The sequence below is a fragment of the Staphylococcus kloosii genome (assembly GCF_003019255.1).
Classification (GTDB): Bacteria; Bacillota; Bacilli; order Staphylococcales; family Staphylococcaceae; genus Staphylococcus; species Staphylococcus kloosii.
On record NZ_CP027846.1, the window covers coordinates 1,211,102 to 1,268,772 of the forward strand.

Annotated in this window: 52 protein-coding genes, 11 tRNA genes, 3 rRNA genes and 1 pseudogene (2 of these 67 running past the window's edge); 55 read left to right on the forward strand and 12 right to left on the reverse strand. The window is 33.8% G+C overall.

The genetic code is table 11. The annotated features are described in order from the left end of the window. Together C7J89_RS05920 and C7J89_RS05925 are read right to left on the reverse strand one after the other, a co-directional pair. Positions 1-751 carry the 5' portion of a prephenate dehydratase gene (locus C7J89_RS05920; protein WP_103295281.1) on the reverse strand. The gene continues 53 nt to the left of window position 1, outside the view, so 751 of the gene's 804 nt are visible here — the first part of the coding sequence; it begins with the start codon at positions 749-751; its stop codon lies off the left edge, out of view. Between the two features lie 31 nt (positions 752-782). Then, complete coding sequence (locus tag C7J89_RS05925; protein ID WP_103295280.1) at positions 783-1,847, reverse strand: nitric oxide synthase oxygenase; 1,065 nt, start codon at positions 1,845-1,847, stop codon at positions 783-785. Between the two features lie 179 nt (positions 1,848-2,026). Between C7J89_RS05925 and C7J89_RS05930 the strand changes: the two genes are divergently transcribed. The 18 genes from C7J89_RS05930 (at position 2,027) to dinB (ending at position 22,262) form a co-directional block, all read left to right on the forward strand. Beyond that, the gene (locus tag C7J89_RS05930) at positions 2,027-3,496 is read left to right on the forward strand and encodes a nicotinate phosphoribosyltransferase (RefSeq protein WP_103295279.1); all 1,470 of its coding nucleotides are present in this window, start codon (positions 2,027-2,029) and stop codon (positions 3,494-3,496) included. Further along, positions 3,489-4,310, forward strand: a complete 822-nt coding sequence (gene nadE / locus C7J89_RS05935) for an NAD(+) synthase (RefSeq protein WP_103295278.1) — start codon at positions 3,489-3,491, stop codon at positions 4,308-4,310. The genes C7J89_RS05930 and nadE overlap by 8 nt, the downstream gene beginning before the upstream one ends. 72 nt (positions 4,311-4,382) lie before the next feature. Beyond that, a complete protein-coding gene (locus C7J89_RS05940) occupies positions 4,383-4,961 on the forward strand; it encodes a DUF2179 domain-containing protein (RefSeq protein ID WP_061855615.1) in 579 nt (192 codons plus the stop codon). Continuing rightward, positions 4,958-5,143 carry an NETI motif-containing protein gene (locus C7J89_RS05945; protein WP_048793265.1) on the forward strand — a complete coding sequence of 62 codons (186 nt, stop codon included), beginning with the start codon at positions 4,958-4,960 and terminating at the stop codon, positions 5,141-5,143. The genes C7J89_RS05940 and C7J89_RS05945 overlap by 4 nt, the downstream gene beginning before the upstream one ends. A 211-nt stretch (positions 5,144-5,354) precedes the next feature. Continuing rightward, on the forward strand, positions 5,355-6,650 hold the full coding sequence (gene purB, locus C7J89_RS05950) for an adenylosuccinate lyase (RefSeq protein ID WP_103295277.1): 1,296 nt from the start codon (positions 5,355-5,357) through the stop codon (positions 6,648-6,650). Between the two features lie 119 nt (positions 6,651-6,769). Further along, a complete protein-coding gene (locus C7J89_RS05955; RefSeq protein ID WP_048793263.1) occupies positions 6,770-7,072 on the forward strand; it encodes a YerC/YecD family TrpR-related protein in 303 nt (100 codons plus the stop codon). Positions 7,073-7,320: 248 nt separating this feature from the next. Continuing rightward, positions 7,321-8,001, forward strand: a complete 681-nt coding sequence (locus C7J89_RS05960) for a M15 family metallopeptidase (RefSeq protein WP_233432445.1) — start codon at positions 7,321-7,323, stop codon at positions 7,999-8,001. A 261-nt stretch (positions 8,002-8,262) separates the two neighbouring features. Next, the gene (gene pcrB / locus C7J89_RS05965; protein ID WP_103295276.1) at positions 8,263-8,955 is read left to right on the forward strand and encodes a heptaprenylglyceryl phosphate synthase; all 693 of its coding nucleotides are present in this window, start codon (positions 8,263-8,265) and stop codon (positions 8,953-8,955) included. Further along, complete coding sequence (gene pcrA / locus C7J89_RS05970) at positions 8,952-11,147, forward strand: DNA helicase PcrA (protein ID WP_103295275.1); 2,196 nt, start codon at positions 8,952-8,954, stop codon at positions 11,145-11,147. Before pcrB ends, pcrA begins: the two co-directional genes overlap by 4 nt. A gap of 3 nt (positions 11,148-11,150) precedes the next feature. Continuing rightward, complete coding sequence (ligA, locus tag C7J89_RS05975; RefSeq protein WP_103295274.1) at positions 11,151-13,157, forward strand: NAD-dependent DNA ligase LigA; 2,007 nt, start codon at positions 11,151-11,153, stop codon at positions 13,155-13,157. A 12-nt stretch (positions 13,158-13,169) separates the two neighbouring features. Next, positions 13,170-14,381 (forward strand): CamS family sex pheromone protein, encoded by a 1,212-nt coding sequence (locus tag C7J89_RS05980; protein ID WP_103295273.1) that lies wholly within the window; start codon positions 13,170-13,172, stop codon positions 14,379-14,381. A 239-nt stretch (positions 14,382-14,620) separates the two neighbouring features. Continuing rightward, positions 14,621-14,923 (forward strand): Asp-tRNA(Asn)/Glu-tRNA(Gln) amidotransferase subunit GatC, encoded by a 303-nt coding sequence (gene gatC, locus C7J89_RS05985; RefSeq protein ID WP_061855621.1) that lies wholly within the window; start codon positions 14,621-14,623, stop codon positions 14,921-14,923. A 1-nt stretch (position 14,924) separates the two neighbouring features. Next, positions 14,925-16,382 carry an Asp-tRNA(Asn)/Glu-tRNA(Gln) amidotransferase subunit GatA gene (gatA, locus tag C7J89_RS05990; protein ID WP_061855622.1) on the forward strand — a complete coding sequence of 486 codons (1,458 nt, stop codon included), beginning with the start codon at positions 14,925-14,927 and terminating at the stop codon, positions 16,380-16,382. A gap of 12 nt (positions 16,383-16,394) precedes the next feature. Next, on the forward strand, positions 16,395-17,822 hold the full coding sequence (gatB, locus tag C7J89_RS05995; RefSeq protein ID WP_061855623.1) for an Asp-tRNA(Asn)/Glu-tRNA(Gln) amidotransferase subunit GatB: 1,428 nt from the start codon (positions 16,395-16,397) through the stop codon (positions 17,820-17,822). A 187-nt stretch (positions 17,823-18,009) separates the two neighbouring features. Further along, complete coding sequence (locus C7J89_RS06000) at positions 18,010-18,927, forward strand: diacylglycerol kinase (protein WP_061855624.1); 918 nt, start codon at positions 18,010-18,012, stop codon at positions 18,925-18,927. A gap of 74 nt (positions 18,928-19,001) precedes the next feature. Further along, positions 19,002-20,363, forward strand: a complete 1,362-nt coding sequence (gene rlmD / locus C7J89_RS06005) for a 23S rRNA (uracil(1939)-C(5))-methyltransferase RlmD (protein WP_103295272.1) — start codon at positions 19,002-19,004, stop codon at positions 20,361-20,363. Positions 20,364-20,510: 147 nt separating this feature from the next. Next, on the forward strand, positions 20,511-21,062 hold the full coding sequence (locus tag C7J89_RS06010) for a DUF3267 domain-containing protein (RefSeq protein ID WP_103295271.1): 552 nt from the start codon (positions 20,511-20,513) through the stop codon (positions 21,060-21,062). 129 nt (positions 21,063-21,191) lie between these two features. Then, positions 21,192-22,262, forward strand: a complete 1,071-nt coding sequence (gene dinB, locus C7J89_RS06015; protein ID WP_103295270.1) for a DNA polymerase IV — start codon at positions 21,192-21,194, stop codon at positions 22,260-22,262. Between the two features lie 4 nt (positions 22,263-22,266). Here the strand turns inward: dinB and C7J89_RS06020 are convergent, their stop codons facing one another. Continuing rightward, complete coding sequence (locus tag C7J89_RS06020) at positions 22,267-22,821, reverse strand: 3'-5' exonuclease (RefSeq protein ID WP_103295269.1); 555 nt, start codon at positions 22,819-22,821, stop codon at positions 22,267-22,269. A gap of 199 nt (positions 22,822-23,020) precedes the next feature. Continuing rightward, positions 23,021-23,521, reverse strand: coding sequence for an H-type ferritin FtnA (ftnA, locus tag C7J89_RS06025; RefSeq protein ID WP_061855629.1), 501 nt, complete (start codon positions 23,519-23,521; stop codon positions 23,021-23,023). A gap of 171 nt (positions 23,522-23,692) precedes the next feature. Between ftnA and murT the strand changes: the two genes are divergently transcribed. Beyond that, positions 23,693-25,003 (forward strand): lipid II isoglutaminyl synthase subunit MurT, encoded by a 1,311-nt coding sequence (murT, locus tag C7J89_RS06030; protein ID WP_061855630.1) that lies wholly within the window; start codon positions 23,693-23,695, stop codon positions 25,001-25,003. 1 nt (position 25,004) lies between these two features. Continuing rightward, positions 25,005-25,721, forward strand: coding sequence for a lipid II isoglutaminyl synthase subunit GatD (gene gatD / locus C7J89_RS06035; protein ID WP_103295268.1), 717 nt, complete (start codon positions 25,005-25,007; stop codon positions 25,719-25,721). 66 nt (positions 25,722-25,787) lie between these two features. On the opposite strand, the gene C7J89_RS06040 is transcribed toward gatD, so the two are convergent. Then, a complete protein-coding gene (locus tag C7J89_RS06040; RefSeq protein WP_106884396.1) occupies positions 25,788-26,774 on the reverse strand; it encodes an FUSC family protein in 987 nt (328 codons plus the stop codon). 158 nt (positions 26,775-26,932) lie between these two features. Here C7J89_RS06040 and map point away from each other — a divergent pair, with 158 nt between their 5' ends. From map to vraR, 5 genes are all read left to right on the forward strand, one after another. Continuing rightward, entirely contained in the window at positions 26,933-27,685 is a 753-nt protein-coding gene (gene map / locus C7J89_RS06045; protein ID WP_061855633.1) for a type I methionyl aminopeptidase, read from the forward strand. Between the two features lie 106 nt (positions 27,686-27,791). Then, positions 27,792-28,178: a hypothetical protein gene (locus tag C7J89_RS06050; protein ID WP_061855634.1), complete on the forward strand. Its 387-nt coding sequence runs from the start codon at positions 27,792-27,794 to the stop codon at positions 28,176-28,178. Positions 28,179-28,194: 16 nt separating this feature from the next. Then, the gene (gene vraT / locus C7J89_RS06055) at positions 28,195-28,896 is read left to right on the forward strand and encodes a cell wall-active antibiotics response protein VraT (protein ID WP_103295994.1); all 702 of its coding nucleotides are present in this window, start codon (positions 28,195-28,197) and stop codon (positions 28,894-28,896) included. Next, entirely contained in the window at positions 28,893-29,936 is a 1,044-nt protein-coding gene (gene vraS, locus C7J89_RS06060) for a sensor histidine kinase VraS (RefSeq protein ID WP_103295995.1), read from the forward strand. The genes vraT and vraS overlap by 4 nt, the downstream gene beginning before the upstream one ends. After that, the gene (vraR, locus tag C7J89_RS06065; protein WP_061855637.1) at positions 29,926-30,555 is read left to right on the forward strand and encodes a response regulator transcription factor VraR; all 630 of its coding nucleotides are present in this window, start codon (positions 29,926-29,928) and stop codon (positions 30,553-30,555) included. The genes vraS and vraR overlap by 11 nt, the downstream gene beginning before the upstream one ends. Positions 30,556-30,627: 72 nt before the next feature. Here the strand turns inward: vraR and C7J89_RS06070 are convergent. The 3 genes and pseudogenes from C7J89_RS06070 to C7J89_RS06080 all read right to left on the reverse strand — a co-directional run. Next, positions 30,628-31,713 (reverse strand): annotated as a pseudogene (locus tag C7J89_RS06070) (YihY/virulence factor BrkB family protein); the annotation flags it as partial. A 254-nt stretch (positions 31,714-31,967) separates the two neighbouring features. Then, positions 31,968-32,249 (reverse strand): hypothetical protein, encoded by a 282-nt coding sequence (locus tag C7J89_RS06075; protein WP_061855639.1) that lies wholly within the window; start codon positions 32,247-32,249, stop codon positions 31,968-31,970. 6 nt (positions 32,250-32,255) lie between these two features. Beyond that, positions 32,256-32,720, reverse strand: coding sequence for a low molecular weight protein-tyrosine-phosphatase (locus tag C7J89_RS06080; RefSeq protein WP_103295996.1), 465 nt, complete (start codon positions 32,718-32,720; stop codon positions 32,256-32,258). A 131-nt stretch (positions 32,721-32,851) separates the two neighbouring features. On the opposite strand from C7J89_RS06080, the gene C7J89_RS06085 reads away from it, so the two are divergent. The 3 genes from C7J89_RS06085 to C7J89_RS06095 are packed head-to-tail and all read left to right on the forward strand — an operon-like array spanning position 32,852 to position 34,858. Continuing rightward, positions 32,852-33,055, forward strand: a complete 204-nt coding sequence (locus C7J89_RS06085) for a DUF1128 family protein (RefSeq protein ID WP_048793238.1) — start codon at positions 32,852-32,854, stop codon at positions 33,053-33,055. A gap of 12 nt (positions 33,056-33,067) precedes the next feature. Next, a complete protein-coding gene (locus C7J89_RS06090) occupies positions 33,068-34,306 on the forward strand; it encodes an aminopeptidase (protein ID WP_103295997.1) in 1,239 nt (412 codons plus the stop codon). 30 nt (positions 34,307-34,336) lie between these two features. Next, positions 34,337-34,858: an acyl-CoA thioesterase gene (locus C7J89_RS06095; RefSeq protein WP_061855642.1), complete on the forward strand. Its 522-nt coding sequence runs from the start codon at positions 34,337-34,339 to the stop codon at positions 34,856-34,858. Positions 34,859-34,924: 66 nt separating this feature from the next. Here the strand turns inward: C7J89_RS06095 and yfkAB are convergent, their stop codons facing one another. Beyond that, on the reverse strand, positions 34,925-36,076 hold the full coding sequence (yfkAB, locus tag C7J89_RS06100) for a radical SAM/CxCxxxxC motif protein YfkAB (protein ID WP_106884397.1): 1,152 nt from the start codon (positions 36,074-36,076) through the stop codon (positions 34,925-34,927). A gap of 248 nt (positions 36,077-36,324) precedes the next feature. Here yfkAB and C7J89_RS06105 point away from each other — a divergent pair, with 248 nt between their 5' ends. The 7 genes from C7J89_RS06105 (at position 36,325) to C7J89_RS06135 (ending at position 41,867) form a co-directional block, all read left to right on the forward strand. Next, positions 36,325-36,489, forward strand: a complete 165-nt coding sequence (locus tag C7J89_RS06105; protein ID WP_103295998.1) for an SE1561 family protein — start codon at positions 36,325-36,327, stop codon at positions 36,487-36,489. Between the two features lie 85 nt (positions 36,490-36,574). Beyond that, positions 36,575-37,090 (forward strand): type 1 glutamine amidotransferase domain-containing protein, encoded by a 516-nt coding sequence (locus tag C7J89_RS06110; RefSeq protein ID WP_103295999.1) that lies wholly within the window; start codon positions 36,575-36,577, stop codon positions 37,088-37,090. 270 nt (positions 37,091-37,360) lie between these two features. Next, positions 37,361-38,173, forward strand: coding sequence for a monofunctional peptidoglycan glycosyltransferase SgtB (sgtB, locus tag C7J89_RS06115; protein ID WP_103296000.1), 813 nt, complete (start codon positions 37,361-37,363; stop codon positions 38,171-38,173). A gap of 189 nt (positions 38,174-38,362) precedes the next feature. Further along, on the forward strand, positions 38,363-39,181 hold the full coding sequence (gene recX / locus C7J89_RS06120; protein ID WP_061855646.1) for a recombination regulator RecX: 819 nt from the start codon (positions 38,363-38,365) through the stop codon (positions 39,179-39,181). Continuing rightward, on the forward strand, positions 39,159-39,473 hold the full coding sequence (locus tag C7J89_RS06125) for a YfhH family protein (RefSeq protein WP_061855647.1): 315 nt from the start codon (positions 39,159-39,161) through the stop codon (positions 39,471-39,473). Before recX ends, C7J89_RS06125 begins: the two co-directional genes overlap by 23 nt. 15 nt (positions 39,474-39,488) lie before the next feature. After that, entirely contained in the window at positions 39,489-41,021 is a 1,533-nt protein-coding gene (locus tag C7J89_RS06130; protein WP_103296001.1) for an ATP-binding cassette domain-containing protein, read from the forward strand. 9 nt (positions 41,022-41,030) lie between these two features. Beyond that, complete coding sequence (locus tag C7J89_RS06135) at positions 41,031-41,867, forward strand: sugar ABC transporter permease (protein WP_106884398.1); 837 nt, start codon at positions 41,031-41,033, stop codon at positions 41,865-41,867. 46 nt (positions 41,868-41,913) lie between these two features. Here C7J89_RS06135 and C7J89_RS06140 read toward each other — a convergent pair whose 3' ends face one another. Further along, positions 41,914-42,891 (reverse strand): metal-dependent hydrolase, encoded by a 978-nt coding sequence (locus C7J89_RS06140; RefSeq protein WP_061855650.1) that lies wholly within the window; start codon positions 42,889-42,891, stop codon positions 41,914-41,916. A 131-nt stretch (positions 42,892-43,022) separates the two neighbouring features. On the opposite strand from C7J89_RS06140, the gene mutY reads away from it, so the two are divergent. The 3 genes from mutY (at position 43,023) to C7J89_RS06155 (ending at position 46,621) form a co-directional block, all read left to right on the forward strand. After that, a complete protein-coding gene (mutY, locus tag C7J89_RS06145) occupies positions 43,023-44,066 on the forward strand; it encodes an A/G-specific adenine glycosylase (RefSeq protein WP_103296003.1) in 1,044 nt (347 codons plus the stop codon). 70 nt (positions 44,067-44,136) lie between these two features. Then, the gene (ntdP, locus tag C7J89_RS06150; protein WP_048793226.1) at positions 44,137-44,679 is read left to right on the forward strand and encodes a nucleoside tri-diphosphate phosphatase; all 543 of its coding nucleotides are present in this window, start codon (positions 44,137-44,139) and stop codon (positions 44,677-44,679) included. A 205-nt stretch (positions 44,680-44,884) separates the two neighbouring features. Further along, positions 44,885-46,621, forward strand: a complete 1,737-nt coding sequence (locus tag C7J89_RS06155; protein ID WP_061855652.1) for an ABC transporter ATP-binding protein — start codon at positions 44,885-44,887, stop codon at positions 46,619-46,621. Between the two features lie 41 nt (positions 46,622-46,662). On the opposite strand, the gene C7J89_RS06160 is transcribed toward C7J89_RS06155, so the two are convergent. Continuing rightward, entirely contained in the window at positions 46,663-47,757 is a 1,095-nt protein-coding gene (locus C7J89_RS06160; RefSeq protein ID WP_061855653.1) for an FUSC family protein, read from the reverse strand. Positions 47,758-47,834: 77 nt separating this feature from the next. Next, positions 47,835-49,124, reverse strand: coding sequence for a glutamate-1-semialdehyde 2,1-aminomutase (locus C7J89_RS06165; protein WP_103296004.1), 1,290 nt, complete (start codon positions 49,122-49,124; stop codon positions 47,835-47,837). An 80-nt stretch (positions 49,125-49,204) separates the two neighbouring features. Here C7J89_RS06165 and bcp point away from each other — a divergent pair, with 80 nt between their 5' ends. The 17 genes from bcp to C7J89_RS06250 form a co-directional block, all read left to right on the forward strand. Further along, on the forward strand, positions 49,205-49,660 hold the full coding sequence (gene bcp, locus C7J89_RS06170; protein WP_103296005.1) for a thioredoxin-dependent thiol peroxidase: 456 nt from the start codon (positions 49,205-49,207) through the stop codon (positions 49,658-49,660). Positions 49,661-49,666: 6 nt separating this feature from the next. Then, positions 49,667-50,614 carry a phosphoglycerate dehydrogenase gene (locus C7J89_RS06175; RefSeq protein ID WP_103296006.1) on the forward strand — a complete coding sequence of 316 codons (948 nt, stop codon included), beginning with the start codon at positions 49,667-49,669 and terminating at the stop codon, positions 50,612-50,614. 95 nt (positions 50,615-50,709) lie between these two features. Further along, complete coding sequence (gene perR / locus C7J89_RS06180) at positions 50,710-51,165, forward strand: peroxide-responsive transcriptional repressor PerR (RefSeq protein ID WP_061855657.1); 456 nt, start codon at positions 50,710-50,712, stop codon at positions 51,163-51,165. 531 nt (positions 51,166-51,696) lie between these two features. Continuing rightward, positions 51,697-53,248, forward strand: a 16S ribosomal RNA gene (locus C7J89_RS06185). Between the two features lie 100 nt (positions 53,249-53,348). Next, positions 53,349-53,425 (forward strand) — tRNA-Ile (locus C7J89_RS06190). A 24-nt stretch (positions 53,426-53,449) separates the two neighbouring features. Further along, positions 53,450-53,525, forward strand: a tRNA-Ala gene (locus C7J89_RS06195). Positions 53,526-53,774: 249 nt separating this feature from the next. Continuing rightward, a 23S ribosomal RNA gene (locus tag C7J89_RS06200) occupies positions 53,775-56,697 on the forward strand. Positions 56,698-56,771: 74 nt separating this feature from the next. After that, positions 56,772-56,886: ribosomal RNA gene (gene rrf, locus C7J89_RS06205) — 5S ribosomal RNA — on the forward strand. The 16S, 23S and 5S rRNA genes sit together here with 11 tRNA genes alongside, the layout of an rRNA operon. Positions 56,887-56,896: 10 nt before the next feature. After that, positions 56,897-56,972 (forward strand) — tRNA-Val (locus C7J89_RS06210). Between the two features lie 21 nt (positions 56,973-56,993). Then, positions 56,994-57,069: transfer RNA gene (locus tag C7J89_RS06215), tRNA-Thr, on the forward strand. Between the two features lie 5 nt (positions 57,070-57,074). Then, positions 57,075-57,150: transfer RNA gene (locus tag C7J89_RS06220), tRNA-Lys, on the forward strand. Positions 57,151-57,156: 6 nt separating this feature from the next. Then, positions 57,157-57,238, forward strand: a tRNA-Leu gene (locus C7J89_RS06225). 3 nt (positions 57,239-57,241) lie between these two features. Further along, positions 57,242-57,316 (forward strand) — tRNA-Gly (locus C7J89_RS06230). Between the two features lie 13 nt (positions 57,317-57,329). Further along, a tRNA-Leu gene (locus tag C7J89_RS06235) sits at positions 57,330-57,418 on the forward strand. Positions 57,419-57,433: 15 nt separating this feature from the next. Next, a tRNA-Arg gene (locus C7J89_RS06240) sits at positions 57,434-57,507 on the forward strand. 13 nt (positions 57,508-57,520) lie between these two features. Further along, a tRNA-Pro gene (locus tag C7J89_RS06245) sits at positions 57,521-57,594 on the forward strand. Between the two features lie 15 nt (positions 57,595-57,609). Beyond that, positions 57,610-57,671 (forward strand) — tRNA-Ala (locus C7J89_RS06250); it runs 14 nt beyond the window's last position.

Sequence of the window (57,671 nt, forward strand, 5' to 3'; positions counted from 1 at the left end):
TTAATATAGTTACGACTTTATCTAAATTAGCACCTCTAGGCACATCTGCCTGAACAAAAAAGTGATACATACCTAATTGTGTCTTAAGCGGACGTGATTCAATCCAAGATAAGTTGATATTAAACAGTGCGAAAGTGTTTAATATACTAGCTAATAATCCAGGCTTATCATATTCAGGCGTAATCAATAACATAGTGTCAGAAGCATCGTCGATATGTTGCGGTTCATTACTAACAACTAAAAAACGCGTGACATTATGTGGATAATCTTGAATGTTTTTTTCGATCGGAGCATATCCATAAGCTTCTCCACTACCAAGCGGTGCAATAGCGCCGACGCCAGGTTCAATATGCTCTAAACTTTTGATGGTACTATCGACATAATCATAATCAAAGTTGTGCTGTTGTATATAATTGCTCGTCTGACTAATAGCGGGAGCGATGGAATAAACTTTTTCGATACTAGATACATCTGCATTGTCGCTACCGTAAAGTGCAAATTGTATGTCTAGATGAATTTCACCTTTAGCATAAATATTTTCTTGCGTTAATCCATCGGCTACTATGTTTATCGTACCTTCAATTGAGTTTTCGATTGGAACGACGGCAACGGCATTATTATCTTTTGATACCGCACTAACGACTTCGTATAAATTAGATTTTGGAATATATGTTGCTGCTTCTTCAGTTTGATATTGTTGTGCTGCTAAATAGGAAAAAGTTCCTTTAGGCCCTAAATAATATAAATTCATATTTTTACTCCTCAAGTTCAATGAAATAGTGTTAATGAAAAGGACAACCGGATGATTGTGCTTTTTTATAATGGAAATTTGGATCTTTCATAATATTTGAATAACCATGGTGATAATTTGAAACAAGTGTAGGAGATAATGAAGGAACTAACCATGACCATTTTCCTGTCACTTCTCTTTGACGTTTCGCTTCATTTTTTTCGAAAACTTCAAATTGTCTTGAAGCGGTTAAATGATCAACGATAGAAACCCCTGCTTGTTTAAATGAATGATAGACTGCATAATTCAATTCCACTAAAGCACGGTCTTTATTAAATGAATTATTTTTAAGTGTATCAAATTCAAAAGCGTGTGCAACAGTTTCCAATAAATTATAACGATAAACGTCTGTGAAATTGCGAACGGCTATTTCATTGACCATGTACCAACCGTTAAATGGAGCAGTAGGGTAAGTAATACCACCAATCTTTAATTCCATATTTGAAATGATTGGTACCGCATACCATTTTAAGCCCAATTGTTTTAATTTTGGGAATTGCTCATGTTCAATCGTTATTTCTTTAATAATTTCTTTTGGATAGTCGTGATAGCTCATTACACCATTTGGTAATTTATAAATTAATGGCAATACATCAAATTGTGTATGTTGGCTTGTCCATCCTAAATGTTCTGCTAAACGAGTCACTTCTTTTTCAGCGGGATCTCCACAATCAGTATAACCTGCATAACGAATTAATTGATTATTATATATTCTTGGTGGATGTTCTGGATGAAATATTGTAATGTACGGCTTGATTTTGCCGTTATTTGTAGCTTGGACAATATGATTTTCAATTGTATTGATAAAGTCCTGTTCTCGATCTATTTCACGCGCATCTTTAACTGTTAAAGATTGCCAATAAAATCTACCTATACAACGATTTGAATTACGCCATGCCATCTTTGCACCGTATTCAAGTTCTTGTTGCGTATGGTAATAAGTACCAGTTTGATTAATTTCGTTTTCAACTTCTATTAATCTTTGTGTAATAACTTCAGGTTTATAATTTAATTCAGTGTACATTGTTTGGATAAAATTTTTCGCTTCGTTTAACATATTCACACCTCAAATATATTATAAATCATGTTTGAAAGGATAAATAATAATAAAATCAAAAGTCACTAATTTGTCGTAAATCATGTAATTTAAAGCGTATATTTTACCTCGCTATTTAAGGTGCTTTAATGACCTTATTTATGATAAAATGGGGGAAAAGGTCGATTGGAGAGATTACCGTGTACCAATATAAAGATGACACGTTTACATTACATAGTGATTTATATCAAATAAATATGGCAGAAACATATTGGAATGATGGGATACATGAAAGATTAGCTGTCTTTGATTTATATTTTAGAAATATGCCATTTAATAGTGGATATGCAGTATTTAATGGCTTGAAACGTGTAATTGACTATATTAATTCTTTTCAATTTTCACAAGCAGATATTGATTATTTAAAATCAATTGGTTACAAAGAAGATTTCTTAAATTACTTAGCAACATTAAAATTTACTGGCAATATACGTTCAATGCAAGAAGGAGAACTATGCTTCGGTAATGAACCGTTAATTAGAGTAGAAGCACCACTAATTCAGGCACAATTAATCGAAACGATGTTGCTGAACATTGTTAACTTTCATACTTTAATTAGTACTAAAGCAAGTCGTATTAGACATGTTGCTAATGACGATACATTAATGGAATTTGGTACGCGTAGAGCGCAAGAAGCAGATGCAGCATTATGGGGAGCGAGAGCAGCTTATATAGGTGGTTTTAATTCCACTAGTAATGTACGTGCAGGTAAGTTGTTCAATATACCAGTTTCAGGTACACATGCGCATGCTATGGTACAAGCTTATGGCGATGAGTACGTAGCATTTAAAAAGTATGCAGAGCGTCATAAGGATTGTGTCTTTTTAGTCGATACTTTCCATACTTTAAAATCAGGCGTGCCAAACGCTATAAAAGTAGCTAAAGAATTAGGCGATAAAATTAATTTTATTGGTATTCGTTTAGATTCTGGTGATATAGCTTACTTATCAAAAGAAGCACGTGCTATGTTAGATGAAGCAGGTTTTACAGACGCTAAGATAATAGTTTCAAACGATTTAGATGAACAGACAATCTCAAGTCTAAAAACACAAGGCGCAAGAGTTGATTCATGGGGAGTTGGCACTAAGTTAATTACTGGATATGATCAACCTGCTTTAGGTGCAGTTTACAAACTTGTTGCTATAGAAGATGAAGAAGGCAATTATTCAGATAGAATTAAACTTTCTAATAACGCTGAAAAAGTAACGACACCAGGTAAGAAAAACGTCTATCGCATAATTAATAAAAAAACACAAAAGGCGGAAGGCGACTACATCACTTTACAAGATGAGGATCCTAATGCAGAATCTCCATTAAAATTATTCCATCCTGTGCATACTTACAAGATGAAATTTATAAAATCATTTATCGCAAAAGACTTACATCACGATATTTTTAAAGAAGGTAAATTGGTCTATGATTTACCAGATGAACAAGCGGCTCAAGCATATTTAAAAGATAGCTTGTCTCACTTTTGGGAAGAAAATAAACGTTATTTAAACCCACAAGAATATCCAGTCGATTTAAGTACAGCTTGCTGGGAAAACAAACATAAGCGTATCTTTGAAGTAGCAGAACATGTTAAAAAGATGGAGGAAGAACATGAGTAATTTACAAGATATTATCGTGAAGGAAATGCAAGTCAAGCCAGAAATTGATAATGAAGTGGAAATAAGAAATATTTTACAATTTATAAAAAATTATGTGCAATCACATTCATTTATAAAAACTTTAGTACTCGGAATTTCAGGTGGTCAGGACTCAACATTAATGGGTAAATTACTTCAAATTGCTGTGACTGAATTAAGAAATGAAAATAGAGAATGCAAATTTATTGCAGTTAAACTACCATACGGACAACAAAAAGATGCTGACGAGGTAGAAGAAGCACTCGAATTTATTGAACCTGATGAAATAGTTACGGTTAATATTAAACCAGCAGTCGATCAAAGTATTAATTCATTAAAAGAAGCGGGCTTTGCGCTGACAGATTTCCAAAAAGGAAATGAAAAAGCTAGAGAGCGTATGAAAGTACAATTTGCGATAGCTGCTAATCAATCAGGCATAGTTGTCGGAACTGACCATTCAGCAGAAAATGTAACAGGTTTTTATACTAAATACGGTGACGGCGCAGCTGACATTGCACCACTTTTTGGTTTGAATAAACGTCAAGGCCGCCAATTATTAAAATATTTAAATGCGCCACAACAACTTTATAATAAAATACCGACAGCAGATCTTGAAGATGATAAACCACAGTTACCTGACGAAGAAGCTTTAGGCGTAACATATGATCAAATAGATGATTATTTAGAAAATAAACCCGTGGCAAGCGATGCAAAAGACAAAATAGAACAGCATTATGTTAGAAACGCTCATAAAAGAGAATTGGCCTATACACGTTATAGCTGGCCTAAAAATTAATTTATCGTGACAAATGATGATTACGCTGATAAAATAATCTAGATTTTAATGTAATGAAAGAAGGAAAGAGTAATGTCTGTTATAGCATCAAACCCATGGTTAATGGTCTTAGCCATATTTGTCATAAATGTTGCTTATGTAACTTGTTTAACTATGCGTACTATTTTAACGTTAAAAGGATATCGTTACATTGCTGCAATAGTAAGCTTTGTTGAAGTACTTGTTTATGTAGTTGGATTAGGACTTGTTATGTCTAGTTTAGATCAAATTCAAAACATAGTTGCTTATGCTTTCGGTTTCTCTATTGGTATTATTGTAGGAATGAAAATTGAAGAGAAGTTAGCACTTGGTTATACAGTCGTAAATGTAACTTCATCTGAATATGAATTAGATTTAGCAACACAACTAAGAGACTTAGGATACGGCGTTACACACTACACTGCACACGGTAGAGATGGTTATCGTTTAGTAGTTCAAATTTTAACGCCTAGAAGATTTGAATTTAAGTTAATTGAAACGATTAAACAAATTGACGCAAAAGCTTTCGTAATAGCATACGAACCACGTACAATTCATGGTGGTTTCTGGGCTAAAGGATTAAAAACGAAAAAACTTAAACAATACGATACGGATGAAGTTGAATCTATATGAAGAAACAACAAAAATTTCAAGTCGCAGAAAACGAAACGATTCAAGACTGTTTACAACGTATGAGAGAACAAGGTTACATGCCTGTAAAACGTTTTGAAAAACCAGTGTACAAAGAAGATAACAATGGAAAAATTGAAGTTTTAAGACAAGAAATAGAATTTGTCGGTAAATTAATCGAATAAATTATCAGCTAATGGTTGAGATAACGAAGTTTTGTATCTCAGCCATTTTTAATGTTAAGACATGTTAGCTTAAAAGGTTTATACTTTTGTCGTTAATTCTGTTAAACTAAAGTTGAACTTACAAACACGAACTTTATAGATAACTTTGTCTATAATGTACATGTTTTGCTGTTTGTAACATATAAAATAAGAATGATTGGAGCTTAATAAAATGATTGAACGTTATTCTAGAGAAGAAATGTCTAATATTTGGACAGACCAAAACCGTTATGAAGCATGGCTAGAAGTAGAAATTTTGGCTTGTGAGGCGTGGAGTAAATTAGGTTACATACCACAAGAAGACGTACAAAAAATACGTGATAACGCTAAAGTAGACGTTGTCAGAGCACAAGAAATCGAACAAGAAACTAGACATGACGTAGTAGCATTTACACGTCAAGTATCGGAAACATTAGGAGAAGAACGTAAATGGGTACATTATGGTCTTACTTCAACAGATGTCGTTGATACAGCATTAAGTTATGTTATCAAACAAGCAAACGAAATTATTGAAAAAGATTTAGAACGTTTTATCGATGTATTAGCTAAAAAAGCTCAAGACTATAAATATACATTAATGATGGGTCGTACACATGGTGTGCATGCTGAACCAACAACGTTTGGCGTGAAAATGGCACTTTGGTACACTGAAATGAAACGTAATTTAGAACGTTTTAAACGTGTTAGAGAAGAAATTGAAGTAGGTAAGATGAGTGGTGCAGTAGGTACATTCGCTAATATTCCACCAGAAATTGAATCACATGTATGTGAGCGTTTAGGCATTGGTGCAGCTCCAGTTTCAACACAAACACTACAAAGAGACAGACATGCATACTATATTGCAACGCTTGCGTTAATTGCTACTTCTATGGAAAAATTTGCCGTAGAAATTAGAAACTTACAAAAAACAGAAACACGTGAAGTTGAAGAAGCATTTGCTAAAGGACAAAAAGGTTCATCAGCAATGCCACATAAACGTAATCCAATTGGTTCTGAAAATATTACAGGTTTATCACGTGTAATAAGAGGATATATTACTACAGCGTACGAAAATGTTCCACTATGGCATGAAAGAGATATTTCTCATTCATCTGCAGAACGTATCATGTTACCTGATGTTACAATCGCATTAGACTATGGACTAAATCGATTCACTAATATCGTTGATAGACTAACAGTTTATGAAGAAAATATGTCCGCGAATATAGACAAAACTTTCGGTTTAATATTCTCTCAACGCGTATTATTAGCCTTAATAAACAAAGGTATGGTTCGCGAAGAAGCATATGATAAAGTTCAACCTAAAGCGATGGAATCTTGGGAAACTAAAACACCGTTCAGAGAATTAGTAGAACAAGATAGTGATATTACTGAATTATTAACTCCTGAAGAATTAGATGCTTGTTTCGATCCTAAACATCATTTGAATCAAGTAGATACTATTTTTGAAAGAGCGGGATTAGCTTAATATCAGTTCTTTTAGTAAGCTTTTGAGATTATTTTAATTTTTTCAAGGGAAATTACTACACTTTAATGCGTTAGTACGTTAAAATTGGATTAAATTGAAATATACAGGGGTTGTTTTTTATGCAAATTGAAAAATTAAGAGGACAAGCGTTAGATGAATTATTTGATGCGATATTGACTCTTGAGACACGTGAAGAATGTTATCAATTTTTTGATGACTTATGCACTGTCAATGAACTACAATCTTTATCTCAAAGATTACAAGTTGCTAAGATGATAAAACAAGGTTATACGTATGCGACAATAGAACAAGAATCTGGTGCGTCGACTGCAACAATTTCACGCGTGAAAAGATCACTCCAATGGGGTAACGACGCTTATACAATGATATTAGAGCGTATGAATATTGAAACTACTGACTAATCAGCATTTGCTTAATATAACAAAATTTAAGTGTTGTTGATTTCTATATAAATAATCATATTTATTATTTATAAGCTGGGGGAGTACTATTATAGTAGCTCTCTCAGTTTTTATTTTCACTCAAAAATTTACTCTTGTTTAATATGACATTTTTCGTATAATAGTTGTAAGCAATTTATATAATTATTAAAATTAAAATGTTAAAGTGAAAATGTTCTATTTAGAGTTATGAAAGGAAGTTACCTGTTGTGAAGAAATTTTTCGGAGGCGTAACTATTGTCTTGATAATTAGTTTTATTGTGTTTATTTGTTTCTTTTTCTTTACGCGCCATGATAGCGATGACGATGATTTAACTTATCAAATAGTTAAGCCGAAAAACGCTTTGCCAATAATAACGGAGGAACATGGTGTAACGAAAGTAAATGGGCATGTAGTAGTAAATAAACATTATACGTTGCCACCTTCTCATAAACCAGGCGAAGATAAACATGCCAAAAAGCAATTAAACAAATTGCTAGCAGCAGCTGAGAAAGATAATATTGATTTGAAATTCCGGAGCGGTTATAGAAGCTACCAAGATCAGCAAGAAATTATGAAGAAATTTGTTAAAGAAGAAGGTAAAGAACAAGCGAAACATTATACAGCTATTCCAGGACATTCTGAACATCAGACAGGCTTAGCATTTGATGTTGGTACCGATGCACCTATAAAAGACTTTAAAAAAGATTTTGGTAAATCGAAAGAAGGTAAATGGTTGGCACAACATGCACCTGAATATGGTTTTATTATTCGTTATCCAAAAGGACAAGAAAAAGAGACAGGTTATTCTTATGAGGCTTGGCATATCAGATATGTAGGTCCAGAATTAGCGAAAATTATTAAAGACGGGAATACGAATTTAGAAACGTATTACAATTTACCGAATTAAGTAATAATTTAATTAGTACGAAAAAGGGCAAGACAGAAATCTTATTTGAATTAGGAAATTTTGTAGTCCCGTCTTGGTAAAGATGACAATAGTTGAAAAAAGTTTGAAACAAGCACATTTTCAACTCAGTCAACTACTGCCATTATAAAAAATAGAGTCTGGAGATAATATAATCTCTCAGACTTTTTTTGCGCCAACTTTAGAACTCAAATAATAAAAATGATATAATCATATGTATGCGATATGAAGGAGTAACAAAAAATGTATAACGTTAAAGAGTGGAAACATATATTTAAATTAGATCCTGCAAAATCCATTAGTGATGAGGATTTAGAGCAACTTTGTATGTCTAATACCGATGCGATTGTTATAGGTGGGACGGACAATGTTACAGAAGATAATGTCATTCAATTAATGAGTCGTGTTAGAAGATATCCTTTACCATTAGCGTTAGAAATTTCAAATGTTGAAAGTGTAATGCCTGGTTTTGATTTTTACTTTGTACCGACAGTATTAAATAGTCAAGATGTTACATATCATAATGGAATTTTATTAGATGCATTGAAACAATTTGGCCATGTCATAGATTTTGATGAAGTAGTATTTGAAGGCTATGTCGTATTAAATCCAGACAGTAAGGTCGCACAGCAGACACAAGCTAAGACTGATCTAACAGCTGATGATATTGAGGCTTATGCACAAATGATTAACGAAATGTATAAATTACCTGTTATGTATTTAGAATACAGTGGTCAGCAAGGTGACATTAATATAGTGAAAACTGCCGCGAGTATGTTAACAGACACACAATTATTTTATGGCGGTGGCATTGACAGTTACGAATCAGCCCGTGCAATGGCAGAAATTGCCGATACTATAATTGTGGGTGACGTTATATATAAAGATATTAAAAAAGCATTAAAAACAGTAAAAATAAAGGAGTTACCTAAATGAACGCGTTAGTAAATAAAATGAACGATGAACAAAGTCAAGCGGTACGAACTACAGAAGGTCCATTATTAATTATGGCTGGTGCGGGATCAGGAAAAACTCGTGTACTAACACACCGCATCGCTTATTTATTAGACGAGAAAAGTGTGTCTCCATATAATATTTTAGCTATTACCTTTACGAATAAAGCGGCGCGTGAGATGAAAGAGAGAGTTGAAACTTTAGTGGGTGAAGAGGCTCAAGTTATTTGGATGTCAACGTTTCACTCTATGTGTGTAAGAATTTTACGTCGTGATGCAGATAGAATTGGCATTGAACGTAATTTCACTATTATCGACCCAACTGACCAAAAATCGGTTATTAAAGATGTACTTAAATCTGAAAACATTGACAGTAAACGCTTTGAGCCAAGAATGTTCATTGGGGCAATTAGTAATTTGAAAAATGAATTGAAAACTCCAGAAGATGCTCAAAAAGAAGCGAATGATTACCACTCACAAATGGTAGCAACCGTATATCGAGGATATCAACGACAATTATCACGTAATGAAGCATTGGATTTTGATGATTTAATAATGACAACTATTAATTTATTCGAACGTGTGCCTGAAGTTTTAGAGTATTATCAAAATAAATTCCAATATATTCATGTCGACGAATATCAAGATACGAATAAAGCACAATATACATTAGTTAAATTATTAGCTAGTAAATTTAAAAATCTTTGTGTAGTAGGGGATTCTGACCAGTCTATTTATGGTTGGCGTGGTGCTGATATTCAAAACATTTTATCTTTTGAAGAAGACTATCCTGAAGCTAAAACAATATTTTTAGAACAAAACTATCGTTCAACAAAAACGATTTTGACTGCTGCAAATGAAGTGATTAAAAATAACTCAGAACGTAAACCAAAAGGGTTATGGACAGGAAACACGCAAGGAGAAAAAATACATTATTATGAAGCTATGACCGAGCGTGATGAAGCCGAATATGTAGTGAAAGAAATAATGAAACAACAAAGAAATAATAAAAAATACAAAGATATGGCTATACTTTATCGTACCAATGCTCAGTCACGTGTGCTGGAAGAAACATTTATGAAATCAAACATTCCATACACAATGGTTGGCGGACAGAAGTTCTATGACAGAAAAGAAATCAAAGACATTTTAAGCTATTTAAGAATAGTTGCTAACAGTAATGATGACATTAGTTTACAACGTATTATAAACGTGCCTAAAAGAGGCGTTGGTCCGTCTTCTGTTGAAAAAATTCAAAAATATGCTGTAGATAATGATATTAGTATGTTTGACGCTTTAGGTGAAGTGGACTTTATCGGTTTGTCCAAAAAAGTTACACAAGAATGTGTTAATTTTTATGAGTTAATTCAAAATTTAATTAAAGAACAAGAATTCTTAGAAATTAGTGAGATTGTTGAAGAAATAATGCAAAAATCTGGCTATAGAGAGATGTTAGAAAAAGAACAAACGCTAGAGTCACGTAGCCGTTTAGAGAATATTGATGAATTTATGTCAGTTCCTAAAGATTATGAAAAAAATACGCCGTTAGAAGAGCAATCTTTAATTAATTTCTTAACAGACTTATCTCTAGTAGCTGATATAGATGAAGCTCAAATTGAAAACGGCGTAACTTTAATGACAATGCACTCTGCAAAAGGTCTTGAATTCCCAATAGTCTTTATAATGGGTATGGAAGAATCATTGTTCCCACATATAAGAGCTATAAAAAGTGATGATGATCATGAAATGGAAGAAGAACGTAGAATTTGCTATGTTGCGATTACACGAGCTGAAGAGGAATTATATATTACGCATGCTACTTCTAGAATGTTATTTGGTCGTTCTCAATCCAATTTACCTTCTCGTTTCCTTAAAGAAATACCTGAAAGTCTATTAGAAGATGTGAAAGGTACAAGTAAAGCTACGTCTAAATTTAATAGCGCAACTAAAAAACCGCAAAAGAGAGGCTTTAGTAAACAAGTACGTTCTAGCAAGCAACAAAACAATACGACTTGGAATGTCGGAGATAAAGTTATCCATAAATCATGGGGCGAAGGTATGGTAAGTAATGTCTCAGAGAAGAATGGTTCAGTAGAACTAGACATTATTTTCAAATCTGAAGGACCTAAACGTTTATTAGCACAATTTGCACCAATCGAAAAAAAGGGGGAATAGCATATGACTGAAAATATTCAAGCGCGCGTCGATGAATTGCACAAACTATTAAATCAATATAGTTACGAATATTATGTTAAAGACAATCCATCTGTGCCTGACAGTGAGTATGATAGATTACTACATGAATTAATAGAAATAGAGTCACAACATCCTGAATATAAAACAGAAGATTCCCCAACTGTACGTGTAGGTGGAGAAGCTCAATCTACATTTGAAAAAGTAAATCACGATACGCCGATGTTAAGCTTAGGTAACGCTTTTAATGAAGAAGATTTACGTAAATTTGACCAACGTATTCGAGAGCAAATTGGTGAAGTCACATATATGTGTGAATTGAAAATCGATGGCTTAGCAGTATCATTAAAATATGAAAATGGTAGATTTGTTCAAGGGCTTACGCGTGGAGATGGGACAACGGGAGAAGACATAACCGAAAACCTAAAAACGATCCATGCAATTCCTTTAAAAATTAATAAACCATTAACCTTTGAAGTACGTGGTGAGGCATATATGCCACGTTCTTCCTTCTTTAAATTAAATGAAGCAAAAGAACAAAATGATGAACAACCATTCGCGAATCCAAGAAACGCTGCTGCAGGTTCGTTAAGACAATTGGACGCACGATTAGCAGCAAAACGTAAATTAAGTGTATTTTTATATAGTGTTAATGACTTTACTGATTTTGCTGCAGAGAGTCAAAACGATGCGCTGAAAGAATTAGATGAATTAGGATTTAAAACTAATCAAGAGCGTAGAAAAGTTAACAATATTGATGAAGTATTAGATTATATAGAATACTGGACAGCGCAACGTGAATCACTACCGTATGATATTGACGGTATCGTAATAAAAGTTGATGATTTAGCACAACAAGAAGAAATGGGATATACACAAAAATCACCGCGATGGGCAATCGCCTATAAATTCCCTGCAGAAGAAGTCGTAACTCAATTGCTAGATATTGAATTGAGTATCGGACGCACTGGTGTCGTTACACCGACGGCAATTTTAGAACCAGTTAGAGTGGCTGGTACAACAGTCTCTAGAGCATCATTACATAACGAAGATTTAATTCACGAAAAAGATATTCGTATCGGAGATAGTGTCGTTATTAAGAAAGCGGGAGACATTATTCCTGAAGTGATAAACAGCATTATTGATAGAAGACCAGATGATGCGGTTACTTATCATATGCCAACACATTGTCCAAGTTGTGACCATGAGTTAGTCAGAATAGAAGGCGAAGTAGCTTTAAGATGTATCAATCCAAAATGTCAGGCGCAATTGATAGAAGGATTAATACACTTTGTTTCCAGACAGGCTATGAATATCGACGGACTAGGAACTAAAATAATTCATCAACTTTATGATAATAATAAAATTAAAGACGTTGCCGATATTTATTATTTAACAAAAGACGACTTATTGCCATTAGAGAGAATGGGTGAGAAAAAAGTAGATAATTTATTGTCAGCTATTGAGCAATCTAAAGAGAATTCATTAGAACACTTACTGTTTGGACTAGGCATCAGACATTTAGGTGTGAAAGCAAGCCAAGTCGTAGCAGAAAAATACGGTTCTATTGAGCGTCTATTTGAAGTTAAAGAGGAAGAATTTGTGAGTATCCATGATTTTGGACATAAACTTGCACAATCTATCGTTACCTATTTAGAAAATGACGATATTCGCTCACTTATTGATAAATTGCAACAAAAGCATGTTAATATGGAATATAAGGGAGTAAGAACTTCTGATATAGAAGGTCACCCAGAATTTAAAGATAAGACGATTGTACTAACTGGTAAATTACAACAGATGACAAGAAATGAAGCAGCTGAGTGGTTAGAATTGCAAGGTGCTAAAGTGACTAACAGTGTGACTAAGCGTACTGATTTAGTCATCGCAGGTGCGGATGCGGGTTCTAAATTAACTAAAGCAGAAAAATTTGGCACGACAGTATGGTCTGAAGAAGATTTTATAAATAAACAAAATGAAATTTCTAATTAGAGGGGATCTTGCATGAAACGGACGTTAATTTTAATTTTATCCGCAATAATTTTATTATCAGCATGTGGCACTAATGACAATGACAAAAATGAGTCATCTAACAATAAACAATCTACGAAAAATGATTCGGGTTCCGTTAAAAAAATTGCTACAGATAAAAATGTGCAAGGTAGCAATTACAGAACAATTTTACCTTTTAAAGAAAGCCAAAGTCGTGGTTTACTACAAGATAATATGGCAAATAGTTATAATGGTGAAGACTTTGAAGATGGTTTGTTAGACTTGAGTAAGCAAGTCTTTCCAACTAAAGACTACCTTTATCAAGATGGACAATATTTAGATAAAGATACGACAAACGCTTATTTAAAACCGAAATATACTAAAGCCGAAATCGATAAAATGAGTAGTTCTGAACGTAAAGATAAAAAGGCAAACGAAAATTTAGGTTTAAACCCTTCACACAATGGTGAAACGGATCCTGAAAAAATAGCTAAAAATTCTCCTGCGTATTTATCTAATATATTAGAACAAGATTTTTATGATAATGGTGATACTAAAGGTAAAAAGATTAAAGGTATGACAATCGGTTTAGCTATGAATGGTACATACTACTATCAAAAAGAAAAAGATGGAGATACCTTCAGTAAAAAGTTAGATGATAAAGAAATTAAAAAACAAGGTAAACAAATGGCTAGTGAAATCTTATCAAGATTAAGAGAAAATAAAGACTTGAAAAATATTCCAATTCATTTTGCAATTTATAAACAATCCGGGGAAAATGCTATTATTCCTGGTGAGTTTGTTGCAGGTACAACTGCCGAAAAAGGTAAGACACGTATAAACGAATGGAAAAATATTAGTCAAAAATCTGTATTACTACCGTCTGATGAAGCGGGTGATATAGACGAAACATTAAATAACAACTTTAAACAATTTAATGATAACCTTCAATCTTATTTCAATAACTTTACACAAGCAGTAGGAACAGTGAAGTTTGAAAATAAAAAAGCGAAATCATTATCTGTGGATTTACCTATCGATTATTATAGTAAAGCCGAAACAATCGGTATTACACAATATGTAACGCAACAAGCGGATAAATACTTTAGTGATATAGATGAATATGAAATTCATATCAAAGATGGTAATAATCCAAAAGCATTAATTAGTAAATCAAAAGATGAAGATAAGCCAAAAGTTCATATTTATACGAACAGCAATTAAATAAACAAAGTTTTTATATTAACGCGTTGTCGCATAAAATTTGTGACAACGTGTTTTTAATATTAAAATATAAAGATATTCTATGATGCGAGTATAAATTCAGCCAAATATTAAAAAATTTGTTATGCGAAGTATTATAGATTGAATAATCAATGTATTTTTAACGAAAAATTTAGATTTTTGGGTGAAATTTTGATACAATTTTGTAGTGAATGAGTAAAAGGAGGCTTTTTAATATAATGGCTAAAGTTACACGTGAAGAAGTTAAACATATAGCTAATTTAGCTAGACTTCAAATTTCTGAAGATGAAACGACTGAAATGCAAGAAACATTGGAAACAATTTTAAATTTTGCTAATCAAATCGATTCTGCAAATACAAGCGATATTGAACCAACAAATCATGTATTAGATTTACAAAATGTATTACGTGAAGATAAAGCACAAGAGGGTATTCCTCAAGAGCTTGCATTAAAAAATGCGAAAGAAACGGAAGATGGACAGTTTAAAGTACCATCTATCATGAATGAGGAGGACGCTTAAAATGACCATCCGTTACGAATCTGTGGAAAACCTAATTAAACTTATTGAAAATAAAGAAATAACACCATCACAAATCGTTAATGATATATACGATGCGATTGAAGAGACAGATCCAACAATCAAATCTTTTCTTGCATTAGACAAAGAGAATGCTTTAGCAAAAGCTAAAGAACTTGATGACTTACAAGCCAAAGGTCAAATTGAAGGTAAATTATTTGGTATTCCTATGGGTATCAAAGATAACATCATTACTGAAGGTGTAGAAACTACATGTGCAAGTAAAATGTTAGAAGGCTTTGTACCGATTTATGAATCAACTGTTATGAACAAATTAAAAGATGAAAATGCAGTATTAATCGGAAAGTTAAACATGGATGAATTTGCAATGGGTGGTTCTACAGAAACATCTTATTATAAAAAGACAGTTAACCCATTCGATCACACTGCAGTACCAGGTGGTTCTTCAGGTGGTTCAGCTGCAGCAGTTGCAGCAGGCTTAGTACCATTTAGTTTAGGTTCAGATACTGGTGGTTCAATCCGTCAACCTGCAGCTTATTGCGGAATTGTAGGAATGAAACCTACTTATGGTCGTGTGTCACGTTTTGGCCTAGTTGCGTTCGCATCTTCTTTAGACCAAATTGGTCCATTAACACGAAATGTTAAAGACAATGCTTTAGTATTAGAAGCTATTACTGGTGTAGATGAAAATGATTCTACAAGTGCACCTGTAAATGATGCTGATTACACAGCTGATATTGGTCAAGATATAAAAGGATTAAAAGTTGCACTACCAAAAGAATATTTAGGCGAAGGTGTATCAGAAGACGTTAAAGCTGCCGTTAAAGATGCAGTAGAAACATTAAAATCACTTGGTGCAACAGTTGATGAAGTGTCATTACCTAACACTAAATATGGCATCCCATCATATTATGTAATTGCATCATCTGAGGCGTCATCAAACTTATCTCGTTTCGATGGTATCAGATATGGTTATCATTCAACTGAAGCTAACTCTTTAGAAGAATTATATAAAATGTCAAGAAGTGAAGGATTTGGCGAAGAAGTTAAACGTCGTATCTTATTAGGTACATTTGCGTTAAGTTCTGGTTATTATGATGCATTTTACAAAAAATCTCAAAAAGTTAGAACTTTAATTAAAAATGATTTTGATAATATCTTTGAAAATTATGATGTTGTTGTCGGTCCAACTACTCCAACAACAGCGTTTAATATTGGTGAGGAAATTGACGATCCATTAACAATGTATGCGAATGATTTATTAACTACTCCAGTAAATCTAGCTGGTTTACCAGGTATTTCAGTGCCATGTGGACTTTCAAATAACCGTCCAATTGGCTTACAGTTCATTGGTAAACCATTCGATGAGAAAACGTTATATCGTGTCGCTTATCAATATGAAACACAATTTAACTTTCATGATAAATACGAAAAATTATAAGGAGTGGAAATAATGCATTTTGAAACAGTTATCGGACTTGAAGTCCACGTCGAATTAAAAACAGACTCAAAAATGTTTTCTCCATCACCAGCACACTTTGGTGCTAAACCAAATTCAAACACTAATGTTATAGACCTTGGTTACCCAGGTGTATTACCTGTCGTAAATAGAAGAGCTGTTGATTGGGCAATGAGAGCATCTATGGCTTTAAATATGGATATCGCAACAGAATCTAAATTTGACCGTAAAAACTATTTCTATCCAGATAATCCAAAAGCTTATCAAATCTCACAATTTGATCAACCAATTGGTGAAAATGGATATATTGATATTGAAGTAGACGGTGAAACAAAACGTATCGGCATTACACGTTTGCATATGGAAGAAGATGCTGGTAAATCAACACACAAAGATGGCTATTCACTTGTAGACTTAAATAGACAAGGTACACCATTAATTGAAATTGTATCTGAACCAGACATTCGTTCACCACAAGAAGCGTATGCATATTTAGAAAAATTACGTTCTATTATTCAATATACTGGCGTTTCTGATTGTAAAATGGAAGAAGGGTCCTTACGTTGTGACGCTAACATTTCATTACGTCCATACGGACAAGAAGAATTCGGAACTAAAGCTGAATTGAAAAACTTAAACTCATTTACTTATGTACGTAAAGGTTTAGAATATGAAGAAAAACGCCAAGAAGAAGAACTATTAAATGGTGGAGAAATCTTACAAGAAACACGTCGTTTTGATGAATCAAATGGTAAAACAATCTTAATGCGTGTTAAAGAAGGTTCTGATGACTACCGTTACTTCCCAGAACCAGATATCGTACCACTTTACGTTGATGAAGAGTGGAAAGAACGTGTGCGTCAAACAATTCCAGAATTACCAGACGAAAGAAAAGAAAAATATGTTTCGCAATTTGGTTTACCAGCATATGACGCTCATGTGTTAACTCTTACAAAAGAGATGTCTGATTTCTTTGAAGGCGCAGTTAAAGAAGGCGCTGATGTTAAATTAACATCTAACTGGTTAATGGGTGGCGTTAACGAATACTTAAATAAAAATCAAATCGAACTGCAAGATACAAAATTAACACCTGAAAACTTAGCGGGTATGATTAAATTAATCGAAGACGGTACGATGAGTAGTAAAATTGCGAAAAAAGTATTCCCAGAACTTGCTGAAAATGGTGGAGACGCTAAACAAATTATGGAAGATAAAGGTTTAGTACAAATCTCAGACGAAGCTACATTACTTAAATTTGTTAATGAAGCTTTAGATAACAATCCTCAATCAGTAGAAGATTACAAAAATGGTAAAGGTAAAGCTATGGGCTTCTTAGTTGGTCAAATTATGAAAGCCTCAAAAGGCCAAGCTAACCCACAATTAGTAAATCAACTATTAAAACAAGAGTTAGACAAACGCTAATTATTAAGTGAGTTGTTTAATATAATTAAAGCTTAAATCATATGCCTGTAAGCAATATAAATTGCTTACAGGTTACTTGTTGTATTAAAAAGTTAACGCATTATTAAATTGAATAATTTAAATGCTTTCAACTGAACTATAAATACTTTAATATAGATGATGAGTATACTAAGTTGAGGGATAAACTATGAGAAAAAGAGCTAGAATAATTTATAATCCAACTTCTGGTAAAGAGCTATTTAAACGTACGTTACCAGATGTACTAATAAAATTAGAAAAAGCAGGATTTGAAACAAGTGCATATGCAACAGAAAAAATAGGTGACGCTACAATTGAGGCACAACGTTCGCTCGAAGGTCAATATGATGTATTAATTGCAGCAGGTGGCGATGGGACATTGAATGAAGTCGTAAATGGTATTGCAGAACAACCTAACAGACCTAAATTAGGTATTATACCAATGGGGACTGTTAATGATTTTGGCCGTGCCTTGCATTTACCTAGCGATATTATGAGTGCTATAGATGTAATTATTGATCAACACTCTACAAAAGTAGATATTGGTAAAATGAACAGTCGTTATTTTATTAATTTGGCTGCAGGTGGTCAATTAACACAAGTCTCTTATGAAACGCCGAGTAAATTAAAATCGATTGTAGGACCCTTTGCATATTACATTAAAGGTTTTGAAATGTTGCCACAAATGAAGGCAGTCGATATTAGAATTGAATATGACGGAAAAGTCTTTCAAGGAGAAGCAATGTTGTTCTTATTAGGTTTAACTAATTCTATGGCTGGATTTGAAAAATTAGTCCCTGATGCTAAATTAGATGACGGTAAATTCACTTTAATTATCGTGGAAAAAGCAAATCTGGCAGAATTAGGTCATATTATGACATTGGCATCTCGTGGTGAACATACAAAACATCCTAAAGTACATTATGAGAAAGCAAGTTCAATTAACATATCTTCCTTTACAGACATGCAATTGAATGTAGACGGCGAGTATGGCGGTAAACTACCAGGTAACTTCTTAAACTTGAAACAACATATAGAAGTCTTTACACCGAAAGATGTTAAAAATGAAGAATTAACTGAGCAATAAATAAAATTATCATCATTTGAGGTTAGGTCACAACATCATTGCAACCTAACCTCTTTTAATTTGGAGTGAATGAGTTGAAGACGATTCAAAAAAATGACATAAAAGACGGTAAAGTTATTGATTTAACACATGAGGGTCACGGCGTCGTAAAAATTGATAACTATCCTATTTTTGTACCTAATACATTAATTAACGAAGAAATTGAATATAAAATTATCAAAGTCAAAAAGAATTTTGCCATTGGTAAATTAATGAATGTAATGCAAGAAAGTAAAGAACGAATTGAACCACCTTGTGTTTACTACTCTAAGTGTGGGGGATGCCAATTACAACATATGAGTTATAATGCGCAATTAGCTATGAAAAAAGAACAAGTTGTTAATTTGTTTCATCGTAAAGGTGATTTTAAAGAAACAACGATTCACGATACGGTGGGTATGGAAAATCCTTGGCGTTATAGAAATAAATCTCAAATTCCCGTTGGTATAACGCAAGACAAAGATGTGAAAATGGGATTTTATCGACAACGCAGTCACGACATAATCAATATGGATGAATGTTTGATTCAAGATAATCAACATCAACAAGTGATGAATGTCGTTAAACAGTTATTTAATGACTTAAAAGTAAGTATTTATAATGAACGTTCAAAGCAAGGACTAATGCGACACGTTGTTATTCGTACAGGGCACCATAGCGACGATTTAATGATAATATTTGTAACAAATGGTAAAAAGTTTAAACAAGCTCCAACAATTATTGAAAAATTGTTAGAAGCTTTTCCTAATGTAACAAGTATTAAACAGAACATAAATAAAACGCATTCCAATGTCATTATGGGCGATGAATCAATAACTTTATATGGTAAAGATAAAATAGAAGACAGTTTATCTGACGTTACATTTAAAATTAGTGACCGTTCATTTTATCAAATAAATTCTGCCCAAACTGAAAATTTGTATCAACGTGCAATTGATTATGCGCAGTTATCAGGTAACGAAATCGTTTTAGATACTTATTGTGGAATTGGAACGATAGGATTATCAATGGCATCACAAGTTAAACATGTTTACGGTGTGGAAGTTGTTCCAGAAGCAATTGCAGATGCGCAGCAAAATGCGACTTTAAACCAGTTAGAAAATACTACTTTTGTCTGTGGCAAGGCTGAGGATACTATATTAAAATGGCAACAAGAAGGAATTCAGCCGGATGTTGTTATGGTAGATCCACCAAGAAAAGGGTGCGATGAATCCTTCATTCAAACTTTACTAACTTTAGCGCCACAAAAGATAGTGTACATTTCTTGCAACCCTGCAACGCAACAACGAGATGCTGCAATGTTACAAGAAAAGTATAATTTAATTGAGATAACACCAGTCGATATGTTCCCACAAACTACACACGTTGAAACAGTTGCTTTATTTGAATTGAAGTAATGAAATATTTCAAAATATGTAAAGTATTGCAGAATGACTAGGTTTATTAAAATTGGATTACAGGCAATATATTCGATTGAATTTTATTTATCCACTATCTATAATCAAGGTATAAATATTCGATAAATATGTTAGGAGGGATATATTGTGTTTAAAATTAGTTTGTTTGATAATAAAAAAATGATGGAACGATTTGTGATTTTACAAGTAGCTATTGTAATGATGACTATCTTAATTTCGTATAAAATAGCATACTTATATACGCATATTATTGAACAAGATATATTGTTTAATATCATTTACGGCATTTTAGGTCTAGTTGGTGTCGTTATTATCCATGAATTAATACATAATATATTGTTCCGAGTTTTTGCGAAAAATACAGCAAAACCTTCTTACCGTTACCATTATGGATTAATTTCAACGCATATGCCCGAGACGTATTATAAAAAATGGCAATATATACTTATTATGTTAGCACCACTATTTGTTTTAACATCACTACTCATTGTTGCCTTTACATTCTTATCGTATTCATCAATTATTTTTATTAGTAGTTTCCACATTGGATATTGTCTATTTGATTTATATTTTACAATAGGACTATTAAATAATAATGTTAAATATGTTGAAAATACAGAACAGGGTATTTATTATTACACAGAATCTCCAGCTAAAATGCACACAGAACCTAAATAATGTAATAATTTAAAATATAACGAAACTCCAAAATGTTATTAATACATTTTGGGGATTTTTTGTTTAGAACTATAAAGGGCAGTAGTATACTTAAATTAATGAGAGTATATTTATGGGAGGTGAATCTAAATGGGAGAAAGACGTATTATCCATATTGATATGGATTACTTTTTTGCGCAAGTAGAAATGAGAGACAATCCGAAATTAAAAGGGAAACCTGTTATTGTAGGCGGTAAAGCCAGTGGTAGAGGCGTAGTCTCAACGGCTTCTTATGAAGCAAGAAAATATGGCGTACATTCAGCGATGCCAATGGCACAAGCACATAAATTATGTCCGAATGGTTATTATGTCACACCAAGATTTGAAGCTTATAAAGAAGCTTCTAATATAATAATGGAAATTTTCAAAAGTTACACAGAAGTTGTAGAGCCACTATCCTTGGATGAAGCCTATTTAGATATTACACACCTCGTTCGACCAGATTTGCCTGCTTCGCATATAGCACAATATATACGCCGTGATATAACAGAGCAAACGGAATTAACTGCCTCTGCAGGCGTATCGTATAATAAGTTTTTAGCTAAATTAGCAAGTGGCATGAATAAACCGAATGCTTTAACTGTTATTGACTATAATAATGTGCATGATATTTTGATGAATTTAGACATAGGTGATTTTCCCGGTGTCGGTAAGGCTTCAAAACAAAAAATGCATGATAATAATATATTCACTGGTCAAGATTTGTATAACCAAAGTGAACGTGAATTAATAAGGTTATTTGGGAAAAGAGGGCATGGCTTATACAATAAAGCTCGAGGGATTGATCATAATCCTGTTAAGCAAACGCGAATACGTAAGTCGGTAGGGACAGAGCGTACATTCGCTACAGACGTTAATGACGACGAGCAAATATTACAAAAAATTTGGGAATTAAGTGAAAAGACTGCACAAAGACTAGCTAATTTACAAAAGTCAGGAAAAACAGTCACAGTAAAAATAAAAACGTACAAGTTTGAAACCTTTTCGAAGCAAAAAAGTTTAAGGGAAACTGTACGTTCTGAAACAGATATTTATAATATTGCATACGCATTATATACAGATCTTAAAGAACCAGAGATTCCAATTAGATTAGTAGGCGTTACGGTAGGGAATTTGGAAAAATCTACTTATGAAAACATGACAATTTATGATTATTTGTAAACGTCTAATCTTTGTCTTTCAATTGTTTACCATATACGTTAAGCATAGTCGCTAAATTATCATAATGTTTTAACAAGCGAAATGTTATCATCGCGCAAGCTTTTGCATCGTTTAAAGCATCGTGATGTCCGTGAAAATCCAAATTATAAAACTGCATCATATGATTTAAACCATAACGATGATTATTTATCGTACGACGAGCTAATTGCAGTGAACAAAAATAAGTCATACTCGGTGTGTCTTTACCACATGATTTAATACTTTCATGAAGCACGTTCATATCAAAAGCAGCATTATGAGCCACTACAGGTAAGCCATCAATAAAATCTAACATATATGGATATACTTCTGTAAAAGTAGGGGATGTTTCTACTTCTTCTGGATGGATGCCGTGAACGGCTATATTTTGTTGTGAAAAATAGTCATTAGGATTAACTAACGTATAAAAAGTCTCCACAATTTCATGGTTCACTACTTTTACCATCCCTACAGAACAAATACTTGTTCTCTTACCGTTAGCAGTTTCAAAGTCCAATGCTACAAATGCATTTTCAGCCATTACAATACTTCCCTTCATAAATTAGAAGATAAAACATTAATCGTTTTACCATATTCCAAGTACATAATGTACATTTTATTATATAATAAAAAATAAGGGTGGACATAGGCAAGATAAAATACTTATATAGGTATATAAGTTTAGTCTATAACCTAAGTTCACCCTTTATTGAAATTACTAATTAGAACTTGTATTAAATTTATTCTTCATCAAATGTGCGTGCAGCAAGCTCTTTTTCATATAAATATAAAGTATTATGATCATCACCGATGCGGTTTAAATAATCGATGTGTGTTTCAAACATTGCTTCTTCTTCTACTTGTTCATCTAAGAACCAGTTTAAGAATGAGATTGTAGCATAATCTTTATCTTTATTTGCGATGTCAGATAGATTATAAAATCTACGTGTAACATCTTGTTCTTGAGCTAAACCATCTTCAAATGTTTCTAAAATACTGCTGAATTCTGATTTTGGTGCAGAAATTGCTGAAAATTCAGCGTGCTCACCGCGGTCATTGATATAGTCATAGATTTTCTTACCGTGGAAACGTTCTTCTTTAGCTTGCTGAATATAGAAATTAGCAAAACCTTCGTAAGATTTATTGTCACAATAAGCTGCCATTGCCATATATGCATGTGCTGCATAGTATTCGTGATTCATTTGTTCATTTAATGCATTTAATAATTCTTTATTTAACATAAGTAATTGGCCTCCTATACTTAATTGATATAAGTATAGCAAATCTATTCTCATTAGTAAATAATAATTATTATAATCTAGGATGTATTCAACATTTTTAATTGAGAATGCTATAGAAAGAAAAAAAGTCGTGTTATAATATTTTGTGCGAGTAATATAGGGAGGTTATTTATGAGACATTGGACAGCTACAACTTTGGCAAAGCTAGCACGTAAAGCAAGTAGAGCAGCAGGTAAAAAAGGTACTGATCTACCAGGCCAAGTTGCAAGAAAATTAGATAAAAATATTTTAAGAAATTTAGCTACAAAAGTAGATGACATAGTATTTATAAGTGGTACTAATGGTAAGACAACGACTTCGAATTTAATTGGCTACACATTAAAAGAAAATAATATAGAGATTATACATAATAATGAAGGAGCCAATATGGCTGCTGGTATTACGTCAGCATTTATTTTACAAAACAACCAAAATACGAAAATAGCAATTATCGAGATAGATGAGGGGAGTATCCCTAGAGTATTAAATGAAGTAACACCTACTATGATGGTGTTTACTAATTTCTTTAGAGACCAAATGGACCGTTTCGGCGAAATAGATATTATGGTAAATAATATCGCGCAGGCTATTAGTAATAAAGGTATCAAACTGTTACTAAACGCTGATGATCCATTTGTTAGTAGATTAAAAATAGCTAGTGACAATGTTTTATATTATGGCATGCAAAAGCATGTGCACGAATTTGAACAAAGTACTATGAATGAAAGTAAATATTGCCCTAACTGTGGTCGATTATTACATTATGATTATATTCACTATAATCAAATAGGTCATTATCATTGTGAATGCGGATTTAAAAGGGAACAACCTAAATATGAAGTCACAAACTTTAATTTATCACCTTTCATTGACATGGAAGTTAATAACGCTAAATTCGATATGAAAATAGCAGGTGATTTTAATGCATATAATGCCTTAGCCGCATATTCTGTATTAAAAGAATTAGGATTAAGTGATGACTCAATTCGTAATGGCTTTGAATCTTATACTTCACATAATGGTAGAATGCAGTATTTCAAAAATAATCAAAAAGAAGCTATGATAAATCTTGCTAAAAACCCTGCAGGTATGAACTCAAGTTTATCAGTTGGTGAACAAATTGAAGGTAATAAGGTCTATCTTTTAAGCTTAAATGATAATGCTGCCGATGGACGTGACACTTCTTGGATTTATGACGCCGATTTTGAAAAACTTTCAAGACAATCTATCGAAGTAATAATTGTTACAGGTACAAGAGCTGAAGAGCTACATTTACGATTGAAATTAGCTGAAGTCGACGTACCAGTTATTGTGGAGAAAGATATCTATAAGGCAACTGCACTATCAATGAACTATAATAGCTTCACTGTTGCAATACCGAATTATACCTCTTTATCTCCAATGTTAGATCAATTAAACCGCTCATTTAAGGAGGACAAATAGTATGAATGAATTAAATATATATCATTTTATGCCAGATAAATTAAACTTATATAGTGATATAGGAAATATCATTGCCCTTCGTCAAAGAGCTAAACTTAGAAATATCAAAGTTAATGTGATTGATATTAATGAAACTGAAGGTATAACACTAGATGATTGTGACATTTTCTTTATCGGCGGTGGGAGTGATAGAGAACAATCACTTGCTACTAAAGAATTAAGTAAGATTAAGACAATACTCAAAGATGCAATAGAAGATGGTATGCCTGGTTTAACAATTTGTGGCGGATACCAATTTTTAGGTAGTAAATATATTACGCCAGATGGTACAGAATTAGAAGGTCTGAACATTCTAGACTTTTATACTAAGTCACAAAAGGATAGATTAACTGGAGATATCGTTATTGAAAGCGAAACATTCGGTACTATCGTTGGATTTGAAAATCATGGCGGCAGAACTTATCATGATTTTGGTACATTAGGTAATGTAACGCATGGTTTTGGAAATAATGATAAAGATGGTAAAGAAGGTATTCATTATAAAAACTTATTGGGTACTTATTTACATGGACCAATATTACCAAAAAACCATGAAATTACTGACTATCTGTTAACTAAGGCTTGTGAACGTAAAGGTATTCCATTCGAACCTGTAAATGTCGACAATGACATCGAAGAAGCGGCCAAACAAGTTATCGTAGATCGAGTGAAAAAATAATTATAAATAAAGCCAATCAACTTAGTTAATCAAGTTGATTGGCTTTTTAATTACTTATTATAGTTGTTAAGCGTATCTGTCATCAAGGATACGATAAATTAACAATATCTCATATATGATATGACTCTTAAGTTGATGGACGTCAAATTCATCTAAATTTTTAACAGAGTTTTTCAATATAGAGGCACTTTCCTTTTCTCTTTCAAAATGGCCTGTCGCAATAATTTGATTAATATTATTAGCTATTTTAAGCATTGCCAATTTTTCATTGTTATCAAAATGAATAATTGTCTTTTTAGGCAAATAAATAATATTTGATAGATGTGAAATAAATAGTCTGTCAGTGGTAGCTAAAGTTTGAAACTTTTTAAATTTAATCCATTCTGATTCACCATATTTGTGGTAAGATAATTCGTCGGATTGATAAGCTAATAAAGCTTCAATCTTTTGCGTAGCTATTAGTAATTTATTATATTTTTTAATTGATGAGTCTGATTTGTACTGGCTTAATAATAATTCTTGCATTCTTTCGCTATATAAAGCATACATTTTTTCTTCAGTCTCACGTAATAAATTTTCGATTTGATCGTAATATTTCGGAGGTAAAATAATAAAATTAACTAATGCTGCAGTGCCTAATCCTATTACTGCTGTTAATAGTCTTGAGAAGAAATTAAAAATATATGCATCGTGTATGCCTGGAATCATCGCCATGGCAGTTAATGTTGCGACTGTAGTACCTGCATGTAAGTTTAATTTAGTACAAACCAAAATTGTAAGGGTGGCAGCAAATGCATAGGAAAAAGGAGATTGATCTCCAAAAATAAAAGTAAATAATACTGCAAATAATGCGCCAATTACAGTTGCAGGTAACCGTCTATAACCTTTTTTTATTGAGGCTTTTGCAGTAGGTTCTATCGTAACAACCGCACTTAATATGGCAAATATAGGGTTTAGGTTTAAAAGCATACAAAATAGAGCCGTTAAAAATGTTGCTAAACCAGTTTTTAATGTTCGTGCACCAACTAATCTTTTATACCATTTGTCATTCATTAGAAAATCTCCATTATATAATTAAGTTATTCTTAAACTGTGTAATTTAAAATACGTTAATGTTAAACTATATATGCTTAAATACTGTCTATTATTATAACAAAAAAATCTGCTATAATAATAAGTAAGATAAATTATTTAAAAAGGAACGGGATAAAATGATTGTTAAAACAGAAGAAGAACTAGCAGCTTTGAAAGATATAGGTTATATTTGTGCGCTTGTCAGAGACAAAATGCAAGAAGCTACTGTAGTAGGTATTACTACAAAAGAGCTCGATGATATTGCTAAAGATTTATTTGAACAACACGGTGCTATTTCGGCTCCAATACATGACGAAAATTTTCCAGGTCAAACTTGCATTAGTGTGAATGAAGAAGTTGCTCACGGCATCCCTGGTAAAAGAGTAATTCGTGAAGGTGACTTAGTTAATATAGATGTATCTGCACTTAAAAATGGTTATTATGCTGATACAGGTATTTCATTTGTTGTCGGAGAATCTGATAATCCATTAAAACAAAAAGTTTGTGATGTAGCTTTAGAGGCTTTCGAAGCTGCAATGACGAAAATTAAACCAGGTACTAAATTAAGCCAAATTGGTAGAGCAGTACATGCTACAGCACGAAAAAATGACGTTACAGTTATTAAAAATTTAACTGGTCACGGTGTTGGCCAATCATTACACGAAGCACCAAGTCATGTAATGAACTACTTTGATCCAAAAGATAAAACGTTACTTAAAGAAGGTACAGTATTAGCGGTTGAACCATTTATTTCTTCAAATGCTACATATGTATCAGAAGGTAAAAATGAATGGGCATTTGAAACGAAAGATAAAAGTTTTGTTGCACAAATTGAACATACAGTTATCGTAACGAAAGATGGCCCATTATTAACTACCAAAATTGATTAAATTTCAATTTTCGGTCTAAAGTCCTAATGTAAGATGGTTCCGGAGCCTATTAAAATGGTTCCGGTAATTTTTTATAATGAAACCTAATCAATGATGAGGTGGTTTCATGAACTATATTACGACATACTTAAATGACATTTGTAAAAACACATTTGAAGTAGGATTAAAGTCTTACAAAGAAAAATTAGATTTAAAATTAGAAAGCATTGAACAATATATCGCTTATCTAATTGAGAAAAAAGAACGAATTCGTAACATGATTGACAGCTTGACACTAAAATTAGAAAATAAATACATCGATATGATAGATTACACACATGTTAATTGTGCTCAAGAAATTGAAAACAATGAAATCGATTCAATTAAAGCAATGCTTAATAAAATGGAAGCAGACTATGCACGTATTGAAGCAGATTTATCACAACAAGCCAAAGAAAAAATCAATACCGAAACTGAATGTGAATTTATCGAACGCATAAGTTTAGTCGCTTAAAGAAGGGTGGCGAATCATGACACACAAATATATATCGACAGAAATGTTAATAATTTTTACAGCACTAATGATTATAGCCAATTTTTACTACATATTTTTTGAAAAAATTGGCTTTCTACTTGTGCTATTACTTGGGTGCATATTGGTTTATATAGGATATGTATATTTTCATAAAGTACGAGGTTTGCTATCTTTTTGGATAGGGGCTTTGCTTATAGCATTTACGCTATTATCGAATAAATATACTATTATCATTTTATTTATCTTTTTAATTGTCTTAATTATTAGATATTTAATTTATAAATTTAAACCATTCAAGATTATTGCTTCAGAGGAAGAAGTAGATTCTCCAGAATTTATTAAGCAAAAGTGGTTTGGAGAACAACGTACGCCGGTATATGTTTATAAATGGGAAGACTTACAAATACAACATGGTATTGGTGATGTACACATCGACATGACCAAAGCAGCTAACATTAAAGAAAATAACACTATAGTGGTGAGACATCTTATTGGTCGTACACAAATTGTCGTTCCATTAAATTATAATATTAATTTTCACTTTACTGCATTGTATGGTAATGCCTATATAAACGAACAATCTTATAAAGTTGAAAATAAAAATATTAAAATTGTGGAAAAAACAAAAGAAGAAAATTATACAGTTAACATTTATCTTTCAACATTTATAGGGGATGTCGAGGTGATTTATAAATGAATCACTACATAAGAGCTATAGGTTCAATGTTGATCTTAGTATACAGTACGCTAATTGCATTTTTTTTTATAGACAAAGTTTTTGTTAATATAATGTACTTTCAAGGTATGTTTTATACGCAAATTTTTGGTATACCAGTGTTTCTATTTTTAAATTTATTAATTATATTTTTGTGTATCATAGTTGGTTCGGTATTAGCATATAAGATTAATCAACAGAACCATTGGCTACAACGCCAAATAGAACGCTCTATCGAAGGACAAACGGTTGGTGTGAATGATCAAGACATCGAACTGTACAATGAAACTATTGAGTTATACCATACACTTGTACCGTTAAATCAAGAAGTACATAAACTGAGAATGAAAACGCAAAATTTAACGAATGAGTCATATAATATGAATGACGTAAAAGTTAAAAAAATCATTGAAGATGAACGTCAAAGACTTGCAAGAGAACTACATGATTCAGTGAGCCAGCAATTATTTGCTGCTAGTATGATGTTATCCGCAATTAAGGAAACCGAACTCGCACCACCATTAGATCAACAAATACCAACTTTAGAAAAAATGGTGCAAGATTCTCAATTAGAAATGAGAGCTTTACTCTTACATTTAAGACCTATTGGCCTAAAAGATAAGTCATTAGGTGAAGGTATTAAAGACTTAGTAACTGATTTACAGAAAAAAGTACCGATGAAAGTCGTACATGATATTGAGGACTTTTCAGTACCAAAAGGTATAGAAGACCATCTATTTAGAATCACACAAGAAGCGATTTCTAATACATTACGTCATTCAAAAGGAACGAAAGTTACAATAGAGTTGTTTAATCAAGCTGATTACTTGTTACTACGTGTGCAAGATAATGGTATAGGTTTTAATGTAGATGAAAATACTGAACAAAGTTATGGTTTAAAAAATATGCGTGAACGTGCATTAGAAATAGGTGCAACATTCCATATTGTTTCTCTACCCGATTCAGGTACAAGAATAGAAGTGAAAGCGCCATTAGATAAGGAGGAATTGGATGCCAATTAAAGTTTTATTTGTTGATGACCATGAAATGGTACGTATTGGGATATCAAGTTATTTATCAACACAACCAGATATAGAAGTAGTAGGAGAAGGTAAGTCAGGTAAAGAAGCAATTCAATTAGCGCATGAATTAAAACCAGATTTAATCTTAATGGATTTATTGATGGATGATATGGATGGAGTAGACGCTACTGCGCAAGTAAAAAAAGATTTACCACATATCAAAGTTGTAATGTTAACAAGTTACATTGAGGATAATGAAGTTTATCGTGCATTAGATTCTGGTGTAGATAGTTATATCTTAAAAACGACGAGTGCTAAAGATATTGCAGAAGCAATACGTAAAACACAAAATGATGAATCTGTTTTTGAAGCAGAAGTTTTAGTGAAAATGCGTAATCGCATGAAGCAACGTGCAGAATTATATGAGATGTTAACTGAAAGAGAAATGGAAATTTTATTACTTATCGCTAAAGGTTATTCTAACCAAGAAATTGCTAGTGCATCTCACATTACAATTAAGACGGTAAAAACACACGTTAGTAATATATTAAGTAAATTAGAAGTGCAAGATAGAACGCAAGCTGTTATATACGCATTTCAACATAACTTAATTCAATAAAATAATCAAAATACCTCAAGCAGCATTGACGCTACTTGAGGTATTTTTATGTTGTGAAAGATGAGTTGATTATTCTGCTGTATTTTCGTTGTGATTTGCTTCAATTTCTTTCATTGAACGTTCTTCAGGTGTCATGCCACGAATTACTTTACGTTGATGAATAATAGCATTAATCTCGGCACCGATAATTATAATAAATCCAGTAATGTATAACCAGAACATTAAAATAATAATACCTGCGATACTACCATAAGTTTTAGAATAGTTACTGAAGTTAGTAACATAAATTCCAAATAAATATGAACCTACTAAGAATACTATAGTGGCAAATATTGAACCTGGAATAACAGATAACATTTTAATTTTAACGTTAGGAGCCAATGTATATAACAACATAAATGCTACAAAAACGATGATTAACGGTAAAATAATACGTAATAAATCAAAAAGCCAATGGACTTCGTCACCTAATCCTAATGGGCCAAATAGTAATGAACCAATTTGTTCGCCAAATGCTGGTAATACCATTGCAAGTGGGAAGACGATTGCTAATACTAAAGTGAATAACACACTTAATAATTTAGATACAATAAAATTACGACTATCTTCAACATCATATGCAACGTTGAAAGAGTTCATTAGCGCAGTCATTCCATTTGAAGCTGACCATAGTGCTAAAATCAAACCGATAGACAGTAAGCCACCACTGGCATTACCCATAATATCTTCGATGAGTGATGATACTTGGCTAGCATAATCATGTGGTACGTGTTCACTAATCATCTTTTGTATTGTCGTTTGTTTAACACCTACGACAGGTACAATGGATAATAAGAAGATAAGCATAGGGAAGAGTGATAACATAAAGTAGTATGAAAGTTGTGCCGATAATCCTGATGCATCGTCTTTACCTATACGATAAACCAAATAAGAAAAGAAATTTGGGTTTTTAGTATATTTTGCTGGTTTGTTTATACGTGATACGAAAAATGCTTGATCATCTTTCTTTGTATCTTTTGATTGGAATTCTGTAGGTGTAATATATGTACGATCTTTATCTAATTTTCCGCTCTTAGATTTTTCTTCTGATTTTTTATTTTTCTCTTTTTCTTTAACAGAGTTCAAAAAATTAGAAGCGGTTTCTTTTTTCTTTGACATATCTAATCTCCTTTAATATTGCTTTGTAATTAATAATATACTTTAAAAATAAATTGAGGTAAATATGTAAAAATCATATTTTAATCGCCTATAAATAAAAGATACTATTATGACGGTTAATATGTGTTTGAAAATAGTTGAAGTATTTAATTATATAACAAAACGTTACCACTTAAATAATTTATTTATGTGGTAACGTTAGTTACTATTATGTCTAAATATCAATTAGGCATAGATTGATAAAATATAGTTGCTTAGTTTAAGCGTTTATTTTTACGTTCTACAAAAGTATCTTTAGCATCTTTTAATGAACGTTCTAATTCAGGATTATTACGTCTAATTTCTTCAATTGCATCTTTCCAATATAGTACTTCATCTTTAACTTTGCTAATTACTGACGGTTCGCTTGAACGTTTACCTTCTTTAGCATCTTGGATCGATTGTTTTAAAGATTGGCGTGTAGATTTATCAGCTAATGTTGCTGCTCCGCCGATAAACGCACCAATTAAAATTCCTGGTATTAATTTATTATTCATTGTGAGTTACCCCTCTCTTAAGTTAGCGTCTTTAACGATATAATCAATTAAATTATCACACGCAGATTGTACCATTTTAAATACACCTTCAAAATTATTAGTGTAATAAGGATCTGGCACATCCGTTTCTTCCATATTACTAAATTCTAGTAATTTGAACAACTGTCCTTTAATATTAGGGTTGATTCTTTTGATGTCGTCTACATTGTTTTGATCCATAGCAATAATGTAGTCAAAGTCGTCGTTGTGTGTAAATAATTCACTTATCATTCCATCAACTGAAATATTTTGGCTTGCTAAAATTTGTTGAGTACCTTCATGTGGTGGCTCGCCTAGATTCCATTTACCCGTTCCACGAGATTTTACTCGTACACCTTCGATATTTCTGTCCTTTAACCTTTGCCTCATAATGGCTTCTGCCATAGGTGAGCGACAAATATTGCCTAAACAGACAAATGCAACTGTAACCATATATTTCCCTCCATAGAATTACTTCTCATTATTATTTTAGCTTTTTTTAACGTATTTCTAAAGACTAATATACCAATAATTTTACAAGGTGCTATATTTTGATAAAATAAATTGAAAAAGAGGTGAAAGAAATGGCATCAAATAATGAACAAATGATATCAGAAATTAGAGAAAGATTAAATTTAGTAAACCAAAGTGTAATTGAGCCTGCTCAATTTAAAGATGCAGATGAAAATGAAGTTAAAGAGATACATTCATATGTTACTTCTAAATCATCATTTACACCAAGTGAAGCAACGGCAATAGCTGATGCACTTGGCCAAATTAGAAAATAGGGAGTGAATTTAATGTCTGATTTACAGAATAAATTACAACAATATGCACGATTACTCGTTGAAGTGGGGATGAATGTTCAAGAAGGTCAACCGGTCTATATTCGTTCTAGTGTAGACGCCGTTGAATTGACACGATACATAGTTGAAGCTGCTTATCAACGTGGCGCTTCTGACGTCAAAGTGAATTATAGCGACGAAAAATTAACGCGACTTAAGTTTGAATACGAACCTGTAGAACATTTTGAAAACAATGAAGTTAAATCTTATGAGGTTGAAGCAAGAAAAGATTATGTAAATAGAAATGCTGCTAATTTAGCATTAATTACCCAAGATCCAGAGTTATTAAATGGCATTGATGAAAATAAAATATCTACATTCCAGTTGAAGAACTCTCAAGCATTAAAAGGAGTTATGGAGGCTACGCAAAAAAATGAATATCCATGGGTTGTAGCGGCATATCCATCTAGAACTTGGGCTCAAAAAGTTTATCCTGATTTATCTGAAGATGACGCTTATGAAAAACTAATTGAAGAAGTATTAAATATCGTTAGAGTAGATGGTAATGATCCAGTAGAAAATTGGAAACAACATGTTGCAGAATTAAGTAAACATGCTGAACGTCTACAAGAAAAAGAATATAGTGCTTTGCGTTATGAATCTGAAGGTACTGATTTAACAATTGGACTGCCAAAAGGTCATTTATGGGTAGATGCGACGAGTTATACAAGTAAAGGACAAGCTTTTGTCGCTAATATTCCTACTGAAGAAGTTTTCACTGCTCCAGATCGTAATCGTGTAGACGGTTATGTAACTAACAAGTTGCCACTAAGCCATAACGGTAATATAATCGATGGCTTCACATTAACTTTTAAAGATGGCGCAGTCGTTGATTATAAGGCAGAAAAAGGTGAAGATGTTTTACGTAACTTATTAGAGACAGATGAGGGAGCTAAAAGATTAGGAGAAGTCGCATTAGTACCAGATGATTCTCCAATTTCGAATAGAAACACGATTTTCTATAATACGTTATTTGATGAAAATGCTTCATGCCACATTGCATTAGGTTCAGCATATGGTTTCAACATTGAAAATGGTACAGAAATGAGCACTGAAGAAAAAATAGCAAGTGGCTTAAATGACTCTTTAGTCCATGTTGATTTCATGATAGGTAGCAATGATTTAACTATTTATGGCGTTAAAGAAAATGGCGAAGAAGAATTAGTTTTTGAACACGGTAACTGGGCTGAATAAAATAAAGAGTAAATACAAGGGGATATATTTATGGAATCTAGAAAAAGTAAAGCGATGTCCGCAGCTAAAAGTATCAAAGCGCGACAAGTATTTCCACAAGATACCAACCATTTAAATACAATGTTTGGTGGTACTTTAATGGCTAATGTAGATGAAATTGCAGCTATATGTGCAATGAAACATTCAAATACTACAGTAGTTACGGCTTCCACTGATTCAGTTGATTTTTTACAACCAATTAAATCTGGAGACATATTATCGTATGAAGCGATGGTATCACACGCAGGCACGACATCAATGGAGGTTTGTGTACAAATTATTATCGAAGATGTGATAAAAGAAGAAAAGCAATTAGCCGCTCTAAGCTTTTTAACATTTGTTGCGTTGGATAAAGAAGGCAAGCCTACAACTATACCAAGTGTGTATCCTGAAACACCAACTGAAATATGGTTCCATGAAACTGCGCCAGCTAGAGTAAATAGACGTAAAGAACGTCGCGTAGAGAGTAAACAATCTATTGAATTTCTAGCTAATGCACGTAATAAAGAATAAATTTATGACGTTTGTGGGGAATGTCTAATTAAAAAAGCTGAGACTTTAAAAATCTCAGCTTTTTTTTTATTTCATTTGGTATATTTGGTGCATCATTTTTTCTTTTTCTTTAAAGTCAGTATTTGGATAATACATATTTTTAACTAAAACATTTGGACCTAAACAATTAAACTCAGAACAATGACAGTTTAGCGATTGAGCTAATGATGAATCTATCCATTGATCAAAAACATCTGGCAATTTATCATTTCTAATATTTGAAATTGTGCCATTTTCATCTCCAAAGTCAGTTACGATTACGTTACCCGTGAAGACATTAACGTTAAGTCTATTACGACCATCTGGGTCATTACGTGTTGTGACATTTTTAGTATTTCTTAAGCGTTGAAGTAAAGCTTGATCATCTTCATCATTTAAACAAGGATAAATAGGTAATGTTCCAAATAACATCCACACATCTTCGTCTCGAATATCAAGTAAATGATTGATGGCTTGTTTCATTTCTTTTAAAGATAAGACATTAAGTTGACTGGCAAAATCTGCAGGATACATTGGATGTATTTCATGACGACTACAATGCATATCTTTAACAACTTCGTTATGTATTTTATCTAAATGTGGTAACGTACTTTGGTTTAACATCGTTTCAGCTGAAACAAACATGCCTTGTTTTGATAAAGTTGAGGCATTATCTAACATTTGGTCATATAATTTTAGTTTGGCTTTAAGAGGCGGTTGTTTTGTCATAGCGCCAAAGCCGACGTCCGTAAACTCATCTATAGTTCCCCAATTATGTGAAATATGCATAACATCTATATATTCTGCTATATCTAAATAACGATCTTGCGGTAATGTTAAGTTTGAATTCATTTGAACATATATGCCACGGTCGTATGCGTATTTTAATAATGGTTTTACTACTTGCTTAATTGATTTTTTTGAGAACATTGGTTCTCCACCAGTAATAGATAAAGTTTTTAAATTAGGTATTTCATCTAACCTACGATAAATTAAATCCATTGGTAATGGTTCGGGGTCTTGAGTTTGAAGTGTGTAACCAACAGGACAGTGACTACAACGCATATTACATAAATTTGTAGTCGTAAATTCAATATTACTTAATGTTAATTGATTATGTATATTAATATCATTATATGGTTCCCAAGGGTCGTTAGAAATATCAATAGGTTGTTTTTTATTGATTGAGTAAATAGACATTTAAATCCTTCTTTCTTTATATCTAATAGGTAAACATAGCAGAAATATTACACTTTTCATTTAAAATAAAGTGTTGTTTATTTATATGAAAAATGGGCATAAAATAATGTACATTTGTAAAATACGTAATTTCATGCACTTTAGAGTTAATCAACAGTAAAACATACTCTTAATATTATTAAGAGTATATCTTTATTTGTCAAACACATGTTAGTATATATTTATTAGTGAAAAAGGAGCAATTAAACATGGATGAAAATCAAACAATTGATCAAATTAAAGCAAGACTTGAAAAATTTATGGAAGATATCGACCACGTTAATCCTAATGAAGTTAAGGTTGAAGATATTGATGAGTGGATTGGTTTATTAGATCAACTTGAAGAAAAAGTAAAATCAGTATCAAAGTCATAATTCAAAGAAACCACGATAATACGTTTAAAACTTTTTCTACTTGGTAATAATATAAATATCATACGAAAGAGAAAGGTGATTATTAATGGCAAAAAAAATAGCTGTTCTTTTAACAGATGAATTTGAAGATATAGAATATACAAGCCCTAAAGAGGCAATTGAAGAATCAGGTAATGAAGTAGTAGTTATTGGCGACACTGCAAATAGCGAAGTTGTTGGCAAACATGGTGAAAAAGTTACTGTAGACGTAAGCATTGCAGACGCTAAACCTGAAGATTATGATGGATTATTGCTTCCTGGTGGATTTTCACCTGACCACCTAAGAGGTGACGAAGAAGGAAGATATGGTACATTCGCTAAATATTTCACTAAAAATGATGTACCTACCTTTGCAATTTGCCATGGACCTCAAATTTTAATTGATACAGATGATTTAAAAGGTCGTACGTTAACAGCAGTGTTAAATGTACGTAAAGATTTATCAAACGCTGGTGCACAAGTCGTTGACGAATCAGTAGTAGTTGATAAAAATATCGTAACAAGCCGTACACCTGATGATTTAGATGACTTTAATAAAGCTATTGTTGATCAACTTAAATAAGTTTTGAAATATTTCAAAATGACATTTTTTAATAAGTAAGCAATCGGAATTTATAAATTTCGATTGCTTTTTTGTATGACTAAATGACTTTACTGGTAATTGTATTTTTACCAATTATTACTTTATATCATGTTAAATAATGCTTACTACTTTTATAGTCAGGTATATTTATACACCCTTGGACTGATTTTTTAAAATTAGTATAGCTAAAGATGTAAAGTATTGGTAAACTCACTTATAATAGAGTGAGATGAACAAAGGAGACCGTGCATGAAAAGAAGCGAACGGAATAAAACTAGTATGAAGCGTTCAAAACAACCAGTTTCAAATACGCCATACCATAACACTTATTACGAACCAGTAAATAAAAAGAAGAAAAAGAAAAAAAGCAATAGTTTATTTTTAACATTAACATTCACAATATTAATCATTATAGGTATTTTTATAGGTATTATGTACGCGCTATCTTTAAATTCTAACGTTGATGATTTAAAATCCATTAAAGATAAAGATAGTTACGTTTCAGTAACGGATATGCCCAATTATACAAGAGGCGCATTTATAGCGTTAGAAGATGAAAGGTTTTATAAACATAAAGGATTTGATCTTAAAGGTACTTCAAGGGCTTTATTTTCTACGTTAAGTGATCGTAGCATCCAAGGTGGTAGTACAATTACGCAACAAGTCGTTAAAAACTACTATTTTGATAATGAGCGAAGTATTACTAGAAAGTTTAAAGAACTATTTATTGCACATCGTGTAGAACAAACTTATGACAAAGACCAAATATTAAGTTTCTATGTAAATAATATTTTTTATGGTAATAATGAATACACTGTAGAAAGTGCTGCAAATCATTACTTTGGTACGACTACAGATATTCATAATCAAAATTTACCTAAAATAACAGTGTTACAAAGTGCAATGTTAGCAAGTAAAATTAATGCACCAAGTGTATATGATATAAATGATATGTCCGATAACTTTAAAAATAGAGTGAAAGTTACTTTAGAAAAAATGAAACAGCAGGACTATATTTCAAATAATCAATATCAAGAAGCGATACAACAACTAGGTGTTTAATAAAAATATATGAGTTAAGTGTTACTGAAGAGGTTTTACAACTTTTTAGTAACACTTTTTTATTTTGCGAGTGAGCTTATCTTTTTAATGTTTATAGCTAGCAAAGTACTTATGTTAATAAATCTTTTATAGTACAATTATTCTAAATCACTACAATTTAAGGTATGCTAATATAGTGGAGTGAAATCAATGCCAAAGATTACTAAAATAGAAGTTCAGAAAAAAAATAAAGAACGATTTAATTTGTATTTAGATGAACAATTTGAAATGGGCATAGATATAGATACTTTTGTTCATTTTAATTTAAAAAAAGATCAAGTATTAGAACCATCTGATATGGAACAAATTCAAACGTATGAGCAATACCGTCAAGCATTAAATAAAACGATTCAATATATTTCATACCGAAAGCGTACTGAACAAGAAATCGTTACTTATCTACAAGATAATGAATTCGCCGAAGCGGTCATTGCCGATGTAATTAACTATTGCTACAAAGAGAAGTTAATTGACCATGTTGATTATGCAGAAAGCCTAAAAAATACTATGATACAAACTACGGATAAAGGCCCAGAAGTATACAAACAAAAACTATATCAATTAGGTATAGAACAAGATATTATAGAAAGTTATACAGAAAAATTTAAACAACAACAGCCAATTGAACAAATTATTAAAACAGCTCAAAAAATATTGCGTCAGAAAAAAGGTCCAATTATTAAACAACAAGATAAATTAAAACAATCAATGTTACAAAAAGGGTATGGCTTCGATGTCATAAACGAAGTTATGAAGAGTATGGATTTCTCACAATCTGAAGTTGAATTAGACCAATTATTGCAAGCAGATTTAGAAAAAGTTTATAATAAAAATCGACGTAAATATGATGGTCGTACTGTTGTAATGAAAACCATCGAAGCACTTATGAGAAAAGGCTACAACTATGATAAAATTAAAAACAAATTAGAAGAGAGTGGAATTTCAGATGGAACAGAAGAAATTGAGTGAAATGAGCGAACAAGAGTTACGCCATGAAATTCAAATATATAAAGAAAAAATGAGAAAAGCTGAGATGAATGGCATATTAAATGAATATGATGTTTATCAAAGTAAAGTAATCGTGGCCGAAAGTTATATTGTAGATCGTTCGAAAATTGAGATGGGTAAAATTTACAAATTAGCGGATGGCACAGATGATTATTTTAAAGTGGAAAGATTGAAAGGGATTTTTGCATGGGGATTCCGTGTAAATAGCTCACAACCAGAAGAAGGTTTACCTGTAGCATTATTAAAATTGTAGAAGGATGACGATAGTATGGGCAGTGCAATTATTTTAAAGTTACTTAACGTAACGCATTACTATAGAAATAAACAAAATAAAAAATGGTATTTGCCCTTTAATTACGGTGCAGATGATATAGAACTGAACAATGTTAGTCTTCATATATATCAAGGTGAAGCATTAGGTATTATTGGTGAGTCACAGTCATCTAAAGCCTTAGTAGGAAGGATACTTAGTGGAGAAGTAAAACCAGATAAAGGTAAACGTACAAGTAAGACAGACATATTTTATGCAGATGTTTCTGATAAAGAACTTATTCAAGAAGACGTGGAAAGTTTTATTCAGCATCGTATTACTATGTTTCATAATAAAGATGCGAATGTAACAGCTTCAAATATTATTGAACAGTCGCAATTGAAGGAAAAAGAACAAACTTCAGTTGCAGATTTATCAGCAGAAGAATATGCCCAATTACTATTTACATTATCACGATTCTGTAAAGCTAATATATTAATTTATAATCAAATCTTAAATCATCTAAGTGATGAATTTTTTAATAAAGCCATTGATTTAGCAGACGAATACATAAACAATAATCAAACTATAGTGATGATTGATGATGATATTAGTAAGATAGAACAAGCAAGTAATTATATTGCGTGGATTTCACATGGCCAATTAAGAAAAGAAGGTTCGATTAATCAAGTACTTCCTTTATTTAAAGACCATGAAAAAGATAGAAATTCATTAGAAACTGTCGAACAACAAGAAAATTTTGATGTCGATTGGAAAAAGAGTCGTTCGAAAATACCGGAGTTAACATATAACTTTAAACGAATAGAAAGATATAAACATGCTAAAGCACCTGCTATAATAGGACGTTTTTGGACGTTATTAATAACGCTTATTCTCGGCGCAATAATAATGGCTTTATTTATGTTTAATGATTTAGGTAAGTTGCAAATTGCTCAAAATGTTGACCAGGCGAACATTCAAAATAAACAAACAAATCCATACGAAGATAAATTAGCTTATGGTATTGTGTTAAACGATAAAATTCAATTAGATGGTCTTAAGCATAAAGAGCATTTAAACTTAAAGCAATATTCATTTGTGACAATTACTGGTGAAAATAATAGTAATTATTGCATTGTAGTTGATGGTAAGGAATATAAAACTGCTAAAAGTAATGTGCGTTATTTTGATTCAGCAGGTCTATTTGAAAAGCATAGTGGTAAAAAATTAGCCCCATATATGCAACATAATTATATAAATTATTATGAATACTTTAATAGTAATTTACACAAAAAACACGATAAAGTAACAGATCAATTAGTACCTGAAACGGGTAAAGATAACCGTTTTGTTGTTCCGATTACGTCACAACCGATTTTGATGATATTTAATGACAGTAATGAATTAACAGGATTTGTTTACCCTATGAAAAATCAAGATAAGTTGAAAAAAGAATTTGATATAAGTGGTAATTTTTGGATAGCTAAATCAGGTGATGGATATTACATGGCTGATTTTAAAAATAATAAATGGATTTATATAGAATTGTAGGTGTGAAGAATGATAGATAATTTAATTTACTTAGTTAAAAATTTCCCGAAATTAATTCAACATTCATTTGCACATTTGAAATCGCTGTGGAAATGGCTAGTAGCTCCAATCATTGCCAGTTTGATATTACTCGTTATTATGGTTGTGGTGTTTCATTTTAATAAAACCCCGGACTTAGTTCAAGCAAGATGGTATATTAGATTGGTGTCATTAATTTCATTTGGCTTTTTATTTACAGGTATTTATATAATATTTCAACGTTACTATGCCAGTTATTATACTAGTAAGATGTTCAATACACCTGCATTAATTGATGCTTCTTGTATTGCATTTAGTTACGCTGTAGCCTTATTTATAATATTACTCATCTGTATATTTAGTACACCTGTTAATATAGTAAGTTCTATATTTGCTACACTTTATTACGTTGTTATGTTAGGTATATTAATGGTTTTAATTGGTAAACTGTTAGGATTGATGACAATACTTACGCTAAAAGTGAGAAATATTTTTATCGTGCTAACGGTAATCGTGTTGTTATTATTACCTATAATTTATATTCCATCGTCAGAAACATCTATTCTTACACATTTATTAATGTTAAATCCTGTATTTTACGTAGTTCAAGGATTATCTCAATCAGTCGTATTTGGCGCACTGAGTTTGAATAATATTCCATATCATCTATATTTCTTCTGTATTTTAGGTATTATAGGCGTAATCCTTTTTGCATTAAAAAGAAAAGTTGTTTATGCAAAATATAATGTAGCTACTCCTGCGAATGAAGAACATAAAGATATTGATAAAGAAAATGCACAACAAAATACTCAACTACCAGAACAGTAAAATAAAGCCACTTTAGTCATCTAACTAAAGTGGCTTTATTGCGTATTTATTTAGCAAATAATTTCTTTTGCAGCTTCTCTTCACTAAACACCCAACCGATATATGAGTGGTCAATGATCATTTCTTTATCTAAATGAACTATAGCCACAAATGAGTAGTGACCATTTTTTAAATAACGTAAATCAATTAATCTAATTTCCATTGAACCGTCATCAAGTTTTTGTGCCTTCCATCTATAGATAGAAGAGAAGTTTAAAAATGTTTTGATATTTTTATCATTTTCAACATAATGCATTAATTCATCACTTGGGAAAGAATGATGTTCAGCTTTATCACTAAACACTACATTTCTGCCGTAGCTTCTGCCCACATAATCATGGTTTTCAGTTTGTATAGCCACACGCCATTCCATAAACTTCATCGTCGGAGCAACAAAAATTTTAACTGGCTTATGAGATTGCTTAATTTGTCTCAATGCAGTTTCTTTAATAATTTTTTGCATCTTAAACCTAATAATATAATATATAAATAATATTACGAAGATAGGGAAGAATACGACATATGGATGTAAGCCGAAGATCCATAAGACAATACCGACACACCATAGAATAAAAATGATAGGGTCAAATGTGTTGATAACACTAAGTTGAATCCATTTATTTGTAATAGGCCTTAGTGCCTGTGTACCATATGAATTAAAAATATCTACAAAAACATGTAAAAATACGGCTAATTGCGCCCACATCCAAATATGGGTAGCATCTAAATGTTTAAAGAAAGTAAATACAATTAAAGTTATTAATAATGGCCATAATATTGTAAAAGGTATTGAATGAGTTATACCTCTATGATTTGATATATAAGTGGCATTATCTTTTAATTTAAAAACAGTATCACTATCTGGTATTAATGAACCCACAACTAACGTTGAAGCTGTAGCAACAAAAGACGCTGACATAGCTGGGTCTTGTGTTGCAAGTGCGGTTAAACCTATGCCCATAACGATATGTGTTCCTGTATCCATAAAAGTCACTCATTTCGTGTCTGATTTAATTTTATTATATACTATTGTTAATGTTTACCACTATTAAAAATAACAGATTTATAGAATTATCGAAAATCTAACGATTAGAATAAAGAAAGTGTTGTGTATGAATGTACAATATAGAGAATTTTAAAGACAACTTATTACGTTGGTTTGATGCCGAACAACGTGAAATGCCTTGGAGAGAAACGAAAAATCCATATTATATTTGGTTAAGTGAAATTATGTTACAACAAACTCAAGTTGCAACTGTGGTAGATTACTATCTAAGATTTATTGAACGTTTTCCTACAATTAAATCTTTAAATAATGCACAAGAAGATGAAGTGTTAAAGCTATGGGAAGGATTAGGCTATTATAGTAGGGCACGTAATTTTCATACTGCCATTAAAGATGTTTATCAAAATCACAATAGTACAGTTCCTAGCGAACCTGAGCAATTTGGTAACTTAAAAGGCGTTGGGCCATATACCAAAGCAGCAGTTATGAGCATTGCATTTAATAAACCATTAGCAACTGTAGACGGTAATGTATTTAGAGTATGGTCGCGGTTAAATAACGACGACAGAGATACTAAACTACAATCAACTAGAAAAGCATTTGAACAAGAATTGCAGCCGTACGTTGAAACCCGGGCTGGCGATTTTAATCAGGCAATGATGGAACTTGGGGCAATGGTATGTACGCCGAAAGCGCCTTTATGTCTATTTTGTCCTGTACAGGATAATTGTGAAGCATTTGAACAAGGGACGGTAAATGATTTACCAGTTAAAACTACAAAGGTATCGAAAAAAATAATCAAACAACATGTCTATATTATTAAAAATAATGAAAATGAATATCTTATTGAACAACGCACGGCGAAGTTATTAAATAATATGTGGGAGTTCCCTATGTATGAAGCTACACAGAAAGACAATATTAATACTGAACTGGCTATGAACATGACATTCTCAGATAAGCCTATTTATAAATTAAAGCACCAATTTACCCATTTACAATGGGATATCGAAGTTTATATGGCCGATGAAGTAATTGATAAACAACAAGTTGAACTGCCTGAGCGTATGCAATGGATTCATTTTGACGATAAAGAACAATACAATTTTCCAGTTAGTATGACTAAGATTTATAAATTTTTAAAAGAACATTGATAAATTCGGAGTTACGCAAAGACTTATGTTATAATCAGAAATGTGAAATTAAGATAAGGTGGTGTGGAGCATGGTTAAAGAGTCCATACCTAAAGAAGGTCAGACGATAAAAATACAAAGTTATAAACACGACGGTAATATACACCGTGTTTGGTCTGAAACTACTATATTAAAAGGTACGGATCATGTGATAATTGGTGGCAATGATCATACTTTAGTTACAGAAAGTGATGGTCGCACTTGGATTACTCGTGAACCAGCAATTGTCTATTTTCATTCGGAATTTTGGTTTAACGTAATTTGCATGTTTAGAGAAGATGGCGTTTATTATTATTGCAATCTATCTTCACCTTTTGTCTGCGACGAAGAAGCGCTAAAATATATCGATTATGATTTAGATATTAAAGTTTACCCAAATGGCAAATATCATTTATTAGATGAAGATGAATATGAGCAACATATGAATCAAATGAATTATTCATCTGATATCGATAAGATTTTACGTCGAAACGTCGATATCTTACAACAGTGGATTGAGCAAAAAAAAGGACCTTTTGCTCCAGATTTTATAAAGGTTTGGCGTGAACGTTATAAGAAAGTAAGAAATTATTAAGCATAATTAATGTATTAAATCTTAATATCCTTTATAGTGTTTTATGGGTTTATTAATTTTACAAAACAAAATTTGATATAATCTTTTTGTTATTTAAAATTTACAAAGCTAAACTTATAACACTATAAATTTAGAATCAGCCTAGTTGAGTTTTCAACTGAGGCTTTTTCATTTGTTACGTAATTATAAAGGGGGAGAATGTCACATGATTCGCAGATATTTAACTTTTGTGAAACCATATAAATGGCGAATCATTGCTACCATTTTAATAGGTATTTTAAAATTTGGTATTCCAATGTTGATACCATTACTTATTAAATATGTGATTGACTATGTTATTAATAACTCTTCAATCACGAATGATGAGAAATTCATGCGTTTAGGAATAGCAATGGGCATAGCGATATTTATCTTTGTCATTGTTAGACCACCAATTGAATATTTAAGACAATATTTAGCGCAATGGACAAGTAATAAAATATTATATGATATTAGAAAGCAATTATATAATCACCTACAAGCATTAAGTGCGCGTTTTTATGCTAACAACCAAGTAGGTCAAGTTATTTCAAGAGTTATTAATGATGTCGAACAAACGAAAGACTTTATTTTAACAGGCTTGATGAATATATGGTTAGATTGCGTAACCATCATTATTGCACTATCAATTATGTTTGTATTGGACTTTAAATTAACACTTGCAGCAGTATTTATTTTCCCTTTCTATATATTAACTGTATATTTCTTCTTTGGACGTTTGAGAAAATTGACTCGCAAAAGATCTCAAGCTTTAGCAGAAGTTCAAGGCTTTTTACATGAACGTGTACAAGGTATGTCCGTGATAAAAAGTTTTGCAATAGAAGATAATGAAGCGGAAAACTTCGATAAACGTAATAAGCATTTCTTAAATAGAGCATTTAAACATACGAGATGGAATGCTAATTCATTTGCAGCAATAAATACTGTGACAGATATCGGACCACTTATTGTTATAGGTGTAGGTGCCTATTTAGCCATTACTGGTTCAATTACTGTAGGTACTTTAGCAGCTTTCGTTGGTTATTTAGAACAACTATTTGGACCATTAAGAAGATTAGTTTCTTCATTTACAACTTTAACGCAAAGTTTTGCATCAATGGATCGTGTATTCCAATTGATGGATGAAGACTATGATATTAAAAATAAAAAAGGCGCACAGCCAATAGAGATTAAACGCGGTAATATAAGTTTAAATAATGTTAGTTTCAAATATAATTCTGATGAAGAGAAAGTATTGAAGGATATTAATTTAGATATAAATCAAGGACAAACTGTTGCATTTGTAGGTATGAGTGGGGGAGGTAAATCCACACTTATTAACTTAATTCCTCGTTTTTACGATGCAACGGAAGGTTCTATTGATATAGATGGAACAAACATTAAACATTACTTAACAGGAAGTTTGAGAAATCAAATTGGCTTAGTACAACAAGATAACATTTTATTCTCAGATACTATCAAAGAAAATATATTACTCGGCAGACCTAATGCAACTGATGAAGAAGTAATAGAAGCGGCTAAAATGGCAAATGCCCATGATTTTATTATGAATTTATCTGAAGGTTACGATACAGAAGTTGGTGAACGTGGTGTTAAATTATCGGGTGGTCAAAAACAACGTGTTTCTATTGCTCGAATATTCCTAAATAATCCACCAATAATTATCTTAGACGAAGCTACTAGTGCACTTGATTTAGAAAGTGAAGCAATTATACAAGATGCATTGAATGTATTAAGTGAAAATAGAACTACATTAATTGTAGCGCATAGACTTTCTACTATTACACATGCTGATAAGATAGTCGTAATGCAAAATGGTGAAATTGTGGAAACAGGCACGCATAAAGAATTAATCGCTAAACGTGGTGCTTATGAACACCTTTATAAAATTCAAGATCTATAGAAAAAAGACTTCGATTTATTATAAATCGAAGTCTTTTTTGTTTATAAGTCGAAATCTTCTTCTAACAATTCAATTTTATTGTCGTCCTGATGATATGAAAAGAAACTAATACGTAGTCTATCTAAATGACGTAAAGTATAACGATATTCTTCAATTGCTGAAATGATTTGCATGATGTTGGCATAAGAATATTCTGTTTGGTAAGGATTTTGAATTAATTCTTTTTGGAAAGCATCCATTAAGTCTTTCTTTTGTGGATTATCTACTGAAGTATCTTCAAAATCAACATCATACTTAGCTTTCTTAGATAAACTAATGAATATTTGTTCATGAAATGCTGTTAATGAATCGATATCTAATTTAATTTGTAATAATAATTCATTATTTAAACTGTGTAAGTCATGTTGGTAACGATTCATACGTTTTAATACCGCATAAGCTTGGCGTGTGACGCGTACAATTTCCTTGAACAATATCTTTTTACGATTTTGAGCGTGAAGTTGCTTTTTAGTTAAAGGTCGTTCTTCTTCGTAATACTCAAATATTTGTTCAAGTTTTAATACACGTTTGCTTATTAAACCTCTATCTTCTTTTATTTGATGATATTCAGAGGTGTCATTTAATACTAATTTAAACCACATAAATATATCAGTCGAAATATTTAGTGCATTATAATATAACTTTGACTCAAATTTCGGTGGTAAAAATATTAAGTTAACGATGGAGGAACTAAGTACCCCAATCATCACTAGTATAAATCTAAAAAATGCAGATACATAAAAGTTACCAGTATGTTGTCCCATAATTATTAATGCAGTTACACTCGCCAACGTAGCCACATGGGCTAAATTAAATCTAAATAAAATAGCTATTAACAATATAACGGTAACACCCATAATGACAAAATGATTACCAAAAGCTGTAACCATTAAGACTGCCAAAACAGCACCAATTATATTCCCATTAGCTCTGTCAGCAATTGTTTTTATCGATCTATAAACGCTAGGTTGCATAGCAACAACAGCACTGACAGCAGCAATGGCTTTCAAGCCTGCCTCTTTAGGTAAAAGAGAAGCGATAGCCAAAGCAAGTATAACTGCTATACCTGTTTTTATAACACGAGCTCCTAGCTTCAAAAGTACCGCTCCTTCGGGATTATATTTAAATAAATCTATTATTATTGTTATACAATGATTAACAACAAAATTCAAGTTTATTTCATTTGGCTAAATGCATAATCGGCAGCTTCTAAAGTATCGTCAATATCTTGTTCAGTATGTTCGGTTGTTAAAAACCATGCCTCAAATTTAGAAGGGGCTAGGTTAATCCCTTGATGTAGCATTAATTTAAAGAATTTCGCAAAGGCTTCGCCATCTGAATTCTCTGCTTGATCATAATGCGTTACTTTTTCGTTAGTGAAATATAACGTTAGTGCACCATAAACTCTATTTATCGTAGCAGTAATATTATGTTTTTCAATTAATTTTAATAAACCATCCTCTAAGCGTTTACCTAAATTATCAAGTTGTTTATAAACACCATCTTGTTCTAATACTTCTAATAATGCAATGCCTGCTTTCATAGAAAGTGGGTTACCGGCCATTGTACCCGCTTGATATGCTGGACCAAGAGGGGCAACATGTTCCATAATATCTTGTCTGCCACCATATCCACCAATTGGTAAACCACCACCAACAATTTTTCCGAAAGCTGTTAAATCTGGATAAACTTTATATAAATCTTGAGCAGCACCGTAATGGAAGCGGAAAGCTGTGATAACTTCATCATAGATTACTAATGTACCATTATCATGAGAAATTTCGTTAATACCTTCTAAGAAACCGGGTTGTGGTTCAACCATACCGAAATTACCTACAATTGGTTCGACTAAAACACAAGCGATTTGGTCTCCCCAATAATCAATTGCTTCTTTATATGCATCCAAGTCATTGTAAGGTACTGTGATAACTTCTTGTGCAACACTTTCAGGGACACCAGCTGAATCAGGAGAACCTAATTGAGATGGGCCACTTCCTGCTGCAACAAGTACTAAATCAGAATGGCCATGGTATTGACCAGAAAATTTAATGATTTTATTTCTTTTAGTATAGGCACGTGCAACACGAATAGTAGTCATTACTGCTTCTGTACCTGAGTTAACGAAACGAATTTTTTCTAATGATGGAATTGCGTCGCGTAATTTTTTAGCGAAGTCAATTTCTAATCGTGTAGGTGTACCGTATAATACACCTTTAGCTGCTTGCTCTTGTATTGCTTTAGTAATGTGTGGATGAGCTTGACCAGTAATGATTGGGCCATAAGCTTGAAGGTAATCTATATATTTATTGCCATCTTCATCGAATAGATAAGCGCCTTTACCTTCTTTCATCATAACAGGGGCACCACCGCCAACTGCTTTATAAGAACGGGAAGGTGAATTAACACCACCCAAAATATATTCATCAGAGAATTTTTGAAGTCTTTCGCTTTCTGTGAATTTCATGTATATCAACCTCTTTTAATTTAATATTTTCAACTATTATCGTATCATAAAACTAACTATTAAAAGAAATAGGTGAGACGATGTTACAAAAAGGACAACAATTTCCAGATTTTGAATTAGAAAATCAAGATGGAACTACAATCTCAAAGAAAGATTTAGCGGGCAAAAAAGCAATATTATATTTTTATCCTCGTGATAACACGCCGACTTGTACTACAGAAGCTTGTGATTTTAGAGATAATATAGAAGCATTTAATGATTTAGATGTACAAGTATTTGGTATAAGTGGAGATTCTAAAAAGAAACATCAAAACTTTAAAGCAAAACATAACTTGAATTTTGATTTACTAGTAGATGATGAATTTGAACTTTCTAAAGCTACTGGCGTTTATCAATTGAAGAAATCATTTGGAAAAGAATCAATGGGTATTGTTAGAACTACTTTTGTTATTGATGAAAAAGGCGAAATTATAGATGTGATCGAGAAAGTTAAAGTTAAAACACAGATGGAAGAATTGAAAAGCATACTGGGGTGAATTTATATGAAGGCAGTAAGCTTAATAAGATTAGGTGATAAAGAAGAAAGATTACAAGAAGCTTTACCTAATGTTGAATTTGTATTTACTAGCGGTATGGATGAAATTAATGAACAAGACAAAAAGGACTTGGACATATTATTTGGCGTTGATAAATTAACGGAAGCATTTTTAGATGAGTGTCCAAACTTAAAATGGATAGCTTGGTATGCCACAGGGGTAGACAAATTACCTCTAGCGTATTTACAACAAAGAAATATTATATTAACAAATAATAGAGATGCACATGTCATACAAATGTCTGAATTTATAATCGGCTATATATTAGCAGACTATAAAAATATGCGTACTTCATATAGAAACCAAGTCAATAGACATTATGATAGTAGATTAATAAGCAAAAATTTAAATGGACAAAATATTTTATTTTTAGGAACAGGTAGTATAGCGCAAAGAACTGCGCAACTAGCTAAAGCGTTTGGTGTCAAAGTTATAGGTATAAATACAACAGGTAAAGAAGTTGAATACTTCGATGAAACATATAACATAGAAGAACTTCATAACATAGTTGGTTTGGCAGATATCGTTATTAATACGTTGCCACAAACACCAAGTACTGTTCACCTATTAACAAAACGCCATTTTCAATTAATGAAAGATATCGCATTATTTATAAATGTTGGGCGTGGTTCCATAGTTGAAAATGATGTAATCATTGATGTGTTGAAAAATAATATTATAAGACATGCGTATTTAGATGTATTTGAAAACGAACCCTTAACTGAAGATAGTGCTTTCTATGATTTAGACAATATCTCTATAACAGCTCACATATCAGGCAACAATACTGAATTTAGTGATGTAGTAACGGATACATTTATTAAAAATTTGAAAGCGTTTCTCAATAAGGATGATGTAATTGAGAATAAAATTGATACAAGTAAGGGCTATTAACCATTATTAGTCTAATAATATTGACATTTTACTCTTGTAACAGTTATATTAGTATTAAGTAATAATAATTATTATATAGAAAGATGGTGAGGGAAATGAGTGCAGAAATGGAAAGCATTGAACATCAACTTGAAGATTCAATTGCTTCATTAAGAACAGCTGGTATAAGAATAACTCCACAGCGACAAGCTATTTTAAAATTCTTGATAGCTGCAGAGTCACATCCAACAGCTGACGAAATATATCAAGCACTGTCACCAGATTTTCCTAATATAAGTGTTGCTACAATTTATAATAATTTACGTGTTTTTAAAGATAAAGGTATTGTAAAAGAATTAACTTATGGAGATTCATCAAGTAGATTCGATTTTAATACACACAACCACTATCATGTGATTTGTGAAAACTGCGGTAAGATTGTTGACTTCCATTACCCACAATTGGATGAAGTAGAACAACTAGCTCAGCACGTAACTGAATTTAATGTATCACACCACCGTATGGAAATTTATGGTGTCTGTAAAGAATGTCAAGACAAAGGATACGAATAAGATTTGAAGAGAGGAGCATTTTCCTCTCTTTTTTTTTATATTAATGGAAAAATTAAGGTAAAAACGATAATATTATTACACAAAAATTACTTTTAATACATTTAAACGACAATAGGTTAACGATTAAGTAATTATAAACTAAATTTATTCTTTATTTTTATTGACGTTGTTTTAGAAACTTGATACTATATAAAAGTCGTCAAAACAAGCACCGAATAATGACTCAAATTTTCAAAAAAGAAAATGCTTGTTAGTGTAAATTTGGTACTTGTGTAACAGGCGAAAGCAATATAGAATAGTAAATGTTGAGTTAAGAACAAAATAAAATTTCTTAAATTAATTAATAAATTTATTATTGACTTAACGAAATATTAATGTTACAATAGTTTCTTGTAACGCAACAAATGAACATTGAAAACTGAATTGCAATATGTCAACGTTAATTCCAAACGCAACGATATAATCGTTGGTTTAAACGTGTTAGAGATAACACACAATTAGTATTTATGAGCTAATCAAACATCATAATTTTTTATGGAGAGTTTGATCCTGGCTCAGGATGAACGCTGGCGGCGTGCCTAATACATGCAAGTCGAGCGAACAGATAAGGAGCTTGCTCCTTTGACGTTAGCGGCGGACGGGTGAGTAACACGTGGGTAACCTACCTATAAGACTGGAATAACTTCGGGAAACCGAAGCTAATGCCGGATAACATGTAGAACCGCATGGTTCTACAGTGAAAGATGGCTTTGCTATCACTTATAGATGGACCCGCGCCGTATTAGCTAGTTGGTAAGGTAACGGCTTACCAAGGCAACGATACGTAGCCGACCTGAGAGGGTGATCGGCCACACTGGAACTGAGACACGGTCCAGACTCCTACGGGAGGCAGCAGTAGGGAATCTTCCGCAATGGGCGAAAGCCTGACGGAGCAACGCCGCGTGAGTGATGAAGGTCTTCGGATCGTAAAGCTCTGTTATTAGGGAAGAACAAGTGCGTAAGTAACTGTGCGCACCTTGACGGTACCTAATCAGAAAGCCACGGCTAACTACGTGCCAGCAGCCGCGGTAATACGTAGGTGGCAAGCGTTATCCGGAATTATTGGGCGTAAAGCGCGCGTAGGCGGTTTCTTAAGTCTGATGTGAAAGCCCACGGCTCAACCGTGGAGGGTCATTGGAAACTGGGAGACTTGAGTGCAGAAGAGGAAAGTGGAATTCCATGTGTAGCGGTGAAATGCGCAGAGATATGGAGGAACACCAGTGGCGAAGGCGACTTTCTGGTCTGTAACTGACGCTGATGTGCGAAAGCGTGGGGATCAAACAGGATTAGATACCCTGGTAGTCCACGCCGTAAACGATGAGTGCTAAGTGTTAGGGGGTTTCCGCCCCTTAGTGCTGCAGCTAACGCATTAAGCACTCCGCCTGGGGAGTACGACCGCAAGGTTGAAACTCAAAGGAATTGACGGGGACCCGCACAAGCGGTGGAGCATGTGGTTTAATTCGAAGCAACGCGAAGAACCTTACCAAATCTTGACATCCTTTGACCACTCTGGAGACAGAGCTTTCCCCTTCGGGGGACAAAGTGACAGGTGGTGCATGGTTGTCGTCAGCTCGTGTCGTGAGATGTTGGGTTAAGTCCCGCAACGAGCGCAACCCTTAAGCTTAGTTGCCATCATTAAGTTGGGCACTCTAAGTTGACTGCCGGTGACAAACCGGAGGAAGGTGGGGATGACGTCAAATCATCATGCCCCTTATGATTTGGGCTACACACGTGCTACAATGGACAATACAAAGGGCAGCTAAACCGCGAGGTCATGCAAATCCCATAAAGTTGTTCTCAGTTCGGATTGTAGTCTGCAACTCGACTACATGAAGCTGGAATCGCTAGTAATCGTAGATCAGCATGCTACGGTGAATACGTTCCCGGGTCTTGTACACACCGCCCGTCACACCACGAGAGTTTGTAACACCCGAAGCCGGTGGAGTAACCATTATGGAGCTAGCCGTCGAAGGTGGGACAAATGATTGGGGTGAAGTCGTAACAAGGTAGCCGTATCGGAAGGTGCGGCTGGATCACCTCCTTTCTAAGGATATATTCGGAATATCTTCTACGAAGATGAAACGGGATAACGTAGACATATTGTATTCAGTTTTGAATGCTCATAGAGTGTTCAACACGAGAATGGGCCTATAGCTCAGCTGGTTAGAGCGCACGCCTGATAAGCGTGAGGTCGGTGGTTCGAGTCCACTTAGGCCCACCATTATAGTTGCAACATCAAATATTTGGGGGCTTAGCTCAGATGGGAGAGCGCCTGCTTTGCACGCAGGAGGTCAGCGGTTCGATCCCGCTAGTCTCCACCATTTATTAAATTGTACATTGAAAACTAGATAAGTAAGTAAAATATAGATTTTACCAAGCAAAACCGAGTGAATTAGAGTTTTAAAAAGCTTGAATTCAAACTAAAATAATCGCTAGTGTTCGAAAGAACACTCACAGATTAATAACATTTTGGGTTTTGAGTTAAACATTGCGTTTGACTTCGATAGATGTTTTCAAAAGAAAACGTTTGTCAGTCAATGTGTTGCAAGCGTTTGACTTAAAAACAAAAAGATTAAGTTATTAAGGGCGCACGGTGGATGCCTTGGCACTAGAAGCCGAAGAAGGACGTTACTAACGACGATATGCTTTGGGGAGCTGTAAGTAAGCTTTGATCCAGAGATTTCCGAATGGGGAAACCCAACACGAGTCATGTCGTGTTATCAACATGTGAATACATAGCATGTTAGAAGGCATACCCGGAGAACTGAAACATCTTAGTACCCGGAGGAAGAGAAAGAAAAATCGATTCCCTGAGTAGCGGCGAGCGAAACGGGAACAGCCCAAACCAACAAGCTTGCTTGTTGGGGTTGTAGGACACTCTATACGGAGTTACAAAAGTTATTGTTAGACGAAGTATCTGGAAAGATACATCAAAGAAGGTAATAATCCTGTAGTCGAAAACGATAACCCTCTTGAGTGGATCCTGAGTACGACGGAGCACGTGAAATTCCGTCGGAATCTGGGAGGACCATCTCCCAAGGCTAAATACTCTCTAGTGACCGATAGTGAACCAGTACCGTGAGGGAAAGGTGAAAAGTACCCCGGAAGGGGAGTGAAAGAGAACTTGAAACCGTGTGCTTACAAGTAGTCAGAGCCCGTTAATGGGTGATGGCGTGCCTTTTGTAGAATGAACCGGCGAGTTACGATTTGATGCAAGGTTAAGCAGGAAATGTGGAGCCGTAGCGAAAGCGAGTCTGAATAGGGCGTTGAGTATTTGGTCGTAGACCCGAAACCAGGTGATCTACCCATGACCAGGTTGAAGTTCAGGTAACACTGAATGGAGGACCGAACCGACTTACGTTGAAAAGTGAGCGGATGAGTTGTGGGTAGCGGAGAAATTCCAATCGAACCTGGAGATAGCTGGTTCTCTCCGAAATAGCTTTAGGGCTAGCCTCAAGTGATGATTATTGGAGGTAGAGCACTGTTTGGACGAGGGGCCCTTCTCGGGTTACCGAATTCAGACAAACTCCGAATGCCAATCAATTTAACTTGGGAGTCAGAACATGGGTGATAAGGTCCGTGTTCGAAAGGGAAACAGCCCAGACCACCAGCTAAGGTCCCAAAATATATGTTAAGTGGAAAAGGATGTGGCGTTGCCCAGACAACTAGGATGTTGGCTTAGAAGCAGCCATCATTTAAAGAGTGCGTAATAGCTCACTAGTCGAGTGACACTGCGCCGAAAATGTACCGGGGCTAAACATATTACCGAAGCTGTGGATTGTCCGTAGGACAATGGTAGGAGAGCGTTCTAAGGGCGTTGAAGCATGATCGCAAGGACATGTGGAGCGCTTAGAAGTGAGAATGCCGGTGTGAGTAGCGAAAGACGGGTGAGAATCCCGTCCACCGATTGACTAAGGTTTCCAGAGGAAGGCTCGTCCGCTCTGGGTTAGTCGGGACCTAAGCTGAGGCCGATAGGCGTAGGCGATGGATAACAGGTTGATATTCCTGTACCACCTAAATTCGTTTTAAGCGATGGGGGGACGCAGTAGGATAGGCGAAGCGTGCTGTTGGAGTGCACGTCCAAGCAGTAAGACTGAGTGTTAGGCAAATCCGGCACTCATAAGGTCAAGCTGTGATGGGGAGAGGAAATTGTTTCCTCGAGTCGTTGATTTCACACTGCCAAGAAAAGCCTCTAGCTAGAATATTAGGTGCCCGTACCGCAAACCGACACAGGTAGTCAAGATGAGAATTCTAAGGTGAGCGAGCGAACTCTCGTTAAGGAACTCGGCAAAATGACCCCGTAACTTCGGGAGAAGGGGTGCTCTCTAGGGTTAACGCCCGGGAGAGCCGCAGTGAATAGGCCCAAGCGACTGTTTATCAAAAACACAGGTCTCTGCTAAACCGTAAGGTGATGTATAGGGGCTGACGCCTGCCCGGTGCTGGAAGGTTAAGAGGAGTGGTTAGCTTCTGCGAAGCTACGAATCGAAGCCCCAGTAAACGGCGGCCGTAACTATAACGGTCCTAAGGTAGCGAAATTCCTTGTCGGGTAAGTTCCGACCCGCACGAAAGGCGTAACGATTTGGGCACTGTCTCAACGAGAGACTCGGTGAAATCATAGTACCTGTGAAGATGCAGGTTACCCGCGACAGGACGGAAAGACCCCGTGGAGCTTTACTGCAGTCTGATATTGAAATTCGGCACAGTTTGTACAGGATAGGTAGGAGCCTTAGAAGCGTGAACGCTAGTTTACGTGGAGGCGTTGGTGGGATACTACCCTCGCTGTGTTGGATTTCTAACCCGCACCATTGATCATGGTGGGAGACAGTGTCAGATGGGCAGTTTGACTGGGGCGGTCGCCTCCTAAAGAGTAACGGAGGCGCTCAAAGGTTCCCTCAGAATGGTTGGAAATCATTCACAGAGTGTAAAGGCATAAGGGAGCTTGACTGCGAGACTTACAAGTCGAGCAGGGTCGAAAGACGGACTTAGTGATCCGGTGGTTCCGCATGGAAGGGCCATCGCTCAACGGATAAAAGCTACCCCGGGGATAACAGGCTTATCTCCCCCAAGAGTTCACATCGACGGGGAGGTTTGGCACCTCGATGTCGGCTCATCGCATCCTGGGGCTGTAGTCGGTCCCAAGGGTTGGGCTGTTCGCCCATTAAAGCGGTACGCGAGCTGGGTTCAGAACGTCGTGAGACAGTTCGGTCCCTATCCGTCGTGGGCGTAGGAAATTTGAGAGGAGCTGTCCTTAGTACGAGAGGACCGGGATGGACATACCTCTGGTGTACCAGTTGTCGTGCCAACGGCATCGCTGGGTAGCTATGTATGGACGGGATAAGTGCTGAAAGCATCTAAGCATGAAGCCCCCCTCAAGATGAGATTTCCCAACTTCGGTTATAAGATCCCTCAAAGATGATGAGGTTAATAGGTTCGAGGTGGAAGCATGGCGACATGTGGAGCTGACGAATACTAATCGATCGAAGACTTAATCAATTTAAATGTTTTGATTGGTAAAATGATATTTACTTACTATCTAGTTTTGAATGTATAACTTTTATACATCATTGTCTGGTGACAATGGCAAGGAGGTCACACCTGTTCCCATGCCGAACACAGAAGTTAAGCTCCTTAGCGCCGATGGTAGTCGGATTTACATCCCGCTAGAGTAGGACGTTGCCAGGCAAGTTATAATGGAGAATTAGCTCAGCTGGGAGAGCATCTGCCTTACAAGCAGAGGGTCGGCGGTTCGAACCCGTCATTCTCCACCATTTTACTTAATTACATAATTAGCCGGCCTAGCTCAACTGGTAGAGCAACTGACTTGTAATCAGTAGGTTGGGGGTTCAAGTCCTCTGGCCGGCACCATGTAAGAGCCATTAGCTCAGTTGGTAGAGCATCTGACTTTTAATCAGAGGGTCAGAGGTTCGAATCCTCTATGGCTCACCATTACATGCGGGTGTGGCGGAATTGGCAGACGCACTAGACTTAGGATCTAGCGCCTTACGGCGTGGGGGTTCGACTCCCTTCACCCGCATTTGCAGAAGTAGTTCAGCGGTAGAATACGACCTTGCCAAGGTCGGGGTCGCGGGTTCGAATCCCGTCTTCTGCTCCATTTTATTTTTTGTGCCGGGGTGGCGGAACTGGCAGACGCACAGGACTTAAAATCCTGCGGTAAGTAATTACCGTACCGGTTCGATTCCGGTCCTCGGCACCATCTTTTGTAAAATATGCGCCCGTAGCTCAACTGGATAGAGCGTTTGACTACGGATCAAGAGGTTATGGGTTCGACTCCTATCGGGCGCGTTAATATATTTTACGGGAAGTAGCTCAGCTTGGTAGAGCACTTGGTTTGGGACCAAGGGGTCGTAGGTTCGAATCCTGTCTTCCCGATTAAAATACCTATATGGGGGCTTAGCTCAGATGGGAGAGCGCCTGCTTTGCACGCAGGAGGTCAGCGGTTCGATCCC

Bases quoted from the DNA above. Each gene is read 5' to 3' on its own strand.
- C7J89_RS05925 (WP_103295280.1), bottom strand. From the start codon at position 1,847: ATGTTAAACGAAGCGAAAAATTTTATCCAAACAATGTACACTGAATTA.
- nadE (WP_103295278.1), top strand. From the start codon at position 3,489: ATGAGTAATTTACAAGATATTATCGTGAAGGAAATGCAAGTCAAGCCA.
- C7J89_RS05940 (WP_061855615.1), top strand. From the start codon at position 4,383: ATGTCTGTTATAGCATCAAACCCATGGTTAATGGTCTTAGCCATATTT.
- C7J89_RS05945 (WP_048793265.1), top strand. From the start codon at position 4,958: ATGAAGAAACAACAAAAATTTCAAGTCGCAGAAAACGAAACGATTCAA.
- purB (WP_103295277.1), top strand. From the start codon at position 5,355: ATGATTGAACGTTATTCTAGAGAAGAAATGTCTAATATTTGGACAGAC.
- C7J89_RS05955 (WP_048793263.1), top strand. From the start codon at position 6,770: ATGCAAATTGAAAAATTAAGAGGACAAGCGTTAGATGAATTATTTGAT.
- pcrB (WP_103295276.1), top strand. From the start codon at position 8,263: ATGTATAACGTTAAAGAGTGGAAACATATATTTAAATTAGATCCTGCA.
- pcrA (WP_103295275.1), top strand. From the start codon at position 8,952: ATGAACGCGTTAGTAAATAAAATGAACGATGAACAAAGTCAAGCGGTA.
- ligA (WP_103295274.1), top strand. From the start codon at position 11,151: ATGACTGAAAATATTCAAGCGCGCGTCGATGAATTGCACAAACTATTA.
- C7J89_RS05980 (WP_103295273.1), top strand. From the start codon at position 13,170: ATGAAACGGACGTTAATTTTAATTTTATCCGCAATAATTTTATTATCA.
- gatC (WP_061855621.1), top strand. From the start codon at position 14,621: ATGGCTAAAGTTACACGTGAAGAAGTTAAACATATAGCTAATTTAGCT.
- gatA (WP_061855622.1), top strand. From the start codon at position 14,925: ATGACCATCCGTTACGAATCTGTGGAAAACCTAATTAAACTTATTGAA.
- gatB (WP_061855623.1), top strand. From the start codon at position 16,395: ATGCATTTTGAAACAGTTATCGGACTTGAAGTCCACGTCGAATTAAAA.
- C7J89_RS06000 (WP_061855624.1), top strand. From the start codon at position 18,010: ATGAGAAAAAGAGCTAGAATAATTTATAATCCAACTTCTGGTAAAGAG.
- dinB (WP_103295270.1), top strand. From the start codon at position 21,192: ATGGGAGAAAGACGTATTATCCATATTGATATGGATTACTTTTTTGCG.
- C7J89_RS06020 (WP_103295269.1), bottom strand. From the start codon at position 22,821: ATGGCTGAAAATGCATTTGTAGCATTGGACTTTGAAACTGCTAACGGT.
- ftnA (WP_061855629.1), bottom strand. From the start codon at position 23,521: ATGTTAAATAAAGAATTATTAAATGCATTAAATGAACAAATGAATCAC.
- murT (WP_061855630.1), top strand. From the start codon at position 23,693: ATGAGACATTGGACAGCTACAACTTTGGCAAAGCTAGCACGTAAAGCA.
- gatD (WP_103295268.1), top strand. From the start codon at position 25,005: ATGAATGAATTAAATATATATCATTTTATGCCAGATAAATTAAACTTA.
- C7J89_RS06040 (WP_106884396.1), bottom strand. From the start codon at position 26,774: ATGAATGACAAATGGTATAAAAGATTAGTTGGTGCACGAACATTAAAA.
- map (WP_061855633.1), top strand. From the start codon at position 26,933: ATGATTGTTAAAACAGAAGAAGAACTAGCAGCTTTGAAAGATATAGGT.
- C7J89_RS06050 (WP_061855634.1), top strand. From the start codon at position 27,792: ATGAACTATATTACGACATACTTAAATGACATTTGTAAAAACACATTT.
- vraT (WP_103295994.1), top strand. From the start codon at position 28,195: ATGACACACAAATATATATCGACAGAAATGTTAATAATTTTTACAGCA.
- vraS (WP_103295995.1), top strand. From the start codon at position 28,893: ATGAATCACTACATAAGAGCTATAGGTTCAATGTTGATCTTAGTATAC.
- vraR (WP_061855637.1), top strand. From the start codon at position 29,926: ATGCCAATTAAAGTTTTATTTGTTGATGACCATGAAATGGTACGTATT.
- C7J89_RS06075 (WP_061855639.1), bottom strand. From the start codon at position 32,249: ATGAATAATAAATTAATACCAGGAATTTTAATTGGTGCGTTTATCGGC.
- C7J89_RS06080 (WP_103295996.1), bottom strand. From the start codon at position 32,720: ATGGTTACAGTTGCATTTGTCTGTTTAGGCAATATTTGTCGCTCACCT.
- C7J89_RS06085 (WP_048793238.1), top strand. From the start codon at position 32,852: ATGGCATCAAATAATGAACAAATGATATCAGAAATTAGAGAAAGATTA.
- C7J89_RS06090 (WP_103295997.1), top strand. From the start codon at position 33,068: ATGTCTGATTTACAGAATAAATTACAACAATATGCACGATTACTCGTT.
- C7J89_RS06095 (WP_061855642.1), top strand. From the start codon at position 34,337: ATGGAATCTAGAAAAAGTAAAGCGATGTCCGCAGCTAAAAGTATCAAA.
- yfkAB (WP_106884397.1), bottom strand. From the start codon at position 36,076: ATGTCTATTTACTCAATCAATAAAAAACAACCTATTGATATTTCTAAC.
- C7J89_RS06105 (WP_103295998.1), top strand. From the start codon at position 36,325: ATGGATGAAAATCAAACAATTGATCAAATTAAAGCAAGACTTGAAAAA.
- C7J89_RS06110 (WP_103295999.1), top strand. From the start codon at position 36,575: ATGGCAAAAAAAATAGCTGTTCTTTTAACAGATGAATTTGAAGATATA.
- sgtB (WP_103296000.1), top strand. From the start codon at position 37,361: ATGAAAAGAAGCGAACGGAATAAAACTAGTATGAAGCGTTCAAAACAA.
- recX (WP_061855646.1), top strand. From the start codon at position 38,363: ATGCCAAAGATTACTAAAATAGAAGTTCAGAAAAAAAATAAAGAACGA.
- C7J89_RS06125 (WP_061855647.1), top strand. From the start codon at position 39,159: ATGGAACAGAAGAAATTGAGTGAAATGAGCGAACAAGAGTTACGCCAT.
- C7J89_RS06130 (WP_103296001.1), top strand. From the start codon at position 39,489: ATGGGCAGTGCAATTATTTTAAAGTTACTTAACGTAACGCATTACTAT.
- C7J89_RS06135 (WP_106884398.1), top strand. From the start codon at position 41,031: ATGATAGATAATTTAATTTACTTAGTTAAAAATTTCCCGAAATTAATT.
- C7J89_RS06140 (WP_061855650.1), bottom strand. From the start codon at position 42,891: ATGGATACAGGAACACATATCGTTATGGGCATAGGTTTAACCGCACTT.
- mutY (WP_103296003.1), top strand. From the start codon at position 43,023: ATGTACAATATAGAGAATTTTAAAGACAACTTATTACGTTGGTTTGAT.
- ntdP (WP_048793226.1), top strand. From the start codon at position 44,137: ATGGTTAAAGAGTCCATACCTAAAGAAGGTCAGACGATAAAAATACAA.
- C7J89_RS06155 (WP_061855652.1), top strand. From the start codon at position 44,885: ATGATTCGCAGATATTTAACTTTTGTGAAACCATATAAATGGCGAATC.
- C7J89_RS06165 (WP_103296004.1), bottom strand. From the start codon at position 49,124: ATGAAATTCACAGAAAGCGAAAGACTTCAAAAATTCTCTGATGAATAT.
- bcp (WP_103296005.1), top strand. From the start codon at position 49,205: ATGTTACAAAAAGGACAACAATTTCCAGATTTTGAATTAGAAAATCAA.
- C7J89_RS06175 (WP_103296006.1), top strand. From the start codon at position 49,667: ATGAAGGCAGTAAGCTTAATAAGATTAGGTGATAAAGAAGAAAGATTA.
- perR (WP_061855657.1), top strand. From the start codon at position 50,710: ATGAGTGCAGAAATGGAAAGCATTGAACATCAACTTGAAGATTCAATT.